We start from the raw sequence: 57,164 nt of genomic DNA, 5'->3' as shown, positions 1-57,164 counted from the left end.
TCGAACAAGGCCCGGCGCCGTGATACGATGGTGCGATAGTGCCGGAATATGATCCCCGCCCGGCCCTTCGGCAGACGGGCGACAGCCGCCAGCAAGGCGGTCTCCTCAACCCGTTCGTCGGTCATCAACCAGATCATCGGCAGTTTTTTACGGTGGCGGCGCTGCATGGCCATCGCCTATAGCAGCCGCCATGACGACCGACAGCATTGAAGCCGCGGAACGGCTCGCCGCGAACCGATTGGCCGGGATAGGTGACGCCATGGGCCGAGCCGCCCGCCTTACCGGGCGCACCGCCGAGGACATCACCCTGATCGCCGTGTCCAAGACGCAGGCGGCAGACGCCATCCGCCCGCTGATCACGGCGGGCCAGCGGGTCTTCGGGGAAAATCGCGTGCAGGAAGCGGAAGGCAAATGGCCGGCGCTTTACGAAGAGCATGAAGGCCTTCAACTGCACCTGGTGGGTCAGCTTCAGTCAAACAAGGCGGCCGATGCCGTCGCGCTGTTCGACGTCATCCATTCGCTTGACCGGCCATCGCTGCTGACGGCGCTGGCCAAGGCCATGGATGCAGCGGACAAGCGCGTGCCCTGTTTCATCCAGGTCAATATCGGTGCGGAACCGCAAAAGGGCGGTTGTCCGATCACCGACGTACCGGCGCTGATCCGGCTGGCGCGTGAGGCGAACATTCCGCTGTTGGGACTGATGTGCGTGCCCCCCGCCGAGGGGGAGCCCGCGCCCTTTTTCGCCCTGCTCGCCAAGATGGCGCGGGAGGAAGGGCTGGAGCAGCTCTCCATGGGCATGTCGGGCGATTATGAAACCGCGATCATGCTGGGCGCAACGCACATCCGCATCGGCACAGCCCTGTTCGGGGAGCGCCCTGCCGCTCGCCCGACACCGGGGAGCGGCAGGGGCATGATCAGAAACTCCCGCGAAGGGTGACGCCATAGGTGCGGGGTTCGGCCAGATAGGCGGAGATCAACTGGTTCGCCATCGGTGCGCCCAGGGCGAACTGGCCCGTAGTCGAGGTGGACGGGCTGCTCGACTGGAGCGGGCTGCTGAAGGCGACCTGGGTATAATCCTGGTTGAAGATGTTCTGACCCCAGAATTCCACCGCCCAGCGCTGCTGCGGCCCACGAATGCCGACGCGGGCGTTGAATACCGCATAGCCGTCCTGCCGCTTTTCCGGGAACAGGTCGGACCCGGTGTTGAAGTCGCTGCTCATGCGCCCGTCGACGTAGAAGAGCGCCGACAGGCCGTTTGAGCCAAGCGGCGGCGTCCAGGACGCGCTGACCGTCGTCACCGCTTCAGGCGCCTGGGAGTTGATCGATCCCGGCAACAGGAACAGCGCCGGATCCAGGGGTACCGTTCCGTCGCCGCTGCCGACCAGTCGGTTGGCGAATTTGGCGCGGGCATAGGTGAATCCCCCCGACAGGCGCACGTTCCGTACCGGCGTAGCCGACAGTTCCAGCTCCACGCCCTGGCTGATCAGACCCGGCCCGACATCGCCGCTGGCGCAGGTCCGCGCCGCCGTCAACGCGCCATCGCAGCCATTGATGTTCTGCACGACGAAGCTGGTGCCGTTGAAGGTGTTCAACTGGAAATTCTTGAACTCCTGCCGGAAGGCGGCGATGTTCGCGCTCCATTTGGGCTGGCTATATTTCAGGCCCACTTCAAACGCATCGACCTTTTCGGCCGCGAAGCGCAGGCTGGTCACATCGGCGTTGGTGCGCGGCGCGAATACGGCCGGGACCGGATTCAGACCGGTCGATCCAAGCTGGAAGCGATCGAGATTATATCCGCCCGCCTTGTAGCCCTTGGAATAGCTGCCATAGACCAGCAGTTCGTCGATCGGCTTCCATGACAGGACAGCGGTGCCGGAAAACTCCCCATCGGTGATTTTGTCGTTGAGGTCGAGCGCGTTCAGCCCGGTGGAGCCGTTGCCCAGGCAGCCCAATGTCAAAATACCGCCCGCCAGCGTACCGGCCGAGGTGTTGCGAAGCAGCGGATTCGTGGCGATGCTCGACAGCCCGGAGGCCTGCAACGCCGCGCAGGTCGCATTATTATTGTTGAAATCGGCTGAGAAACGCTTGCTTTCATGGGTGTAGCGCAGACCCAGAGTCAGATCGAGCTGCTTGGTGATATGCACGATATTATGGGTGAACAGCGCCCAATTCTCGCTCTTCTGATGATAGAGCGAAGCGACATCCCCGGTCCCCGACGGAATCGCCGCCAAGGCCCGCAATCCATTGCCGAGACCGGTGGAAATGATGCTCGCCTGCGTCGCGCCCACCGCCGGAGTCAAACCTGCATTCAACTGCGCCTGCGTACCGCTAATCAGCGCCTGTGTCGCCAGGCCGCTGCCGCAAGCGCCGAGTTGCGCGGCGGTCAGGTTGCTGTTGACGCTCGCCCCCGCCATCAGACGGCAGGCCGCGAAACGCCCATAGTCCGCACCGAAGCGGATATTATCTTCCAGCGCCAGCTTCTCATGGGCGTAATAGCCGCCCACCAACCAGTCGAGCACCTCGCCAAAGGCAGATCCCTGCGCCCGCACTTCCTGGGTGAAGGTACGGAACTGGCGATAGGTGTTGGGATCGCGGTAGAGCAGGTCAGCCCCGCTATAGTCGTAATCGCCGTAATCCTGGCTCTTATAGTTGCGATAGGCGGTGATGCTGGTCAGCTTGGCGCCGCCCAGATCATAGTTGATCTCGCCCGAAATGCCCCAATCCTTGAGCTTGCTCACATAATCGCGGCCAGCCGTGATGTGGAGGTTGCGGTCATAGGGATCGACGGGGAATGTGCTGCCCTGTCCCGCCAATATAGCCGCGATCCGGTTGAAGGGTGCCGTGCTGTAGCCCCCTCCGGCAACCGGGCGGCGTTCCCGCGTTTCGATATAGGCCGCACCGCAGCAGCTTTCATCGCGATGGGTATAATCTCCGATCAGGCGGATGGAGAGCGCGTCATTCGGCTCGAACAATGCCTGCCCGCGCAGGAAATAACGATCGCGATCGTTGGTCTCGCCCACCTTGGCGCCGCTGGCGTTCACCAGGTCGTAGAAACCGTCCCGCTTCGACCACACCCCGTCCAGGCTCAGCGCCAACTGGTCGCTGACCGGCCCGGTGATGCGGCCCGCCAGCCGCCAATAGTCATAATTGCCATAGGTGATTTCAGCCTTGCCGGCGAGCTTGAACTCCGGCGCCTTGCTGATGATGTTGATGAGGCCGGCGGAGGCGTTGCGGCCGAACAGCGTGCCCTGCGGTCCGCGCAGCACCTCGACCCGTTCGATCTCGCCCAGTTCGTTGAGGCCGGCGCCGGTGCGCGATCGGTAGACGCCGTCGATGAACACCGCGACGGAGCTCTCCAGACCGGGATTGTCGCCGACCGTGCCAATGCCGCGGATGCGTGCCGAGGCGTTGGCCTCCGTCCCGGTGGAAGACAGCAGCAGCGAAGGAGCCAGTTGGTTGAGCGCGCGAATATCCGTCGCGCCGCTATTCTGCATCGCCTGCGCGGTCACCGCCGACACGGCGATCGGCACGTCGGACAGAGGACTGGCGCGCCGCGTCGCCGTGACGATGATGTTGACGCTTTCCGGATCGATCGCTGTTCCGCTGTCCTGCGCCCATGCGACCGGAACGCTGCTGCCCAATGCCATGGCACCGGCAGAAATCAGCCAAAGGCTCTTCTTCATGATGATGCTCCCTCTCCTTTGCCGCGCGGTTTGGCGCCGCGTCGAATTATGGTCGAACTATGCTGCCACAGCGGGGTGAAGGCAAGATATGCCTGATTTTCAGGGGCTTTTGCGCCAGATAGTGACCGGATTCTCATAGGCTGTAACGTAGAGGTCACAGCTTAAATTCCGGTTTCCGTAACGGCGGCCTATATTATGGGAAAGCGCAGCAGCCGGTCGGCGACCGGCACCAAGGCAGCTGCCTCCGATCCCATCACCCGCCGAATCGCGCCATGACTGGCATCCAGACCGCCGGTCAGCGCGCCCAGGGCAGGCAGAATCAATTTGGTCCGCGACCCGACGAAGCAGCGCCGCGACACATGGCGGCCCCGCACCGATAGGCGGAATTTGGGATGATAATGCCCTGATATCTCCGGCAGCGGGTCCGCCGGGTCCGCCTCATGCCGCAGCCAGATGCCGTCCACCTGCATATCCGCGCAACGCCTGCCGCCAGGCGTCTGCGCCATGCCGACATCGTGATTGCCCGTGATCCAGACCCAGTCGACCCTGTCCGTCAGCAGCGCCAATCTTGCCCGTACCGCGGGGTCAAGCCGCGCCGCCCCATCGGCGTCATGGAAACTGTCGCCCAGCGACCAGACAGCCCGTGCGCCGGTCCGTTCGACCAGCATCTCGATCATGTCGAGCGTGGCATGGCTGTCGTGCGGGGGCAGGAATTGCCCGAACCGCGCGAACCAGCTCGCCTTTTCGAAATGCAGGTCCGCTACCAGCAGGGCGGAGCGCGCCGGCCAGAAAAGCGCAGCCTCCGGCAATGCCAGAAAATCGTGACCCGCGAACGAAAGGGGAACCATAGCTTGCCTATGCGCCCTTGCCCCGCTGCTTTCAAGAGGGCGAGGAAGCGGCTATGGGCGCTGGCATGGAATCCGCTTTCACCATCGCTGCGCTTTACCGTTTCGCGTCCTTCGACGATCCGCAGGCGATTGCCCGCGATCTGCGCCTGCTCTGCGCAGAAATCGGTACCTGCGGCACGCTGATCGTCGCGGGAGAGGGGATCAATGGCACGGTGGCCGGCAATGAAGCTGCCATTGGAAGGCTGGTGACGCATATCCGTGCCTTGTCCGGCTGCGCCGATCTCGACGTGAAATATGCCCATAGCGATACAGCGCCCTTCGCCCGCATGAAGGTGAAGGTGAAGGCAGAGATCGTCACGATGGGCGCTGCCGATCTTGATCCGGCGCATCAGGCGGGCAAGCATCTCGATCCGGCGGCATGGAATGCCCTTATCGCCGATCCGGACACCGTCGTGATCGATACGCGCAACGGCTATGAAATATCGGTCGGCAGTTTCGAGCGCGCGATCGATCCGGGTACCCGCTCATTTCGCGATTTTCCCGCATGGTTCGACGATTTCGCCGAAAAGCTCCGCGAGCAGGGCCGAAAACCGCGCATCGCCATGTTCTGCACGGGCGGCATCAGATGCGAGAAATCGACCGCTCTGGTCCGCACGCGCGGCTTTGAGGAGGTCTATCACCTGCGCGGCGGCATATTGCGCTATCTGGAGGAAATGCCGGAAGAGGAAAGCCTGTGGCGCGGCGACTGCTATGTCTTCGATGAGCGGGTGGCGGTGGGCCATGGGCTGAAGGCAGGGGATTATGTCACCTGCCGCGCCTGCGGGCTGCCTCATGGTCGCGAGACTGCACATGATTGCCCGGCGGATGGGTCCGGGGTCTGGCCGCACCGGAACCAAGTGTAGAGGATCGGCCCGATGGTATTTCCATGGCCCTCGGCCAAGGTGGCGGTGAGATAGCGCTACTTCCTTCCCAGCGACTGTCACACGACGAAACGATGCAGCGCCGATCCATGGGTCCGCAGCCAGTTACGTGCCGGTCGGGGGTCTTCCCCCAGGATCCGCTGGTGCGCCGCGTGGAAGGCGGGGCTGTGGTCCATATGCAGCAGATGGGCCAGTTCATGCGCGACGGTGGCCCGCCGCACTCCCGGCGGACAAAGGATCAGCCGCCAGCTATAGCGGATCATTCCGCTGGAGGCACAGCTCGCCCAGCGGCTGCGCGGATCGCCAATGCCGACCGACGCCACGATCAGCCCATGGTCCCGCGCCATTTCATGGCTCTCGGTCTCCAGCACAGCCTTCGCCCGCATCTTCAGCCAGCGCAGGACACGCGGGCCCACCGATTCGGTCGCGCCACCAAGGAGCAGTCGATCCTCTTCCAGCCGGATCACGCGCGAGGCGCCCTCGACCCAGCAAATGCGCACCTCCCGCCCCTCCAGAGGAAAGGCGGCGCCGTCGCGGAGCATCACTTGCGCGGGTCTTCGCGCCATTTGCGAACGGACCCAGCCTTCATGTTCCTGCGCCCAGCCGAGAGCGCGCTTCAGATTGGCCCGGCTGGGCAGTGACAGCCTGAGTTCACCGCGCGCATGATCCAGCGACAATCGATAGGCCTTTGCCCGCGCCGAGCGGTGCACCCGCACGGGAACGGCCACGCCATCGACGATCAGGACCGCGTCAGAGCTCTCTGTCGACAAGATGATTTTCCCAATCGCCGACATCCGCTTCGGCGATCGTCCAGCCGCGCACGGATTCCCGCGCATGGTGCACCGCTTCCCGATCGCCGCAGATCAGATAATGCCATTGCGGCAGCGGCTTTCCCTCTCCACGCAGCCGATAGGCGCAGGTGCGGGGCAGCCAGCTTATCGTCTTCACCTTCGCCGGGGTCAATCGCACGCAATCGGGCACGAATTGGCGGCGGTCCTTATAGTTGGAGCATTGCCCGCTGTGCCGGTCCAGCAGGCGGCAAGCGACATTGGTGGGGTAGATATGGCCGCTATCCTCGTCCTCGACCTTGTGCAGGCAGCATTTGCCGCAACCATCGCACAGCGCTTCCCACTCGCCGCGATCCAGTTTGTCGAGGGGCTTTTCCCAGAAGTCCAACCGTCACTTCACCCATTTTTCAAGGAAAGCCGTCACCTTTGCCGGCTCCCCCTCATCCACGTCCGGCGTTCCCGGATCGTCCACCGGAACCAGCGCGACCGGCGCGCCATCACCATCGAAAAGATAGGGCGTCCGGCTGTGGCTGACCAGATAGCCGCTGGCGCCCTTGGCCTCTTCCTTATTGTACAGGACCACGAAGTCCTTCGCCACCCTGGCAATTTCGTCAGGCGTACCGGTCAGGCCGATCAGGCGGGGATGGAAGGCAGCGACATAGGTTTTGAGGACGGCAGGCGTGTCCCGATCCGGATCGACGCTGATGAAGATCGGCTGGACCTTGGCCGCCAGGGCGGGCCGTTCCTTCTCGAACCGGGTGAAACCCTGCATGATCCGCTGCAGGTCAACGGGGCAGACATCTGGGCAATAGGTGTAGCCGAAATAGACCAGGCGGTATTTGCCCTTGAAATCGTCCCAGCGGACCTTCCCGCCATCCTGATCGGTCAGGGTGAAGGGCGCGCCGATGCGCGCGCCATGCAGATCGCCCTGGACGCTTTCGTCAGCGCTTGATGCATTGCCTCCGGCCCCCATATTGCAGGCTGCCAGCAGGACGGTCAGCGGCAGGGCGAGCGAAATCAGCGCTTTGTTCATGGCGCCGCCAGCCATGCCCTGCTATGGCCCGATTTGCAAATCCCAACGGGGCTATGGATAGAATGACAGGACGTTTTCCGGCTTGGATGGGGGTTGGCCGTGCCGCCGCCCTGACTCTGGCGCTGCTGTCGCCGGTTGCGGCGCAGGCGCAGTTTTCCGACAATTACAATTTTCTCAAGGCGGTCAAGGATGCCGACGGGCAGAAGGTGACCGACCTGATCCAGAAGCCGGGATCGACCGTCATCAACAGCCGCGACGTCACGTCAGGCGATACCGCACTGCACCTGGTCGTCGCACGGCGGGACAATACATGGCTGACCTTCCTGCTGGCCAAGGGGGCCAACCCGAACCTCACCGACAATAATGGCAACACGCCGCTGATGGACGCGGTGCAGGCCCGTTTCGAGGAAGGCGTGCGCAGCCTGCTCAGCTTCAACGCGCAGGTCGACAAGGCCAATGGAAGTGGCGAAACCCCCCTGATCCGCGCCGTGCAACTGCGCGACGTCGAACTGGTCCGGCTGCTGGTGGCGCAAGGCGCCAATCCGGACAAGCGCGACACGATCGCCGGCATGTCGGCGCGGGATTATGCCGCGCGGGATTCGCGGACGCCGGGCCTGACGGAGGCCCTGAGCGCTGCCAAGACGACGGCCGCGCCCAAGGGACCGGTGCAGGGGCCGGTGTTCTGATATCCAGGCAAAACTGGTTATTTCCCCGCGCGCCGACGGGAATGGCTTCGAACCCCCCGGTTGCGTCCAGAACAGACTACCATCCCGTTTCAGCCGTATGATCCGGATCGGCCAGCGCCGTCAGGCGCCGTGCTGCCCTTCTGGCGAAGCGCAGCGTTTCCGCCTTCCGTCGCGCCGCCGCCAGCGGTTCCATCGGGGCCGGTCGCACCAGTTCGGCATCATATTGGTCCGCGACGATCAGTCCCGTTCGCCCCGGCCATAGCGCCTCGCTATCAAAGAGCGACAGGTCGAAGCCGGAAGGCACCGCCCAGAAATAACGGTCGCAATAGTCGAAATAATCAGGCCATTTCATATCACCCAACAGGTCGGCGCGGCTGCACTTGATCTCCACAATGGTGATTCTGCCCGCCCCGTCCAGCGCCATGATGTCGGCGCGGCGGCCATTGGGCAGCGGCACTTCCAATATCCCGCTCATATCATGCCGGAAGAACAGGCGCAGCGTTCCCCGCGCCACGGCCAATGCCGTGCCATCTGCAAGGGGCGAACAACTGTCGGAAAGATCGGACTCCATGTCGGGTTCTTAGAACAGGAAGGGAACAAAAGGAAAGAGCCGATTCAGGATCACCCGAACCGGCCCTTCATCACCCCCTGCGCGCTCAGCGCGAAACAGTCAGCGATAGAAGATATGATTGTCGATCGCGGCGAGCTGATGCTTGCCCCAGCCCGGCGAAACGCGGCGGGCATGGAAGAAGAGAGCACCCTCAGCCTTGCTGTTCCATCCATCTTCCATCGCGATCTGGGCGATGGCGACGGCCTCACGCCAGCTTTCGCTGCCCAGGCGGATGGGCGGCATGCCATTGCCGCGCACGAAGCTGAACTGGCCCCGCTGATAGACGACACCGCACAGGCTGTCGGCAAAGCGGCCGGACTTGGCGCGGTTGATGATGACGCGGGCAACGGCCAACTGGCCTTCCAGGCTCTCACCCTTGGATTCGAAATAGACGGCGCCGGCCAGGCATTTCATGTCGCCGGAAACATCCTCGGGCGCGCCTTGGGCATTTACCAGCGCGGCGAGATCATCGGCCTTTACATCGGCGCTGTCGGAAAGGGGGGCCAGCGGCTGCACGACTTCGTGCGGCGCGGCGAAAGTGACGGCGGGCTTTGCACCGGCCGGAGCTGGATTCAGCTCATTGGTTCCCGGAAGGGAGACGGTCGATGGAGCAGCTTCGGAAGCGCTCGACATGTCGGCCGCGGTCACCGCCGCTGTGGCGGAAAGGGTAAATGCCGCGACGATCGCAGCCTTCAGACGAAAACTCATTACAACTCAAAATCGTGCGGTTCTTGGCCGGGAACGTCAAAAAAACCCCTGAAACACCGACGTTCGGCCGCCCCCCGTCTGCGTGTTTACCGCATCCGCCCCCCATGGACGAAGCCGGCAACCTGCGCGTTGAAAGCGTCGGAGGCCTCTGCCCGCGCGCGGAAAGGGAGTCAACGATTAACAGATCGTTTCAGCGGCGAACCGTTCCGCATCCACGATATCAAGCTCTATTATCCACAGGTCGGGGTCCGAACCGCGGCGGCGCGCAATATATTGAGCCATGGCCTCTGACCCTTTTTCCGGGTCCGGACCGCAGCGGACCAGCCGGTAGCCGCCCGCATAATCAGGAACGCGCTCGAACAGGCCCTGTTCCCGGCTCTTTTCAAGCAGCTGGAGCAGAATCACGCCGCTGATCGCATCGCCCTTCACCAACACCGTGGCAAAACCGCCCTCCGCCGCGCAGCGCCGCATCAGGACACCGACCAGCATCACGCTGGTCAGTCGCGCCTCGGGTGGATCAGCCGGCATAACCCGGCAGGGACGAGAGGGAAAATTGCGACCGCATGAAGGTGCCCGTACCGCGCCCAACCTCTTCGCCGTCCGCATCGATCAGGCTGGCTTCCGCCACATAGACGCGCCGCCGGCCGCTGATCCAGCGCCCCTCAGCCCGGATCCGGCCAGGTCCGATCGGGCGGGTGAACAACAGGTTGAAGCTCGTAGTCAGCAGGAAACGGTCGCTCACCAGGCTGTTGGCCGCGTAGAAGGCCGCATCGTCCAGCATCTTGAAATAGACCGTGCCGTGCACCGCGCCGGCGGCGTGGAACTGCGTCTCGTCCACGTCGAAATGAATGATCGAGCGGCCCTCTTCGGGAATCGTCAATTCGGACCGGAACAGCCGGTTGATCGGTGCGGAACGGTAGAGACTCTCAAGCGCCCGGAAATGCGCGGCCTCGCCACTGGGCGAGGTGCTGGCCGGCGATACCGGGTCAGGCCGCGTCACGCGCCTCGCCACCAGCCAGCAGGGCATGAAGGGCCGCCGTCGACTTGGCGCCGCGCAACCGGGCAACCTGCCCCTCGTCACGCAGGTAGCGGGAAACGCGGGCCAGCGTCTTCAGATGCTCCGCTCCCGAATCGACGGGAGAGAGCAGCGCGAAGACGATGTCCACCGGCGCCTCGTCCACCGCGTCGAAGGGAACCGGCGGGTCGAGCAGAACGACCACGCCGCTCATTTTCTGGAGGCCGGGAATCTTGGCATGGGGAATCGCCACTCCACCGCCGAAACCCGTCGAACCGAGCTTCTCACGCTCCAGCAGAGCTTCCGCCACCAGGTCGGCTGCCAGTCCGTAGGCCTGCGCGGCAAGCGCCGCAACTTTTTGGAACAACTGCTTCTTGCCGTTCACCGAAAGGGCGGTGCCCAATGCATCCGGTGCGACGATATCATTGAAATGAACCATGCCGAATCCCAGCCGAGCCGCGCCCAGCTTCGGAAAAATGGCGCAACGCCCGGATCTTTAAAGTCCGGCCCCATAGGCCGCCAGCAGAGCCAGGTCAACCGGCGGCCAGGGAGGCGTTCAGCTCAGCCGCGGTTCCACCCAGCCAATGGTACCGTCGTGCCGGCGATAAACCATGTTGTATGCCGCCGTCCCCGCATTGAGGAACAACAGCGCGTTGGTGTTGCGCAGGTCGAGCATCATCACTGCGTCGGACACGCTGGCTTCGGGAATGTCGACCCGGGTTTCCGCAACGATCAGTGGTGCTTCTGCCGGTTCCTCCTCATCGGCCGGGGAAGCGAATATCGTGTAGCCGGCGCCATCCAGCTCCTCAACGCCATATCCATTGGTCCGGCTTGCCTCGGCCGCGGCCGCCTGTGCGCTGCGGTCCTTCAGGCGACGCAGATAGCGGCGCAATTGCTTCTCGATCCGTTCGGCCGCCTGATCGAAGGCCGGATGCGCCTCCTGCGCCTCTCCCGCGCCCTTCAGGATCAGGCCGGTCATCACATGGCAGACGATGTCGCAATGGAAGGCGCCGTGCGGAGCTGGTCGAAAGGTGACCTGAGCGGAAAGCGCGCGGGAAAAATATTTCTCGGCCATGGCCTCCAGACGGGACCAGACATGCTCCTTGAGCGCGTCGCCCGTATCGACCTGATGTCCGGAAACACGAATATCCATATGCCTTCTCCTTATTCTTGCCGGACCGCCCGGGATGACGGCCCGGTTGGCGTGGAGGCCTGAAGGCTGTGCATCCCGGACGGGGATGCCCGATTCAGGCCTCCTCAAGCCAGAGCGGCTTTTCCAGCGTTGCGACGAACGCTGCATGCCGCTCCAGCTCCTCCGCGCTTGCTGAAAAAATGCGCGCGGGACGAACAGGGCGAACCGCGACTTCCGTCGCAAGTTCCACATTTATAACGAGTTTCTCTTCCTCCTGTGCAAGACCAAGGCCGATCTGACGGCCGCCGGTCAATTCGATATAAAGCTGGGCCAGCAATTCGGCGTCGAGCAGGGCGCCATGCTTGATGCGATGGCTGCGGTCTATGCCGTAGCGGGTGCAGAGCGCGTCAAGGCTGTGCTTCGCGCCAGGGTGGAGCTGCCGCGCTATGGCGACGGTGTCGATCATCCGATCCATCGACACTTCGGGCAACCCACACAATTTCAGTTCATGGTTGAGGAAACCGAAATCAAAACGCGCATTATGCGCGACCAGATGGCTGTCCTCCAGAAAGGCGAGCAGTTCCTCCGCGCCGTGTATGAAAAGCGGCTTGTCCTTGAGGAATATGTCCGAAAGGCCATGAACGGCCTCCGCTGCTGCGGGCATGGACCGTTGCGGATTGTAATAAGCGTGGAAGGTGCGCCCCGTGGGCACCCGGTTCAGGAGCTCAATACATCCGATCTCGACCAGACGATCGCCGGAGGCCGGATCGAATCCCGTCGTTTCGGTGTCGAAAATAATCTCGCGCATCGCCCTCTACAACGACTCTTGCCGGATCCCTCTTATCGGCCTGTCTTCGCACCAAGGCAAGCGACCAAGCGGCGCACCTGGAAGCGTGTTTCGGCGAAGGTCGTGCCGGTATGAATGATATAATCGGCCCGCCGCCGCTTTTCAGCATCGGGTATTTGCAGATGGACAATCCGGCGAAACTTCGCAGCGGTCATGCCGGGCCGTCCCAGGACTCGCTTGCGCTGCTTCCAGGCCGGGGCCGTGACCACGATGACGCCTGCCAGCTTGCGATAGCCATGAGTCTCGAACAGCAGCGGAATGTCCAGCACGACGAACTTGCGCGATCGGTTTCGTTGCAGGAACGCCTTGCGGCCCTGCTGCACGGCGGGATGGACAATGGCTTCCAGCGCCTTCAATTCCTGCGGATGACCGAAGACCGCGGCGCCCAGTTTCGCCCGGTCGACACCTTTGACACCCGTCGTGCCGGGAAAGCGCGCCTCTATCGCCGGCAGCAGCGCACCGCCTGGACCCTGCAGCCGATGCACCTCCGCATCGGCATCGAAAAGCGGAACCCCTTCCCGCCGCAGCATGGCCGCGACGGCGGATTTGCCCATGCCGATGGAACCGGTGAGGCCATAGATCTTCATCCCATCATCTTCATCGACATCAGGCGGCGAGCAACAGGGCGCGCAATTCCTCATCCCGATCGCGGGGCGCCTCTGCATCAAAGAAGATGTCGAAGGCCAGGGCCGCCTGCCCGATCAGCATCTCCAACCCGTCGAGGGTCTTCAATTCCCTCCTTCGCGCCGCGTTGAGCAGCTCCGTCTCCAGCGGCGCATAGACGATGTCATAGACCGTCGCTTCGGCACCCAGGGGCGCCAGATCCAGATCCAGCACTGGCTGGCCGATCATGCCGAGCGAGCTGGTGTTGACGAGCAGGTCGGCCTGGGGCAGCGGATCGGTCATGCCGATCACGCGGCCGTTGAATCCTGCCCGGTCCAGCAATGCCTGCCCCTTTGCCGGATCACGCGCCATGACGGTGACGTCCGGCACCCCAAGGCTCATCAACGCGAACAGGATCGCCCGCGCAGCGCCGCCAGCGCCGACCAGAACGGCGCTCTGCCCCTTCCATTTATCACGCAATAAAGGCTGCAGGAACCCGCCAGCATCAGTATTGGTGCCGATCAACGGCCCGCCCGTTTCGCTGGCGATGGTGTTCATGGCACCGATCCGGTCACGCACCCCACCCGGATCGTCGGTATAGTCCATCACCGCGATCTTGTGCGGGATCGTGACGTTGCAGCCAAGCCAGTCCGGATCGGCCCGCCGCGCCAGGAAATAGGCGGCCAGACCCTCGCTGGTGACGTGGGTCTTCCTGTATTCCGCCTCTATTCCCAGCACATCCAGCCAGAAATTATGGATCAGCGGCGATTTGCTGTGCGCGATCGGATCACCGATCACTTCGGCATAGGGGAGCGTATCGGTCATGCCGCCAGAACGCCCCGGATGCGCAGAAAGTCAAGCAAAGGCAGCAGCGGCAGGCCCTGAATCGCAAATTGGCTGCCTTCGACCCGGCTGAAAAGCTGCGCGCCCGGCCCTTCGATCCGGTAGCAGCCGACGCACCAGCGGCATTGCTCCCAATCCCCATCGAGATAGGACGCGATGAACGCGTCCGACAAGGGTCGCACCGTCATCCGCACCCGTTCGACATGGCGCCAGATCGGTTCGCCGTTCAGGGCGATCACCGCCGCGCTGTGGAGATGATGCACGCGGCCGGAAAGCAGCTTCAATATGCGCTCCGCATCGGCACGGTCGACCGCCTTGTCGATCATCGTGCCGTCGTCGAGGCTGAGGGTCTGGTCACAGCCCAACACCAGTCCGCCCGGCACCCGGCGCGACACGCGCAACGCCTTCAGTTCGGCCAGGGCATCGGCCAGTTTCCGCGCATCCAGCCCGTCAGCGCGCAGTGCATCCCTGGCGGCCTCCTCATCGACACCGGGAGACAAGGCCTCGAACGGAACCTGCGCCGCTTCCAGCAGCGCGCGGCGGCTCGCGCTTTGCGATGCCAGCACGATCATGACTTAACTCCCTTCCGCCAGAACGCGGTCGTTGAACAGGTTGATGATGGCGGCGGCTGCTTCCTCGATGGAACGGCGAGTCATGTCGATCACCGGCCAGCCATTGTCCGCAAACATGCGCCGGGCAAAGGCCAGCTCCTCCTGCACCCTGTCGATGTGGACATAGCTCGTCTCTGGTGCCTGGTTCAGCGAGAGCAGGCGATTGCGGCGAATCTGCACCAGCCGTTCCGGACTGACGGTCAGCCCGACTACCATCGGATGCTTGAGCGTATAGAGGCTGCGCGGCGGTGGCGACTGGATCACCAACGGAATATTTGCGGTCTTGTATCCGCGATTGGCAAGATAGATGGAGGTGGGTGTCTTGGACGCGCGCGACACCCCCGCCAGCACGATGTCCGCCTCTTCCCAATTTTCATGACCCACGCCGTCATCATGGGCTATGGTGAACTGGATTGCCTCGATCCGGGCGAAATAAGCCTCGTCCAATATATGCTTGCGCCCCGGCCGGTTGCGCGTTTCCTGACCCAATATGTTGGAGAGTGCGTCAGTCACGCTGTCCAGCGCGGCGACATGCGGCAGGCCGAGCGCCCGGCAGCGCGTCTCCAGGCGTCGGCGAAGCTGGTGATTGGACAGGGTGAACAGAACCAGGCCCGGATTGGCGGCGATCTCCTCCATGATGCGGTCGAGATGGACATCAGAGCGTACCATCGGCCAGAAATGGCGTACGGCTTCGACATTCTCGAAAGCGCCGATCGCAGCCTTGGCAATGTTTTCCAGCGTTTCGCCGGTAGAGTCCGAAAGCAGGTGGAGATGGATGCGCGACATGAAGCATATCTCTGTGGGGAGGCTGTGGATAAAGCAAGGGATAGGTTGCGGGGAAAATCAGCGCCTTATCGCCCTCCTCGATTCCGGTAATCTTGTCCACAGGCCGCAAACAGGCGGTGATTTTGATCCACAGGCTGTGGATAATGGGAATAAACGGACTGACTCGGACGGGAATCAGCCGCCTCAAGGAGTCAAGTTGTTGGCAAATCGGGGCACAGCGCATAAACCCCGCTGCCAACCGCTCTACTATCTCCATCATCCTTTTTTGAATCTAAATATAAGAGAGTCTATGACGGGACCTGATGCCGGCCGTTCGAACGGGCCATCCGCCAAGCCGTTGCTTTCAGTCCTGAAAGGCGAGCGCCCCGATGTGCCGCCCATTTGGCTGATGCGGCAGGCGGGCCGCTATCTGCCGGAATATCGGGCCTTGCGAGCCGAAAAAGGCGGATTCCTGGAACTCGTTTATGACAGCGCGGCGGCGGCGGAGGTGACTCTCCAGCCCCTGCGGCGATTTGGTTTCGATGGCGCGATCCTGTTTTCCGATATTCTGATCGTGCCCTATGCCATGGGACAGGATCTCTGGTTCGAAGCCGGGGAAGGCCCGCGGCTGGCCCCAGTCCTGGCGGAAACGGAACTGTCGGCCCTCAAACCCGACTTCAGCCGCTACGAGGCGGTCTATGAGACGGTGCGACGGGTCAGGGCGGCGCTGGACCCCCAGGTGACCTTTCTCGGCTTTGCAGGCAGCCCCTGGACCATCGCGACCTATATGGTTGCCGGGCAGGGCAGCAAGGACCAGGGTGCAGCCCGCCGTCTCGCCTATCAGCAACCACAGAAATTCGGCGCGATCATCGATGCGATCATCGACGCTACGGTCGTCTATCTTTCCGGCCAGATCGACGCGGGGGTAGAGGCCGTGCAGCTCTTCGACAGCTGGGCAGGCAGCCTTGCCCCGCTGGAGTTCGAACGCTGGGTGATCCAGCCCAACAGGCGGATCGTGGAGAAGCTGAAGGCGATCCACCCCACCATTCCCGTGATCGGCTTTCCCAAGGGCGCCGGCGCCAAGTTGGCGGATTACGCTGTGGGGACAGGTATCGATGCCGTCGGCGTCGATGAAACCGTCGATCCGCATTGGGCGAACCGCACGCTGCCGCAGGGATTGCCGGTGCAGGGAAATCTCGATCCCTTGGCACTGATCGCCGGCGGCAAGGCAGTGGAAGAAGCCGTCGACAACATCCGTGCCGCCTTTGCCGGGCGACCGCACATTTTCAACCTGGGCCACGGGATTCTCCCCGACACCCCCATTGATCATGTCGAAGCGCTGCTTAGCTATGTGCGCCGGACGCGGTCATAGCGGGAGATTGGACCATGCCTTATCTGGGAGCAGCCTATTTGTGGGTCAAAGCCGCGCATGTCATCTTCGTCATCTTCCTGATGGCGGGCCTGTTCATGATGCCGCGCTTCTTCGTCTATCACCAGCAATGTCCGGTGGGGTCCGACGAGGATAGAAAATGGATCGACCGTGAACGGCGGCTGCTCAGGATCATCCTCAACCCGTCCATCATCCTGGTCTGGATCTTCGGCCTGATGCTGATGGTGGAGATCGGCGCCTGGCACTTCGGCTGGTTCCATCTGAAGCTGCTCTTCGTGCTGGGCCTGTCGGCCTATCATGGCTGGATCGCAGGCTATGTCAAAAAGCTGGCCAAAGGGGAGCGTCCGCTCAGCGAGAAGCAGTTGCGGTTGCTGAATGAAGTTCCGGGAATTGCCGCCGCCGTGATCGTTATCGCGGTGATCGTGAAGCCGTTCTGATGTCGATCAGATCTGGCGTGCCTGGTCACGCCGGATCGACCGGAATATTGTCGATCAGCCGCGTCTTGCCGATCTTCGCAGCGCCCAGCAGCCTTGCCGGACGGTCCAGCACCGACATCGGTTCCAGAGTCACCGCGTCGCACAGCGTCACATAATCGATCGGGTCGAATCCATGGGCCGCCAGCAAGGTGATCGCCTTGGCGAGGGCAGCCTCGACGGTCGCGCCATTTTTCATCTGCCGGGCCGCTTCGCCCAGGGCGCGGGGCAGAGCCAGCGCCTCCTTCCGTTCTTCTTCCGTCAGATAGGCGTTGCGCGACGACAGCGCCAATCCATCCTCCGCTCGCTGGGTCGACACCCCGACGATCTCGATGGGCACGTCCAGGTCGCGCACCATCTGCCGGATCACGGCGAGTTGCTGATAGTCCTTTTCCCCAAACAGCGCGACATCGGGACGGACCTGGTTGAACAGCTTCGTCACCACCGTGGCCACGCCGTCGAAATGGCCCGGTCGCGCCGCGCCGTCCAGCCCTTCGGTGAGGCCGGAGACGGAGATGTTGGTGGCATAGCCGGCCGGGTACATGACCTCGACGCTCGGCGCCCAGAGGATGTCCACTCCGGCCGCCTGCAACATCTGCGCGTCCTTGGACTCGCGCCGGGGATAGGCGTCCAGATCCTCGTTCACGCCAAACTGGCGCGGATTGACGAAGATCGACACGGCGACATGCCCGGCATGGCGGCGCGCTTCCTCGACCAGCGCCATATGCCCGTCATGCAAAGCGCCCATGGTGGGCACCAGCGCCAGCGGTTTTCCGTCGCTTTTCAGCGTATCGACAGCAGTGCGCAGCGAAGGCAGGTCACGGAGGGTTTGCACGACAGGAACGGCTCCGATAAGGGCATTATCAGGGGTACATCCTGCTAAAGGCACGACCGGCTGAAACGGTCAAGAATCATTGCGACAATCAACGGGGTTACAAAGGTCCGATGGCGAACGCCCAAACGCACCATATCGTCTTCGCCAATGAGAAAGGCGGAACCGGCAAGTCCACCACGGCCGTGCATACGGCCATCGCGTTGACGGTATTGGGTCATCGCGTCGGCATGATCGACCTCGACCCGCGCCAGCGCACCATCACCCGTTATATGGAAAACCGCGCCGACACCGCGCGCCGCCGTGCCATCGACCTGCCTACCCCCGATTTCGCGGTGTTCACGGGCGACAGTGTCGAAGCGCTGAACGAACAGGCCGCTGCGATGGCGCAGGACAAGGATTTCCTGGTCATCGACACGCCCGGCCGCGACGATGACTATGCCCGTCACATGGCTGCCCGCGCCCATACGCTGGTGACGCCGATGAACGACAGCTTCGTCGATTTCGACCTGATCGGGCAGGTCGACGCCGAAACCTTCAAGGTGAAGCGGCTCTCCTTCTATTCCGAGCTGATCTTCGAGGCGCGCAAGACCCGCGCCAAGGCCGACGGCGTCACCATCGACTGGGTGGTGCTGCGCAATCGTGTCCAGCATCATGATGCGCGCAACAAGAAGCGGGTGGGCGACGCGCTGATGGAATTGTCGCGCCGGGTCGGTTTCCGCGTGATTCCAGGCTTGTCGGAGCGCGTGATCTTCCGCGAACTCTTCCCGTCGGGCTTGACGCTGCTGGACAAGGGGCATCTGGGTGAACTGGGCGTCAGCCATATCGCCGCACGGCAGGAACTGCGCGAGATGGTGTCGGGCCTTGCCCTTCCCTCGCGTGACGAGGTCGCGCCGATGGATCTCCTCGGCGCGGCCTGATGGGTCTGCTTGCCCTGGCTTTGATCGGGCTTGCCGCCTGGCTTGTCTGGACGGGACGATTGCAACGCATGACCGCAAAGGATGGGATGGCGCTGGGTGCCGCTCTGGTCGGCGCGGTCATGGCGGCCAAGGGCAAGCCGCTGGTCGGTGCACCGCTGCTGATTGGTGCCGCGCTGTTCTTTTCCGCCAGGAGCCGGCCGGGCAGGGCAAAGGCTCGATCGAGCGGTCCCGCCACGCAAACCATTGCTCCGCAGGCGATCGTCGAGGCCCGCAAACTGCTGGGCGTGGGGCCGGATGCCGATGCCCGCGCCATCCGCGCCGCGCATCGCCGGCTTATCGCCTCGGTCCATCCGGACAAGGGTGGCACCGAAGCGCTGGCCGCCCAGATCAATGCGGCGCGTGACCTGTTGATCCAGGAAGTAGCGCAGCGTCACAAAACCTTCTGAAACCAAGGGAGAGGATGTCATGGCCCATCGCTTTCATCCCACGCTCCTGCGCGAATATGACATTCGGGGCGTCATGGGCCGGACGCTGAGCGAGGCTGATGCCTATGCCATCGGCCGCAGTTTCGGGACGATCGTCATGCGGGCTGGCGGATCAAGGGTCGCGGTGGGCTATGATGGACGGTTGAGTTCCCCGGCGCTCGAACAGGCGGTCGTCCAGGGCCTTCAGGACGCCAGCACCGATGTGCTGCGCATAGGACTGGGCCCGACGCCCATGCTCTATTATGCCGAAGCGGTCCTGGATGTAGATGGCGGCATTCAGGTAACCGGCAGCCACAATCCCCCCGATCATAATGGCTTCAAGCTGGTGCTTCAGCATGATGCCTTTTTTGGCGAGGCCATTGCCGATCTGGGCGCCATGGCTGCGGCGGGGGACTGGAGCGAGACGGGGAGCGGACGTGGCGGCCGGGTTGAGACGGTCGATATCATGGACCGATACGCCGCGCGGCTGGTGGAGCGGTTCGACGGCGCTGCCTGGCGTATTGGCTGGGACGCCGGCAATGGCGCGGCCGGGCCGGTGGTGGACAAGCTCGTCAAGCTCCTGCCAGGTGAGCATCATGTGCTTTTCACCCAGATAGACGGACATTTTCCCCATCATCACCCCGATCCCACTGTCGAGGCCAATCTGGCCGAGCTGAAGGCCCTTGTCCGTTCGAAGAAACTCGATTTCGGAGTGGCTTTCGACGGTGATGGCGACCGGATCGGCGTGATCGACGGCAAGGGTCGGACGATCTGGGGCGACCAGTTGCTCGGAATCTTCGCCGAACTGGTGCTGAAGGATCACCCCGATGGCGTGATTGTCGCGGATGTGAAGGCCAGCCAGGCCCTGTTCGACCGGGTCTCTGCGTTGGGCGGGCGACCGCTGATGTGGAAGACCGGGCACAGCCTCATCAAGTCCAAAATGAAGGAGATTGCTGCTCCCCTGGGTGGGGAGATGACCGGTCACATCTTCTTCGCGGACGATTATTATGGTTTTGACGACGGCCTTTATGCCGCGGTCCGGCTTATTCGGGGGCTGACCCGGCTGGGCCGCAGCGTATCGGACCTGCATGACGAAATGCCCGTCATGGTCAACACTCCCGAAATCCGCTTTCCCGTGGAGGAGAGCCGCAAATTCGCGGTGGTGGAGGAAGTACGGGCGCGATTGCGAACCCTGGGCGCCAGCATGGATGAAACCGATGGCCTGCGGGTCAGCACGGCTGATGGCTGGTGGCTGTTGCGGGCGTCCAACACGCAGGATGCGCTTGTGGCGCGTGCCGAGGCGCAGGACGAGGAAGGTCTGGGTCGCCTGGTTGCGGAAATCGATGCGCAACTGGCCGATTCGGGCGTGAGTCGGATTTCCGAAGCCGATCACTGATGGATGAATGGAAAAAATGGCGCGGTTTGTCAGCCAGATTTACGTTACGGAATTCATGCAGACCAGTGACGATTGCATGAAACGCAACCAAGCATCAGCTTTTCGCATTTGCGAAATAAAGCGCTGCACCGCAAAAGGAAAAGGCCTTTCAGGCATCCTCTCCTAAAACTTTCAAGCCGTCCTTCGGGGCGGCTTTTTTTTGCCTGCAGAGGGTCCGCTTTTTCGCTCCCTGCCGTAGCGTCGCTTCGCATTTTGACCGCCGGACGCCGAGAAACGGCGCAAATTAGGGCTTTTCGAACGAAAATTTAACCATATTGCTAATAGGGCGAGGCTTTGAGCGGATCACTTTGCCGCGAACGCCATTTGCCAGTGACGAGTTTGAAGAGAGGATTCACCATGCCCTTCCGCCGCCCCATCCTTGCGAGCCTCCTGTTGTCGGGCATATGCGCGGCACCTGTTCCGGCTCTGGCAGGTGGTTTCTACCTTCAGGAGCAGGCGCCCAAGGAAACCGGGCGTGCCTTGGCAGGCGCGGGCGCGGTGGCGGACGATCCGTCGACCATCTACTTCAATCCTGCGGCCATGACGGAATTGTCGGGCGTCCAGACCTCTATCGGCGGCATCGCGCTGATGGCGTCCGCGCATCAGGCCAATCGCGGCACCTATCGCACCGTTCCCACCCTGCCTGGCGCACGGGTGCCGGTAAGCGGCAATGACGGCGGGCAGCCGTTCGAAAAGGTCATTCCCATTCCCAGCTTCTATATTACGGCGCAGGCGACCGACCGGCTGTGGCTGGGCCTTGGCGTCAATGCCCCGTTCGGGCTGAAGCTCGATTATGACGACGGGTTTTTCGGGCGCTATGACTCGCTCTACACCAACCTCAAGACCTATAATATCCAGCCCAGCGCGGCTTATAAGCTCAACGACAATTTCTCGATCGGCGGCGGCGTCGATGTACAATATGTGAAGGCGACGCTGACCAACGCCCTGCCGCAGCTTTCTCCCCTGGCGCCCGCCGACGGCTTCGCGCGACTGAAGGGTGATGATTGGAGCGTCGGCTGGAATGCGGGCCTGTTCTACACCAATGGCGACACCAATATCGGCATTTCCTACCGTTCCGCGATCAAGCACAAGCTGACCGGCACGCAAACCATTTCGGGCCTGCTTGGACCGATCGCTGCGGCCAATGGCGAGTTGGACGCGTCCGCGCCGCTCAACCTGCCCGACATCGTCACCGTCGGTTTCATGCATCGCCTGACGCCCCGGTTGCGGGCGATGATCAGCGCCCGCTGGTACAATTGGTCGACGTTCAAGGGCATCGCCATCACGACCGCCACCGGTACCAGCAACAAGGAACTGGACTACCGGGACAGCTACAGCGTCAGCCTGGGTGGGGAATATGACGTCAGCCCGGCTCTGACGCTGCGCGCGGGCACGATGTTCGACCGCACGCCGACCAATTCCCAGCATCTGACGACGCGCGTGCCCGATGGCGACCGTGCATGGCTGACGGCTGGCGCCACCTTCAACCTGTCGCCGGCCTTTGCGCTGAACCTCAGCTATGCCCATACATTTGTGGAAAAGGCCAACATCATCCGTCCCGACAGCTATTATCCCGCGCCAGCGACGGTGACGGCGACCACCCTGTCTCAGACCAGCGGCAATGCGGACCAGATCGGCGCATCGCTCACCGCACGCTTCTAACTTGATCCAATAATCCCTATAGGGGCTCCATCAGAACGGAGCCCCTTTTTCATGTCCGACCATAATCCCGGCCTGCGTCCCTGGCGCGATATTGCTCGTCGAGAGTGTCGCCAGATCATGGTCGGCAATGTTCCGGTGGGCGGCGGTGCTCCGGTCACGGTGCAGACCATGACCAACACGCCGACCCATGACGTCAGGGCGACGATCGACCAGATCCGCCGCTGCGAGCAAGTGGGCGTGGACATCATCCGCGTCTCCTGCCCCGACGAGGCGTCCACTGCTGCCCTGAAGCAGATCGTCCGCGCTGCCCGCGTGCCGATCGTCGCCGACATTCACTTCCACTATAAGCGCGCCTTGGAAGCCGCCGATGCGGGCGCGGCCTGCCTGCGCATCAATCCCGGCAATATCGGCAGCGAGGCGCGGGTCAAGGAGGTGGTCGACGCGGCCAAGGCCAATGGTTGTTCGATCCGCATCGGGGTGAACGCAGGCTCCCTCGAAAAAGACCTGCTCGAAAAATATGGTGAGCCTTGTCCGGAGGCGCTGGTCGAAAGTGCGCTCGACCATATCAAGCTGCTGCAGGATCAGGATTTCCACGAATATAAGGTGGCGGTGAAGGCCAGCGACGTCTTCCTGGCGGTCGCCGCCTATATGCAACTGGCCGAAGCGGTGGACTGCCCGCTGCACCTGGGCATCACCGAGGCGGGCGGGTTGATCGGCGGCACGGTGAAGAGCGCCATCGGCATCGGCAATCTGCTCTGGGCCGGGATCGGCGACACGATCCGCGTTTCCCTTTCCGCGGAGCCGGAAGAGGAAGTCCGCGTCGGCTATGAGATATTGAAGTCGCTCGGCATCCGCACACGGGGGGTCAAGGTCATCTCCTGCCCCAGTTGTGCGCGGCAGGGTTTCGATGTGATCCGCACGGTCCAGGCTCTGGAGGAACGGCTTCAGCATATCCATACGCCGCTTTCGCTGTCGGTCCTGGGCTGCGTGGTGAACGGTCCCGGCGAAGCGCGGGAAACCGACATCGGCCTGACTGGCGGCGGGGCGGGCAAGCATATGGTCTATCTGTCCGGCCTCACCGATCATACGATCCAGGACGAAGGCATGATCGACCATATCGTCAACCTTGTCGAAGCCAAGGCGGCGGAGATCGAAGCGGCGAAGCTGGAAGCCGAAACGACCGATGCAGGCAAGGCGGAAGCGGCGGAATGACGGACCGCTTGCCTGATGCTGACGAAGAGGCGGTGGAACGGGGCAAGGTCATGCCGGCTGGCCGTGTCGTGGAGAAGAGAGGCGCATCAGCGGTCGGCGCGACCGCTCTGGGCACCGGAGCAATCGGCAGCCTGGCGATTGGAGCGCTGGCATTGGGTGCAATGGCTCTGGGCGCTCTGGCCATCGGCGCAGTCGCCGTCGGCCGCATGCGCATCGGCCGGGCGCGCATTGCCCGTCTCCAGATCGACGAACTGACTGTCGGGCGCCTGATCTGGAAGAACCGCGACTGACGGAGCCGGCTCACCGCGCTCTGCATCCATTAGGCATATCATGGGCAGCGATACTCACCGCGCCGCATCGGCGACTGCATTTCCCCTCGCATTCGCGGTCTGTTGCGTCGGAGTAGCGCTGTTTTCGGTGATGGATGCGGCCATGAAGGGATTGAGCCTTTCCATCGGCCTGTTCAATGCGCTGTTCTGGCGCGCCATGGCGGGGAGCCTGCTGGGACTGGCGCTGATGCTGCTGACGCGGCAACGTTGGCCCCATCTGACCGTGCTGCGACTTCATATGCTGCGCGGGACGGTGGTGGCGGTCATGGCCAGCCTGTTCTTCTGGGCGATCATGCGGATGCCCCTGGCCGAGGCCATCGCGCTTTCCTTCATCGCGCCGCTGATCGCCCTGTATCTCGCCGCCCTGTTGCTCAAGGAACGGATCGGGCGACGAGCCATTGGCGCGTCTCTGCTGGGACTGATCGGCGTTGCCGTCATCCTGTCGGGGCGAATGCGGGGCAGCTATGATGCAAATGCACTTCTGGGCGCGGGCGCGGTGCTGCTGTCGGCGGTGCTATTCGCCTGGAACCTGATCCTTCAGCGCCAGCAGGCGCAGCTTGCGTCCCCGATCGAGGTGGCCTTCTTCCAGCATGTGGTGATGCTGGCGGTATTCTCCCTTTTCGCCGTTCTTGCCCAGGAAATGCCGATTGTGCCGGCCGCGCCGTCATGGGCGCTGGTGCTGCTGTCCGCGACGCTGGCCTTCACCTCGCTCACCGCGCTGGCCTGGGCCTATGCACGGGCGGAGGCGCAGCGATTGATCCCGGTGGAATATACGGCTTTCCTCTGGGCGGCGGTCATTGGCTGGCTTGCCTTTGGCGAACGGCTCACCCTGACTACCCTTGCTGGCGCGCTGCTGATCGTGGTGGGGTGCCTCATCGCATCCCGTGCAGGACCGACCGAACCGCCCCATGTCGAACCGTCCGTTGCCTGAAAGGAAGAGCATGTCCGTCACCATTCGCGAGGCTGTTTCCTCCGACATTGCTACGATTCACGCCTTCATTCTCGCCCTGGCGGACTATGAGAAATTGTCCCATGAGGTGAAGGCCGACCGCGCCTCCCTCGATAAATATCTGTTCGGCCCGCGTCCCATGGCCGAGGTGCTGATCGCGGAAAATGAAGGGCGCGCGATCGGCTTTGCCCTCTTCTTCCACAATTTCTCGACTTTCGAGGGGCGACCCGGCCTCTATCTGGAGGATCTGTTCGTGATCCCGGAGGCGCGGGGGCTGGGCGCAGGCAAGGCGCTGCTCTCGCGCCTCGCGCAACTGGCGCTGGAGCGGGATTGCGCGCGGCTGGAATGGTGGGTGCTGGACTGGAACGAACCGTCCATCGCCTTTTACCGCTCGCTGGGCGCGCGGTCCATGGACGAGTGGACGGTGCAGCGCGTCGATGGCGCAGCGCTCGCCGCCCTCGCATCAGCGCATCCTGCACGCTGATGTCCGGCAATGTGGCAATCATGGTAACGCCTCCTTTCGCCAGGCTTTTTTGTCGTTCTGATCCGTGCCCGAGGATTCTTACGGAGTCCGCAAGACGAGCCGAGGGCCGGACTCTTGACGGAGACTCCCTCCCCGGCGCATTGTGCCGAAACGGAACATTTGGGGGACAAGGACTGCCATGGCTGTCAGCCGCGGAGCCAAACGCACGCCGGAATGGCGTGAAATGCTGAAACGCAGCCTGATCCGCAGCGGCGCGCTGATCGGTGCGATTGCGCTGTTGCTGGCGACCCTGTTCCTGGCGCTGGCGCTGCTCAGCTATCAGCCGAGCGACCCGTCAATGAACACGGTGGCGGGCGATCATGTGCAGAATATCATGCAGGCGCCGGGTGCCTGGGTCGCGGATTTCCTGCTCTGGCTGCTGGGCGTGCCAGTGGCGCTGGTGCTGCCGCTGATGGCGATTACGGCACGACGGCTGTGGGGTGATCAGGACATGAGCGGGTGGAAGGCGCAGTTCGGCAAATGTTTTGCCGGCATCGTGCTGCTCGGTATCGCGCTGGCGCTGTTCCAGACCAATCCACTGGTCGGCCTGCCGTCGGGCTGGGGCGGCATCATCGCGCTGGTCACGGCACGCGGCGTCGCCAGCCTGACCGCGCAGGCTCCAGCCGCGCAGGGCTGGATCACCGGCATCCTGATCGTCCTGACGCTGATCGCGGGTCTTGTCCTCTGGTATCGCAGCCTCGCTCTTGAAAAGCCGATCATCGCGCTGCGCCGACCGTCGCTGCCACGCCTGGCGCTGCCACGGCCTGCTTTCGCTCTTCCTGCTCCTGTGCTGGTAGCCGATGCGGATGAAGATGACGAGCTGTTCGAGCGCGTCGCGACGCCGCGCCGGACCGTGACCAACGAACCCAAGCCGCCGATCAATATCCAGACGCCCAAACCCGCGCCCGTGCAACGCTCAATGGCGCCGGTCAGCCAGGACGACCTGTTCGGAAACAGCTCCCTGCCGTCACCGGACCTGCTTAATCCGACCCCCGCCAGCCAGGGGCAGAAGATCGACAAGGCTGCGCTGGAGCGCAATGCCCGTCTGCTCGAATCCGTGCTGGACGATTTTCATGTGAAGGGAAATATCGTCGAGGTTCGTCCCGGCCCGGTCGTCACCATGTACGAACTGGAACCGGCGCCGGGCATCAAGGCGAGCCGCGTAATCGCGCTGGCCGACGACATCGCGCGCAACATGTCCGCGCTTTCGGCGCGCGTCGCGACGATTCCCGGACGTACCGTGATTGGCATTGAGCTGCCCAATGCGAACCGGGAGGGCGTGTCCTTCCGCGAACTCATCACCAGCGAGCAGTTCGGACAGGAAGCGACCCTGCCGATCATCCTGGGCAAGAATATTTCGGGGGAGCCGATCATCGCGGATCTGGCGCCGATGCCGCATCTGCTGATCGCCGGTACGACGGGTTCGGGCAAGTCCGTGGGTCTGAACGCGATGATCCTGTCGCTGCTCTACCGCATGACGCCCGATCAGTTGCGGCTCATCATGATCGATCCCAAGATGCTGGAACTGTCGACCTATGACGACATTCCGCATCTGCTCTCCCCCGTGGTGACGGAGCCGGCCAAGGCGATCCGGGCGCTCAAATGGGCGGTGGAGCAGATGGAGGACCGCTATCGCATGATGGCGTCGATTTCCGTCCGCAACCTTGCCAACTATAATGAAAAGGTCCGCGCGGCCAAGGCGAAGGGCAAGCCGCTCGGCCGCAGGGTGCAGACCGGCTACGACCCCGAAACCGGCAAGCCCATTTACGAGGAGGAACAGCTCGATTTCCAGCCTCTGCCGCAGATCGTGGTCGTGGTGGACGAGCTTGCCGACCTGATGATGACGGCGGGCAAGGAAGTGGAATTCCTGATCCAGCGGCTCGCGCAGAAGGCGCGCGCGGCGGGCATCCACCTCATCCTCGCAACGCAGCGTCCGTCGGTCGACGTCATCACCGGCGTCATCAAGGCCAACCTGCCGACCCGCATCAGCTTCTTCGTCACGTCGAAGATCGACAGCCGAACCATATTGGGCGAACAGGGCGCCGAGCAGCTGTTGGGCAAGGGCGACATGCTCTACATGCATGGTGGCAAGGGGCTGATGCGCGTGCACGGTCCCTTCGTGTCGGACGATGAAGTGCGCGTGGTGGCCGATCACTGGCGCGCCCAGGGCCAGCCCGACTATATCGCCGCCGTCACCGAGGAGCCGGAGGAAGGCAGTTTTGCGCTGGATGGCGTGGATCTGGGCGACGACAGCCCGGATGCGCAGCTTTTCCGCAAGGCATGCCAGCTCGTCTTCGAAAATCAGAAGGCGTCGACAAGCTGGCTCCAGCGGCAATTGCGCATCGGTTATAATAGTGCCGCGCGCCTGATCGAGCAGATGGAGGAGCAGGGGCTGGTGGGCCCCCCCAACCATGTCGGCCGCCGCGAAGTGCTGCGTGACGAGAATGGCAATCCGCTCTGACGCCGTGAGTGCAGAAAAATTTCATTTGGCCTGATGCCAAAAAACCACTGCCCATTTCGCTCTGAAACCGATTTTTGCGTGTGATTCCGCGAAATGGCCTCGCGCCAAAAGCCGGCAGTGCCGAGAAAAATCGCGATTTTCCAAGGATGATTGCGTTTCATGCAATCGTCCCTCGGTTCTTCGCATTTGCGAAGGAACGGGATTTGGATGAAAAAGACCCTGCCTTTCAGGCATCCTCTCCTAAAAACTTTCGGGCTGGTCTTCGGATCGGCCTTTTTTTTGTCGTCGCATCGGACTAAGCAGGGGTCGCTCACCGCAGCGCCTAAAAAAATAAATTGGGAGAGGGGCCGCCGGAAAGACCGGCAATGGCGAAGCGGGAGCAGAGGGGGATTGAGCGACCATGTCGCTCTCCCCCTTCCCGTTTTTCTCTGGCTGTGATGCGGACTGGGCTGTTCTGGACCAGCCAGACCGTCCGGCTGCTTCCGACCCTTATCGTTCTGTTCGTTGCACGACAGGAACGAAGGGGTTCACAGCGGGTTCAAGCCCTGCCACCTAGAATCCTCATCCTGAACAACCGGAGACGATTGCATGAAGCGCATGTCTGCGCCCCGCACCCTGACGCTGGCCGCCCTGACCTTGACCGTCGCGTCATTTGCGGCGCCCCTGATCCCGGCACTCGCGCAGGCGGACCAGTCCGACCTGTCGAAGGTCAACGCCTATATCCGCGCCGTCACCACCATGACCGCCGATTTCGCCCAGACCGACCGCAACGGCCAGACGCTGACGGGCCAGCTTACCCTCAAGCAGCCGGGCAAGATCCGTTTTCAATATCAGAAGGGCGTGCCCTTGTTGATCGTCGGAGATGGCAAGGCGCTGACGATGATCGATTATGAAGTGCGTCAGGTGCAACGCTGGCCGATCGGCAATTCGCCTCTGGGCGCGCTGATCGATCCGTCCAAGGACCTGTCCAAATTCGGCAAGGTGATCCAGACCGGCGACCCGACGATATTGTCCGTCCAGGCCCGGGATCCCAAGCGGCCGGAATATGGCACCATCACCATGATCTTCAAACGCGATGCCGCCAGTCCGGCGGGTCTGCAGCTCTATGGCTGGGTGGCGCTGGATTCGCAGAACAACCGAACGGCGGTGAAGCTCAGCAACCAGCGTTACGGGGTGCCGGTGGCCGATTCCGCTTTCCGCTGGATCGATCCGCGGCCCAAGGGTCGCGCCGCTGGCGGTTAAACGGGGCACAGGCGCGACGGGCCGAAAACTTTTCAAAATCGTTCATCTGAGGCTCATATCCGGAACCCTAGAAGGAACTCCACGGCGCGAGACGAAACCGGGATTTCCCCCCTGTTACCCGGAACCCCGCTCCCGCCGCAAAGCGCTTCAAGGGCGCGATCGAGGCCCCCGTTCCATGCCCCCGGAGCGGGGGCCTTTTCGTTCCGTCCCGGGCCATATCCCAACCGGTCATCAGCGATCCGCCACTCTTGCGCGGGGCGGCGGAGGGTCCTAGTGGATCAGCCATGCCTCAGACACTCAGCATCGCTTCCTGGAATATCAACAGCGTTCGTGCCCGGCTCGAAATTGTCGAGCGCTTTCTGACCGAGGAATCGCCTGACGTCCTGTGTCTGCAGGAAACGAAGGTGGTGAACGACACCTTCCCGGCGGGCCTGTTTCGGCAGCATGGCTATAATCATCAGGTGCTGAACGGCCAGCCGATGCATCATGGCGTGGCGATCCTGTCGAAGGTCCCGATCCGGGAAGATGATCGCCTGGACTGGCAGGCCAATGGAGAGGCGCGCCACGTCGGCGTTCGGCTGGACAATGGCGTCAGGATCGAGAATGTCTATGTGCCCGCCGGCGGGGATGTGCCGGATCGGGAGGTCAATCCGAAATTCGGGCAGAAGCTCGATTTCCTGGAGCGCATGATCCAATGGTCCTCTACGCTGGAGGACAAGCCGACCATCCTGACGGGCGATTTCAACATCGCACCGATGGAATGCGACGTGTGGAGCCACAAGCAGCTCCTCAACGTCGTCAGCCACACGCCCATCGAATGCGAGATCCTGGCGCGCTTGCAGGAATCGAACAACTGGGTTGATATCGGCCGCAAATTCCACCCCGCGCCGCAGCGGCTCTACACCTGGTGGAGCTATCGCGCCCGCGACTGGGCGGAATCGGATCGCGGACGACGGCTCGATCATATGTGGATGACGCAGGACGTCGCGGAAAAGGCCGTCGGCCACCGCGTGGTCGAACCCATCCGCGGCTGGACGCGGCCGTCCGACCATGTGCCGATCATCACGGAATTTGCATTCTGATGAGCGCCCGCACCGCCGCCCGCGCCATTGACGCGCTGCGCCGGGGCTGGCCGGTACGGGTGCAGGCCGCCGATGGGGTCTTGCGCCTCATGGCGGTGGAGGGGGCCGATGCGGTGACGCTTGCCGGCTTCGATCCGGGCGCTGAAGCCGATATATTGATCTCGGCCGCGCGGGCGCAGACGCTGAAGCTCGCCAACCAATTGGCGGCGGCCGATCCCGACATGCCGGTGCTGGTGGCGCGCGCGCCCTGGATCGATGTCGACGTGGCGACGGCGATCTCCGATCCGGTTCTGGACCTCGGTTCGCCGCTCAAGGGGCCGTTCATGGCAAAGCCGCTGGCGGCGCCGTCTGCGGCCAAGGCGGCGCTGCGGCTGGCGCGGCTGGCGGGCATATTGCCGGCCTATTTCGTGACGTCCGACGGTGACGTCGAGGCAGAGGTGAGCGCTGCGGACATCGACGCCTATGACGATGCCGTGCATCTGGCCATCGCCACGCGCGCGCGCCTGCCCGTGTCGGCCAGCGAAATGGCGGAGATCATCGCCTTTCGCAGCCCCGATGAACCGCGCGAACATGTTGCGCTGGTCATTGGCCGGCGCGATTCCTCGCCGCCTGTCGTCCGGCTGCACAGCGAATGCCTGACGGGAGATGTGCTGGGATCGCTGAAATGCGACTGCGGGCCGCAATTGCACCAGGCATTGCACCAGATTGCGGATTCAAACTGGGGCATATTGCTCTATCTGCGGCAGGAGGGCCGGGGCATCGGCCTCGTCAACAAGCTGCGCGCATATGCCCTGCAGGATCAGGGCTTCGACACGGTAGACGCCAATGTGCGGTTGGGTTTCGCGATTGATGCACGCGATTTTTCAGTGGCGGCACGCATGCTCGACCTGCTGGGCGTGCGGGAGGTGCGATTGCTCACCAACAATCCCAACAAGGTGACCGGATTGGAGACCGCCGGGATCAAGGTGGCGGAGCGGCTGCCCATCATCCTGCCGTCCAACCCCCATAATGAACGCTATCTCGCCACCAAGCGGGACCGGACCGGCCATCAGCTATGAATGTCATCCGCGTCGACACGGGTGCGGGGCGTCTTTCCTTCGGTGACATGGAGATGTCCTGCACGATCGGGCGCGGCGGCGCTTGTGCGGCCGCCGACAAACGGGAAGGGGATGGCTGCACGCCGCTGGGGCGCTGGCCGATCCGGGGCGTGTTGCTGCGGCGGGGCAAGGTGGCGGCGGCGGATATCCGCCTGCCCTGGCGTTGGGTGCGGGAGGGTGATGGCTGGTCCGATGACGTAGCTGATCCGGCCTATAACCGGCCCGTCCATCTGCCGCGGGACTTTTCGGCGGAAAATCTGCTGCGGAACGATGAAGCCTATGACGTGATCATAGTGCTGGGGCATAATGACGCGCCCCCGGTGCCGGGGCGGGGGAGCGCGATCTTCTTCCACCTGTCCGAAGGAAGGCCCACCGCCGGATGCGTGGCGGTGGAGCGGGATGATATGCTCCGTCTGTTGCCTTTGCTCGTGCCGGGTGACCTGATGGAAATCCATTAGAGTTTTGCGCAGGAATCGAGCGTCAAGCCTGCTCCAGTTCCGCTACCTCGCCGCCGGCCGCTTCCAGCAACCGCCGCTCCAGCGTTTGCAGCCGTGCCTTGCTCTCGATCTTCCCGGCCAGAAGGTCGGTCACATAGAAAGTATCCACGGCGCGCTCGCCATAGGTGGCGACATGCGCGCTGTGCACCGTCACCTTCGACTGGAACAGTGCATTGGCCAGGCTGAACAGCAGCGCCGGTCGATCCCGCGCATTGACCTCTATCACGGTGAAGCGGTTCGATGCCTTGTTGTCGATCAGCACATTGGGTTCGATGCGGAAGGCTTCCGCGCGCGTGCGGGGCAGCGGGCGCGCCTCCAGCTTGGTGATCATGCGGTGCCGATTGGCCAGCGAATCTTCGATCGCCTTGCGGATGCGCGTCAATTGATCGGGGCTGTGGAAGGCACCGCCCAGCGGGTCCTGCACCAGGAAATTGTCGATGGCCACGCCGTCCCGGGTCGTGTGGATGCGCGCGTCGATGATGTTTCCGCCCGCCAGATGGATGGCGCCAGCAATCCTATAGAACAGGCCCGGATGGTCGGCGGCATAGACCGTCACCAGCGTCGCGCCGCGCTGCGGATAATATTGCGCGGCGATGGATAGCGGGGAATCCCCCGCTTCCAGTATATGCTGCGCATTGTGGATGAGGATGTCCTCCGGCTCCGCGATCCAGTAGCTTTCCGGCAGGCGCTTGCGCAGCTTCTCGAAATCGGTTTCGGACAGGCCCAGTGCCTCGCGCAACGCCCGCTGCTTGGCGGTGACGCGCTCGCTGCGGCCCTTCTGCTTGTGGCCAAGGCGCAGCACTTCTTCGGCGGCCTCATAGAGGTCGCCCAGCAATTGCCGTTTCCAGCTGTTCCAGACACCAGGTCCGACGGCGCGGATATCGACCACCGTCAGGCACAGGAGCAGACGAAGCCGCTCCGGGCTTTGCACCACCTCGACAAAATCGAGGATGGTCTTGTAATCGGCCAGGTCGCGCTTGAAGGCGGTGGCCGACATCAGCAGATGGTGCAGCACCAGCCAGGATACGGTCTCAGTCTCTGCCGGAGTCAGCCCCAGGCGTGGGCAGAGATTCTCCGCCACCTGCGCACCCAATATGCTGTGGTCGCCGCCGCGCCCCTTGGCGATGTCGTGCAGCAGCACCGCAACATAGAGCACCCGGCGCGACACCAGCTTGCCCATCAGGTCCGCCGCCAGCGGATGATCCTGGTTCAGTTCGCCCTTTTCGATCCGCGCCAGCAGGCCGACGGCGCGGATCGTGTGTTCGTCCACCGTATAATGGTGGTACATGTCGAACTGCATCTGCGCCACGACGCGGCGGAAATCGGGGATGAAGCGACCGAAGACGGTCGACTCGTTCATCCAGCGCAGCACCGTTTCCGGATCACGGGGGGAGGTCAGCACCTCCATGAATGCGGCGTTGGCGCGGGGATCGCGGCGCACCTTGGCGGTGATCAGGCTGGCGTCGCGGCTGGCCGCGCGCATGGCGCTGGGATGGATGGCCAGGCCATGCTTGTCGGCCAGCGCGAAGATTTCCAGCAGCCGCACCGGATCGTCCTGAAAGAACTGGTCGTTGGGCAGCGCGAGCCGTCCGCGATCCAGAACGAAGCCGTCCAGCTTCTTCGGGCGGCGGAAGAAGCTGGGGATGTAGCGGCGGCCGCGCTCCGCCATCTGGTCGTCCAGATGGGCGAGGAATACGGCGGTCAAATCACCCACCGTCTTCGCGTTCAGGAAATAATAGCGCATGAATCGCTCGACGCCCGAACGCCCGGCGCGTCCCGTGAAATGCATGCGGGTCGCGGTCTCGAGTTGCAGGTCGAAGGTCAGCCGGTCCTCCGCCCGTCCCGTGATCATGTGCAAATGGCAGCGCACCGCCCAGAGGAAGTCCTCCGCCTTCTGGAACTGGCGCAGTTCGGCTTCGGTGAGCAGGCCGACATCGACCAGTTCCGCGACCGACTTCACCCGGTTTACATATTTGCCGATCCAGAACAGCGTGTGCAGATCGCGCAGCCCGCCCTTGCCTTCCTTCACATTGGGTTCGACCACATAGCGGCTGTCGCCCATGCGCTTGTGCCGCTCATCCCGCTCCTCCAGCTTTTCGGTGACGAAGGCGCGGGCGGTGCCCTGCATGATTTCGGTATCGAAGCGCTTGGCGGTTTCCTCGTACAGCAGGCGATCGCCCCAGATGTAGCGTGCCTCCAACAGGGCCGTGCGGACGGTCAGGTCCGCCTTCGCCATGCGCATGGTTTCGTCGATGGAGCGGCTGGAATGGCCGACCTTCAGCCCCAGGTCCCACAGCGAGTAGAGCATGGATTCGATGACCTGTTCGGTCCATCCGGTGGGCTTCCACGGGGTGATGAAGCCGATGTCAACATCGCTGTGCGGTGCCATCTCGCCCCGGCCGTAGCCGCCGACTGCGATCAGCACGATCCGCTCGCCGGTGCTGCGATTGCCGGCCGGGTAGAGATGATGGGTCGTCGCGTCGTAGAGCAGGCGCAGGATCTGATCGATCAGGAAGGCGAAAGCGGTTACCACCTCGCGCCCGCGAGTCGGCTTGTGTTCGAGGCGGCGGGCGACATCTTCGCGCCCGGCGTCCAGCGCCTCCCTCAACTCTTTCACGATCAGGCCGCGCAGCTTGATCTGGTCGCCCCGATGCTCCTGCGCCAGGGCGTTGATGCGATCGGAAATGGAGCGCCGGTCGATGATCGCGCGCCTCGAACCCAATTTTGGAAACTGCATGACCATAAGGCTTATCTAGTCTTCCTGCCCGGCCGCCGCCAGTTGCTTGAGCCGATAGAGATGATCGAGCGCCTCGCGGGGGGAGAGCGCATCGGCATCGATCGCGTCCAGTGCGGCGCGCAGCGCGTCGACCTTCTCCTCCGGCTGCGCCGTGGCGGCAGCGAAGAGGGGCAGGTCGTCCAGCCCCGCCGCAATGCCGCCGGTCCTGGCCTTGCCCGCTTCGAGGCGGGAGAGAACATCCTTGGCCCGCTTGAGAACCGCGGGAGGCAATCCGGCGAGCCGCGCCACCGCCAGGCCGTAGCTGCGATCCGCCGGTCCTGCCGCGACCTCATGCAGTAGCACCAGATCGCCCTTCCATTCCCGCGCCCGGACATGGTGCAGCGACAGCGAGGACAGCGTCTCGGCCAACCGGGTCAGTTCATGATAATGCGTCGCGAACAGGCAGCGGCAGCGATTGACCTCATGCACCGCCTCGACAACCGCCCAGGCCAATGCCAGCCCGTCATAGGTCGACGTGCCGCGCCCGACTTCATCCAGGATGACGAAGCTGTGTTCGGTCGCCTGCGCCAGGATGGCGGCGGTTTCGACCATCTCGACCATGAAGGTGGAGCGTCCCTTCGCCAGATTGTCCGACGCGCCGACGCGGCTGAAGAGGCGATCGACCAGCGTCATGGTCGCGGATGCGGCGGGGACATAGGCGCCCGCCTGCGCCAGGATGACGATGATCGCATTCTGCCGCAGGAAGGTCGACTTGCCGCCCATATTGGGACCAGTGACCAGCCAGAGCCGATCGCCTGACGACAGCCGGCAATCATTGGCGACGAAGGGCTGGCCCTCGCGGCGCAGTGCATCCTCGACCACGGGATGACGGCCGCCGACGATTTCCAGGCAGGGGCCTTCGCCATCCTGGGCGACGAAATGGGGCCGCTGCCAGCCGCCCTCCGCCGCGCGTTCGGCCAGCGCCGCAGCCACATCAAGCCGGGCAAGGACATCGGCCGCCCGCGCGATATCCGCCTTGCGGGCAAGGGTTGTTTCGATCAGTTCTTCCAGATGCGCGGCTTCGGCCACCAGGGCGTGAGCGCCGGCCTGCGCCACCCGGCTCGCCTGTTCGTGCAGGTCGACCGAATTGAAGCGCACCACGCCGGCAAGCGTCTGGCGATGGGTAAAGCCGCTGTCGGGCTGCATCAACTGATCCGCGGCGCGGGCGGGCACCTCGACATGATAGCCGAGCACGCCATTATGCCGGATCTTGAGCGAGGCGATGCCGGTCTGCTCGCGATATCGGGCCTCCAGCGCGGCGATGGCGCGGCGACCATCACCGGCAAGCCGGCGCAGCTCGTCCAGCGCCGGGTCATAGCCGTCCGCGATATAGCCGCCATTGGCGGTCTCGGTCGGCGGGCTGGGGACCAGCGCGCGGGACAGGCTGTCGACCAATGCGCCGTGCCCGTCCAGCGCGGGCAGCAATTGGGTCAGCAGCAGCGGTTGGTCGGGCAGGCGTCCCAAGCGCTCGCGCAACAGCCGCGCTTCGCCCAGCCCGTCGCGCAACTGGCCAAGATCGCGGGGACTGCCCCGGCCCATGGCGAGCCGGCCGAGCGCGCGCCCGATGTCCGGCAATGCGCGCAGGGCAACGCGCAACTGATCGCGCAACATGCTGTCGTCATGGAACAGTTGCACCAGGCCCAGCCGCGCCTCGATGGCGGCCTGATCCATCAGCGGCGCGGAAAGATTCTGCGCCAGCAACCGCGCGCCGGCGCCCGTGACCGTCCGGTCCACAGCGGCCAGCAGGCTGCCTGCCCGCGTGCCGCTCATGGTGGCGATGATCTCCAGGCTCTCGCGGGTCGCCGCATCGATGGCGACGTGGGCGCCGCTGGTCTTGCGCATGGGCGGCGCCAGGAAGGGAAGGGTGCCCTTGCCTGCATGATCCAGATAACCGAGCAGCCCGCCCATCGCCGCCAGTTCAGCGCGGCCGAACTGGCCGAAGCCATCCAGCGTGACAACGCCGAACAGGCGCTTCAGCGCCGCTTCGGCCCGGCTGCTGGAAAAGGCAGCCCGGTCGAACGGGTGGGAATCGGGCAGTTCCAGCCCCAGCCCATCCGGCAACACGATCTCGCTCGGCCGCAGCCGCGCCAGTTCGGCGGCCAGATCGGCCGCCCGCAAGGTCAGCGTCTCGAACCGTCCGGTCGAAATATCGGCGGCGGCCAGCCCATATTCCCCCGCCTCCTCGCCGCCGACCTGCGCCAGCGCGACCAGCATATTGTCCCGACGGCTGTCGAGCAGCGTCTCCTCCGTCAGGGTTCCGGCGGTCACATAACGGACGATGGCGCGCGCGACGAGGGACTTGGACCCCCGCGCCTTGGCCTCGGCAGGGGTTTCCGTCTGCTCCGCAATGGCGACGCGGTGGCCCGCCTTGATCAGCCGCGCGAGATAGGATTCCGCGCTGTGCACCGGCACGCCGCACATCGGGATCGGCGCGCCGCCATGCTCGCCACGGCTGGTCAGCGCGATGTCCAGCGTTGCCGCCGCCGCCTTCGCATCCTCGAAGAACAGTTCGAAAAAGTCACCCATGCGGTAGAAGAGCAGGCAATCCTGCGCTTCCGCCTTCAGCGCCAGATATTGCGCCATCATGGGCGTCGCTTGTTGCGTGGATGTGTCGATCGTTCGCGCCATGGCAATGCGGATAGCCGGAACGACAGGTTCAGGCCAGAGTTTCGGGAAACGGCAGGAAAATTGCGCTTCTCGCACTTGCCCACAAGATATTCTTGCCGCTAGGGCCTCCTCATTGTTGCATAGATAGGGGGCGCGCCGCCATGACCGAGAAGTCGAACGTCGAATTTTCAGAGCGGGAGGCGCTGTTCTTCCACTCGACGGGACGCCCCGGCAAGATCGAGATCATCGCGTCGAAACCGATGGCGACCCAGCGCGACCTGTCGCTCGCCTATTCGCCCGGCGTCGCCGTGCCGGTGCGCGCCATCGCGCAGGACCCGGCGACGGCCTATGACTATACCGCCAAGGGCAATCTGGTCGCGGTCATCTCCAACGGCACGGCGATCCTGGGCCTCGGCAATCTGGGCGCGCTGGCGTCCAAGCCGGTGATGGAGGGCAAGTCCGTCCTCTTCAAGCGCTTTGCCGACGTCGATTCCATCGACATCGAGCTCAAGACGGAGGATGTCGACAGGTTCATCGATGCGGTCGAACTGATGGAGCCGACCTTTGGCGGCATCAACCTGGAGGACATCAAGGCGCCGGAATGCTTCATCATCGAACAAACGCTCAAGGAGCGGATGAACATTCCGGTCTTCCATGACGACCAGCACGGCACGGCGATCATCGCGGCGGCGGGCGTCATCAACGCGGCGATGCTGACCGGGCGCGAGATGAAGGACATGAAGGTGGTGGTGAACGGCGCGGGCGCCGCGTCCATCTCCTGCACCGAACTGATCAAGGCGCTGGGCGTCCAGCATGACAATGTGATCATGTGCGACAGCAAGGGCGTGATCTATCAAGGCCGCACCGAGGGCATGAACCAGTGGAAGTCGGCCCATGCGGTGAAGACCGACGCCCGCACTTTGGCCGAAGCGGTGAAGGGTGCGGACGTGTTCCTGGGGCTCTCGGTCGCCGGGGCCGTGACGCAGGATATGGTGAAGTCCATGGCGGACAAGCCTATCATCTTCGCCATGGCCAATCCCGATCCGGAAATCCTGCCGCCGGACGCCAAGGCCGTGCGACCCGACGCCATTGTCGCCACCGGACGATCGGACTATCCGAACCAGGTCAACAATGTGCTGGGCTTCCCCTTCATCTTCCGGGGCGCGCTGGACGTGCGGGCAACCGGCATCAACGAGGCGATGAAGCTGGCCGCTGCCAAGGCGATCGCCGAACTGGCGCGCGAGCAGGTGCCGGAGGAAGTTGCCAAGGCCTATGGCCGTTCGCACAGCTTCGGACCGGATTACATCATTCCCGCACCCTTCGACCCCCGCCTGATGGAACTGGTGCCGGCCGCGGTCGCCCAGGCGGCGATGGAAACCGGCGTGGCGCAGCGTCCGATCGCGGACATGGCCGCCTATCGCCAGTCGCTCAAGGGACGGCTCAACCCGACGACCTCGGTGCTCACCACCGCTTATGAAGTTGCGAAGGCCAATCCCAAACGCGTCGTCTTTGCCGAGGCGGAAGAGGAAGTGGTGCTGCGCGCCGCGATCCAGTTCCGCGAACTGGGCTATGGCATTCCCGTGCTGGTCGGCCGCGCCAATGTCCATGACAAGCTCAGGGAACTGGGCGTGCAGGATCCGGAGAGCTTCGAACTGCACAACAGCGTCAATTCGCCGCTGGTGCCGGAAATGGTCGACACGCTCTACAAGCGGTTGCAGCGCCGCGGCTATCTGCGCCGCGATTGCGAGCGAATGGTGAACCGGGACCGCAACATCTTCGGATCGCTGCTGGTGAAGATGGGCCATGCCGACGCGATGATCACCGGCATGACCCGGCCCTTTGCCCAGACATTGCGCGAGGTGAAACGTGTGATGGATCCGGCGGCGGGCCGTACCCCCTTCGGCATCCATGTGCTGGTGACGAAGGACAAGACGGTGTTCCTGGCCGACACCACGGTCAATGAGCGTCCCTCGGCGCAGGAACTGGCCGATATTGCGGAGGGTACGGTCGCCGTCGCCCGCCGCATGGGCCATGATCCGCGTGTCGCCTTCCTGTCCTATTCCAACTTCGGCAACCCGCCGGGCAGTTTCCTCGACAATGTCCGGGACGCGATCAAGGCGCTGGAAGAGCGGAACGTCGACTTCGAATTCGAAGGTGAAATGACGGTCGACGCGGCGCTCAACCCGACGGTGATGAAGAACTATCCCTTCAGCCGCCTGTCGAGCCCGGCCAATATCCTGGTCATGCCGGGTCTTCAGTCCGCCAATATCTCTGCCAAGCTGTTGCGCGAACTGGGCGGCGCGACGATGATCGGGCCGATGCTGGTCGGCATGGACAAGTCGGTGCAGATCGCAACCATGGCGTCCAACGCCTCGGAATTGCTGACGCTGGCGGTGCTGGCTTCCGCCGGTGTGGCGGTCTGAGCCCCTTGCGGAACGGAATGGCGGGTAAAAAGGGAATAGGGGCCTGGTCCCTTTGAGGAAAAGGACAGGCGGCCTTGCCAGATGCGGCGAGGCTGCCTCCTTGCAGCCAGGGGAATGCAACCCGTTGCCTGCAGCCGCCGCATTGAATGGGCCAATGCCTCGATCAGGAAGATCTGGCGGTTGCAATCTCATTATGGGCCTGCAGATCGATCAAAGTTCTGCCCTTCGTCATAGTTTCATGCCGCGACGGCGCCAGACGAGCGTCGATGGATTGCAGCAATATCGCATAGCGGATGAATCAGGATCGCGCCGTGCTGATGCGCGCCATGGCGGCTTAAGATGGCGCTTCGAGGTTCCGGAAAAGGAAAACTCGTGAGCGTATCAGCGGGATTTGCTTGTCATGCCCCGCCAGGTTTAGAAGAGATGCGATGATGAAGATCAGTGTCGATATTTTCCTCCTCTGGGGTCAGTGCGGATGAGTGAAGCCATAGCGTTCGATAGTGGCACGTTCCGGCGCGTGCTGGGCCATTATCCGACCGGAGTCTGCGTTGTGACTGCGGTGTCAGGTGATGATGCGCCCACCGGCATGGTCGTCGGCTCCTTCACCTCCGTTTCGCTCGATCCCCCGCTGGTCGCCTTTTTCCCGGCCAAGAATTCGCAAAGTTGGCCCCGGATCGAAAAGGCGGGGAAATTCTGCGTCAATATCCTTGCCAGCGACCAGAAGCCGCTCTGCCAGCAATTCTCGGCCAAGGGCGCGAACGACAAGTTCGCTGGCGTGACGCATCGCGTTTCGGCCAATGGTTCGCCGATACTGGACGGGGTGGTGGCGTGGATCGATTGCGGGCTGGAAGCCGTGCATGAGGCCGGCGACCATTATATCGTGCTGGGCCGGGTCATTGCGCTGGAGGTGGAAACGCCCGGCAAGCCGCTGCTTTTCTTCCAGGGCGGCTATGGGGAATTCGCCCATCTGAGCTGATGGGCTGCTTGCTCTGTTACTCTTGGTCGTCGCCCTTTAGAAGATGGGCGACGATCTGCGTGCGGTTGGACGCGCCGTTCGCCGTCATGATGGCCCGTACATGCACTTTCACCGTGCTTTCGCTGATGTTCAACCGGTGGGCGATATCCTTGTTGGAGGCGCCTTGCGCCAGCAGGCGCAGCACGTCGCGTTGCCTTTTGGTCAGCAGTTTGAACCTGTCGACTGCCAGCGCAATCCGCTCGGTCAGACCGTCGGTCTTGTCTGGCGGGCGCAGGTGCAAGGCGGCGGCGATCGCGGCCGGATAGACGGAAAGCCCCTCCTTCAACAGGGAAAGCACCCGGTGCATGGTGACGATGCCGGTGCTGGATCGCAACAGCGCCTGCGCCCCGGCCGCAATCGCCGTCTGCATCAATGCTTCATTGCCATGGTCCGCGATGACCAGGATCGCGGCTGTCGGCCATAGCTGCCTCGCCTGCGCGATCTGCAGCGGCAGGGCCGCATTTTCCAGTTCGGATTCGCCGGTCTGGAGCAGGACGATGTCGGGTGGATCGTGGGTTTCCCAATCATCCAGGCTGGATTGCTGCAATATCCGGACGCCTGCCGCCTCCAGCGCGACGGCCATGCACGCGCGACGCAGCGGGCTCCCGTCCAGGATCAGCAAGGTGAGACGGGGCGGATCCTCTTTGATCATAACGCTTTCGAAACCAAAAGGAGACGATGGCGCCTCCTCCAGGGGCGGCAGGCGACTCATGCAGCCTTGCGGGTGAAGAGGTTACGGACGCGCTCTGCCAGGCTGGGCCGAATGGGGAAGCTGTCGGAATAATAAGCGGCAGATCCCATGTAGAACTGGACCGCGTCGCCATAACCGCGGCGGGCATGTTCCTCATAATCGACCTGGTTGAACACGGCGCCGACCACCTGATTGTTCACCATCTGGAGCGAGGCGCGCAACTGTTCGACCGTCGTATGTCCCCAGCGCACGACCATCAGCGTCGAATCCGCAAGGGAAGAGAGGGTGCGCGCGTCGCGTACGGCCAGGATGGCCGGCGCGTTGATGACGACCAGGTCGAAGCGTTCGCGCAGATCGTCCAGCAGTTGGCCGATCTGCCAGCCCTGAACGACGGCGGCCGGATTGCGGATCTGTTCCCGGGTGCTGAGAACGACGGGCATCAGCGCGACCGGCGCTGCACCCTTGGCCGCATCATGGTCGACATGGGGTTCGGCCTGGGGAATCAGGCGGCGGCTTTCACCGCTATGGGTCAGCACCTCGATCAGGTCGGGCGTGTCGGAACTGTCCTGGATCGAACGCAGGATGCTGGGTCCGGGGCGGCGCAGGTCGAGATCGACAACGATGGCGCGGCGCCCCATGGATGCGGCGGCTGCCGCCAGCGTCAGCGCGACGCTCGACTTGCCGTCGCCGGGCAGCGGCGATGTCACCAGCACCCGCTGGCTCGTCCCCTGATGCGGCAACTCCTCGATCTCGCTGGCAAGGTTGCGGGCGACTTCGGTGAACAGCGATTGCGGTTGCGTGATCACCGGATTGTCCTCGATCGTCGTGCCGATCGAATCCTCCAGCTTCGGCAGCATCGCCAGCGTCCGCAGAGCGAAGAGGCGGCGGAGTTGTTCGCCGCTGCGCAGCCGGTTGTCGAACATCTCGATCCCCAGCACGATCAGGAAAGCCAGGACGGAGGAGCCGACAAACGCAGCCAAGGCCATCTTCTTGGGTGCGGGCGCGACTGGCTGGAGCGGCACGGCGGCTGCAGAAACCATGGTGGAGTTGACGCCGGTGGTTTGCAATTCCGACTGCACCGTCTGGGCGCGCTGGGCCGTGGTCAGATAAGCCTGGCGCGCTACCTCAGCCCGACGGTCGAGGATGGAAAGGTCCACCAGATTGGCATTGTTGCGGAAAGCTGCGCCGGTCATGGCGTTGAGCTTCGCCTGCAACTGGCCTGCCCGGGCGGAGGCGGCACTTGCCTCCGCCAGCGCCATGGCCCGCTCGCGCCCGGCATCGGTGTCGTTTTTCGTCTGCTGGGTTGCGACGACGGCGCCGCGCTCCTGGATGAGAGCCCTTCCCACCTGGGCGATCTGCGCGGAGAGCGCCTGCATCTGCGGATGGTTTGCGCCCATCTGGACCGACATTTCGGAGCGTTGACGGATAAGGTCGTCATATTGCTTCGCCAGATTGTCGAGCGCAGGCGAGCTCGCGCCGGCCACCGTCCGCATGCTCGCGGCCCGGCTGACGCCGGCTGCCTGCGCCTGCATGGCGCTGCTCATCGCGGCGGTGGATGCTGCCTCCACGGCGATCCGGTTCATCTGCTGATAATCCTCCGCGCTCCCCGCGCCCATCGGCATCAGATGCTGCCGGCGGAAATCAGCGACGGCGCGTTCCGCCAGCTCAACCTCATGGGCGAGGCGCTTGGTCTCCTTGTCGAGCGCGGTGCTGAGGCCATCGCGCCATGTCTGGCGGCGTTGCGAGCGCATCTTCTGCAGGCTGTCGATGAAGCGATTGGCGATGCGCGCCGCCAGTTCGGCTTTTCGCGACTGAACGATGATGTCGATGAAGTCGGAATCGGTGGAGCTGACCACACGAGTGTTCTTCGTCAGCTGCACGGCGGCCTGCTGCACCGTCATCTGCACGCCATGGGTAAAGGCCGGGTTGCGGTTCAGGTTGAGGTCGCGCACCACTTGTTCCGCCAGCGCCTGCGATCGATACATGCGCGCCTCATTGGCGACGCGCTGCTGGTTGCGGGTGGCATCGGCCTGGTTGGAGCCGGTGGAATCGTTCAGCTCGACCTGCACGGTCGCCGTCGCCTCATAACGATTGGGCAGTTGCAACTGCACGATCAGCACGACCACGACGCACGCGCTGACGATGCTGGCCACCAGCTTCATATGGCGGCGGAGAAGAAACCAGATCTGGCGCGCCGACATCTGCTGCAACTCGAACGACAGGTCGCGCGGCTTTTCCGCTCCGCCGCCTGATGCGACGCCATCGACCAGAGTGAGCTGTGCAGACGCCATGATAGTCTCCCAATCGCATCGGGCGCGCAGACGCGCCCCGTCGTCAGGGCTGTCCCCAATGGAATCGATAGTGCGGGTTGCTGCGCAAGAGAGCAAAAGCGCATCGGGGACCGATGATGCGCATAGGTGCTAACCCTTCGGAACAGGATAGGGCCTCATGCTCCGGCTAGACATTTCTGATGTATGTCTGGCTATTCCGGATCGTCGATTTCGCGTCCTTGAACGAAAGTTGATCAAGGATAAGAACGCTCCGCACGAGGGGACCGGGACATGATTGCGGAGCATGCATATCAGGAACTGGAACCGGGCTCATTGGCCCGGCTGTTCAGTGCGGGCCATGTTGCGGTGCTTGTGCGCTGTCCCGACGTCCTCGCCGAATTGTGGCAGGGACTGCTGGAAAATCCGGATGAGCAGATGCCCTGGGAAGCGCCGCTGGTCGACATCGCCCGCAATTATCACGGCAGCGGCGACATCACGGCCAGCCTCGGCGATCTCTTCTATTTCCAGCCTGGGCATCACGGCTATATCGCTCGGAAAATGGCGTTATCGCGCGGGCAGGAAGAGGATCCTGTCACCATGCATCCCCCATCCTTCGTGCAGGGCAGGCGCCATTATGCGCCCGGTCCCGCGCTTCTGGACCAATGCTGGTCGATCGGCCGGCGGCTGATGATGGCGCTCGCGCCGGATGGCATGCCGCCCAGCGATATGCAGATCGTGGTACAGAGGCTGAAATATCAGGAAAGTGCAGGCGATTTCGACCGTCTGGGCGCGCTCGCCCGCAATTCGCTGGGGCGGTGGGGCCGGGCGGGCTGTGGCCTGGACGAAAGACGGTGGCAGGCGGCGGGCGTGCTCAGTCTGCGCGGGCTGTCTGACCTCTACGGGATGCTGGCCGATGCGCCGGGCGTGGGGCGGCTGCTCCGGCGGTTGAACCGGCTTTTTCTGCATGGCGACCGCCGCCGGGATATCGCGCCGGATCAAACGCTGATCGAGGGTGCGCATTTCGACCACCGCTATTTTTCGGCGCTTTGCGGCGAACGGTCGCAGATGCTGACACAGGTCTTTGCTGATGGACGATGGATCGATCTGCCGATCGACCGGGCGACGCTGGCGGTCTTTCCCGGCAGCATGGCTACGCAGGCCTATGGCGTGCGGCATGTGCTGCATCGCGTGCTGCATGTGGAGAAGCCGGGACAGGTCGGCGGCCGCAATCCTCGGACCGACAATGTGACGTTGCTGATCGGGGCAGCCTGATGGAGCACGGCCCGCTTAATGGCAGCAACTTGCCGGCCTATAGCTCCGGCAGGGGCTGAGGGCCCACCGGCCGCGCATAAATCAACGCCGCTGAGTCCGGCGCGGTCCTGCGGGGTACGTAGATGGTCGCCAGCGCGACCATCACCGGCATGATCCACATGCGCGAATACATATGTGGGTAGGACAGGGTGTAGATCAGGAACACCAGCACCACCGCCACCGCCATGGCGCCCTTGTCGCGGTTGACGCGCAGCCCGTTCACCGCCAGCAACCCGATCAGCCCCAGCAGCATGATCAGCCCGCAAAAGGCGATCGCTCCGCCCTCGTTCCAGATCAGCAGGAACAGGTTGTGCACCGGATTGTCATAGGCGCTGAGTTCGCGATAGCGGTCCACGCCCATGCCGATGACGGTATAGTCTTCGGCGAATCCCCAGGCTTCTTCCATGAGCTGCGAGCGGTTGAGGAATGTCCCCGCCTGATTGATGTCGCCGCTCTCCACCGCATTGCCGACGCGTTCCTGAAATGCCTTGGGCAACGGGGCGCCGCTGGCGAAGAAGAGCGCGGCGGCGACCCCGGCGGTCAGCCCCAGCCGGAAGATGTAGCGCACGCCCATCAGCAGCAATGTGGTGAAGATCGCCAGCAGCGAGGCCGAAAATCCGGTGAAGGACGCGCTCAGCATCAGGCCCCATAGCAGCAGGATCAGGCAGGCGACCCCGCCAAGGCCCCCGATCAGCCGGAAGCGCATCGAATAGAGCAGCATCGGGAGGGAGAAGGCGACGACCGCGCCATTGGGATTGGGCTGGCCCGCCATGGAACCCAGCCGCCCGTTGCCGGTGATGAAGCCGTCGCCGAGCCAGTGCAGGGTCTCGTGGAAGGTGAAAAAGAAGCTGGCCGTGATGCCCACCATTTCGGAACAGGTGATGCCCAGCATGAAGATCAGCGGCGCCTTGCGGATGGTGCCTTCCTCCTGCTGCATCAGCAGGATCGGAATGCACAGGAAGGCGACGGTATATTGCAGGGCGATGTTCACCCAACGCAGCGGATCGCCGTTGATGATGGACCCGATGAACAATCCGCCCAGCATCATCACCAGCCCAGCCAGCCAGAAGGGGGTGAGCGAGCGGAAAGGCGTGACGCTCAGCCGGCCGCGCAGGGCGGAAATGATGAAGCTGAGGAGGAAGAAGATATCGGAAAAGGTGAGGTTGATCTGGCCGACCCGCAACAGGCCCCAGCCGCTCAGGAAGATCGCGATCAGCAGGGAGGAACGCGCGATCCTGTCCCATGTCTGCTCATGCGCGGCCAGGATATTCGGCCTGGCGATCGCGGCGGACGCAGAAGGGGAAGGGCTGGCGAGAGTCGTCACGGTCCCGGAAGCTGCGCCTCGCGCCGCCGCCGCGCAAACGCCCTTCGGGGCAGGATGCAGGGCGATTCCAGCCAGCTCGCCTATCCGAATTTGCCGGAGGATCAGCCTTGTGATCCGTTGAAATGACCTCGCGACTGACGGGATAACGGCACCGAGCGCCGCCGGATCGGCAGGGCGTCTCGCGCGACAAGGATGACCTTGGTGACCGATGCGACACTGCCCCTGCGCAACAGCGAACCGCCCCCAAAGGCCGGGCAAGCCGCGATGTCCGCGTCGCCCGCTGCGCAGCAATCCGCCATCAAGCTGATCTATGTGGCCGGCTATGGACGCAGCGGGACGACCCTTCTGGACATCGCGCTGGGCGAGCATCCCATGATCATGGGCGCGGGCGAGGTGACCACACTGGCGCGGCATGTCTGGGAAAAGGGCGAATATTGCGCCTGCGGTGCGCAGGTGCGGGAATGCCCGCAATGGCAGGCGATCGTCGCGCGATGGACCCAGGGCGAACCCCAGGGCTTCCTGGACCGTTACCGTCGCGCGCAGGAACGGACGGAGACCCTGCTGGCGCCAGCGCGGCTGCTGCGGCTGCCGGGGTGGCGGGACCATGGGCGCCAGACGGTGAAATTGCTGCGCGGCATGGCATTGGCTTCGGGGCGGGCCGTGCTGGTCGATTCGTCCAAATTGCCGGGACGGGCCTTCGCGCTGGCGGCGATGCCTGGCATCGACCTGCACGTCGTGCATGTGGTGCGTGACGGGCGTGGCGTGGCCTGGTCGCTGATGAAAGGACACAGACGCAGCGTCGAGAAGGGGGTGCAACGCGACTTGCGGCCAAAACCCCTGCTCTACACCGCTCTGCGCTGGGCAATGGTGAACATCGCGGCCGAACTTCTCTGTCGCCGGGTCGGGGCGGAGCGCAGCATCCGCGTGCGTTACGAGGATTTTGTCGATGACCCGCGCCGCACGATCGGGCGGATCGTCGCGCTGGTGGGCGAAGCGCCGCATCTACCGGCAACCGATCTTGCCCCCTTCACGCCGCAGCATCAGGTCGCGGGTAGCCGCCATCGCATGCAGAAGGCACTCACGATCAGGGGCGACGACAAGTGGAAGAGGGAGATGCCGGGCTGGAAGCAGCGGCTGTTCACCCTGTTCTGTGCGCCCTTGCTGCGGCGCTATGGCTACGCCTTGCGCAGTGGGGATGTCTTATGAGGCGGCGACTGACCGGGATGCTGCTGACCATCCTGATTGCGGGCTGTTCGGGTGCGGGCAGCGAGTCGCAGGCGCAGCCGGTAAAGGGCGAGCCGGCTTTTCCGGGCGCGGTGGGCTATGGCGCTGCGGCCAAAGGAGGGCGCGGCGGGCGGATCATCGCCGTCGACACCCTGGCCGACAGCGGGCCAGGCTCCCTGCGCGCCTGCATCGATGCCACCGGACCCCGCGTCTGCATATTCCGGGTAAGCGGAACCATCCGCTTCACCAGCCGGCCGCCGGTCATCGCCAACCCCTATCTCACCATAGCCGGCCAGACCGCCTCGGGCGGGGGTATCGTCATTGCACATGCTGGCGGCGAGGAAGGCCGCACCCCGATCCTCATCAAGAACACGCACGACATCGTCATCCGTCATGTCCGCGTGCGCAACGACCGCACCGGCACCCACCGCGGGTCGGAAGACAGTTTCACCATCGAAAACAGCCGTCAGGTCATCGTCGATCATGTGAGCGCAAGCTGGGCACGAGACGAACTGATCAACGGCTATGGCGACAATGACTGGATCACCATCAGCCATTCGATCTTTGCCGAGGGCATTCCGCGACACGACAAATGCGCCCTGCTGGCGAGCGATCCCAAGGGGCCGCAGCATCTGAGCTTCATTGGCAATATCTGCGCCCATAATGGCGACCGCAATCCCGACCTCAACTTTCCGCCAGGTTCCTGCGCGGAGGTGATCAACAATATCCTTTATAACGGCCAGTCGGAATTTGCCGAAATCTGGGAAAGTTTCGGCGGCGTGCCCGTCTCCCTGATCGGCAACAATTTCATTGCGGGGAAGAACACCCGGCCGGACACCGTCGGCGTTGCGCGCAATCTCATGGGGTCGAAGGGAAGGGCGAGGGTCTATCTGGCCGACAATCGCTTCGACGGCGACTTCGTTCATCTGTCGCCGCAGTTGAAGGAGGCGGAGGTGGACAGGCCGCCTTGCCCGCCGACCATCGCCGCCGAACCGGCGGATGCGGCCTATAAGGCGGTGCTGACCGAGGCTGGCGCCTTTCCCCGCGACCCGTTCGACAGGCGGATCGTCAAGCAGGTGCGAGAGCGCAAGGGGCATATCGTGAAGCAGCCCGGCATGATCGACGAACCGGGGCCGGGGACGCCCTATGCCGATGCCGACGGGGACGGCATGGACGACAGGTGGGAGGCGGAGCACGGCGCCGATCCCCGCAAGGCCGATCCCTGGGCCGATGCCGATGGCGACGGGCTGGCCAATCTCGACCAGTTTCTCGACCAGCGCGCGCGCGAACTGATGGACGCGGCGGCGCCATGAACGCGCCTTCGCCCACCCTGCAACCGGCAGTCGCGGCACAGGATGATCGGCTGCGCATCTGCTTCCCCTTCTCCGGCGACAGCATCGGCGGCAGCCATATTTCGGTGCGCGGGCTGATGGAGCATCTGGATCGGGCGCTATATCGTCCGGTGGTGGTGACCGAGGTGCCGGGCGGCATGATCGCCAATTTCTTCGCCGGGCATGAGCAGATGGACGATCCGGGTGCCCAGCGGCTGTTCGTGCCGGGCGAGGCCTTCACCGCCCGCAAATTCGCCCGGACGTTGACCGGCGTTCTACCTCGCGCCCGCTTCCTGCGGCGAAACCGGATCGACATCGTTCACGTCAATGACGGGCGGAGCAGCGCGAACTGGGCCCTGGCGGCGCGACTGGCCGGAGCTAAGCTGATCTGGCACCATCGCGGCGATCCCGGAGCGCTGGGATTGCGTCTGCTCGCGCCGGCGCTGGCGCATCGGGTGCTGGCGGTATCGTCCTTCGCCTTGCCGCCCGCCGGTCTCTGGTCGGCACGGAAGCGCGCCTCGGTGGTCCACAGTCCCTTCGACACGACGCTGGAGGTGGACCGGAGCAAGGCGCGCGAGGCGCTGATCCGCGAACTGGGGGTACCGCACGACACGCTGCTGCTGGGCTATTTCGGCGCTTTCGTACCGAGGAAGCGGCCCCTGCTTTTCGTCGACATGATCGCCCGGATGGGGGAGATCAGCCCGCGCCCCGTCATGGGCCTGATGTTCGGGCAGGCGCGGGTGCCCGCCATGGACATCGCCCTGCGCAAGCGGATTGCGGCGACTGGCGTGGAGGACCGGGTGAAGCTGATGGGCTATCGCACGCCCGGACCCTTCTGGATCGCGGCCTGCGATCGGCTTGTCGTGCCTGCCGTGGGCGAGCCGTTCGGGCGCACGCTGGTGGAGGCGATGCTGGTCGGCACGCCCATCGTCGCCGCCCGATCCGGTGGTAATGTGGAGGCGCTGGAAGGCGGCATCGGCCTGCTTGTCGAACCGGACGATGCCGATGCGCTGGCGCGGGCCTGCATCGAGGGGAGCGACGCCGATGCCATGGCCCTGCGCGCGCAGGTCAATGCCCGCGCCCGCTTCAGCGAAGCGGCCCATTGCGCGCAGGTCAGCGCCATCTACAAAGCGTTGCGGCCATGATCGCGGTGGTGAGGCGGCATTTCCTGTGGGCGGCGCTGTTCAGCGCGCTCGCCAATCTGCTGTTCCTGGCGCCGACGCTCTACATGCTGCAAATCTATGACCGGGTGGTGCCGACGCGGGGCGGGACGACGCTGGCCTTCCTGACGCTGGCGCTGCTGCTGGCCTATGCCACCCTGTCGCTGCTGGAATATATCCGTTCGCGCATATTGGTGCGGGCGAGCATCGGGCTGGACCGCCGGCTGGCGCGGACGCTGATTGCAGCGACCCTGCGGCAACAGCCTGCCGACCGGGCCGGCCGTCGAAGTCGCCAGCCGATCCGCGAATGCGACCAGCTTCGCCAGACGCTGACCGGCCCGGCCATGTTCGCGCTGTTCGATGCTCCCTGGACGCCAATCTATATTCTGGTCTGCGCGCTCATCCACCCGCTGATCGGCTTGATGGCGCTGCTGGGCAGCCTGGTGCTGGTCGCCGTCGCCTGGACGAGCGACCGGGCAACGCACCAGCCCCTGTTCCGCGCCAATGCCGCGGCGAACCTGTCCTACAGCAGTCAGGAACAGACGATGCAGGGGGCCGAAGCAGTGCGCGCGCTGGGAATGCAGGGCGCGATGGTGCGACGGCATCTGGCCGAGCGGGAGGATATGCTCGCCTGGCAGGCAGAAGCCAGCTTCGCCGCCAGCAGCCGCATGGCGGCCAGCCGTTTTCTGCGCAACATGTTGCAATCCGGGGCGCTGGGACTGGGCGCGCTGCTGGCCATAGACGGGCAGATTTCGGGCGGCGCGATCTTTGCCTCCTCCTTCCTGCTGGGCCGGGCGGTGGCGCCGGTCGACCAGCTTGTGGGAAGCTGGCGCAGCATAATCGCGGCGCGGGCATCCCATGGGGAGATCATGGCCTGGATCGACGGCGCGCTGGACGATGTGCCGCAAACCGGCCTGCCCCGTCCAAAGGGCAGGGTCGACGTGGAGCGCGTGACCATAGAGGATCCGCATTCGCAGCGGCTGATCCTCAACAACCTGTCCTTTGCGATCGGCCCCGGCGAGATGGTCGCGGTGATTGGCGCCAGCGGCGCGGGAAAATCGACCCTGGTGCGGCTGGTGGCGGGCGCCATCGCCTGCGACCAGGGCGAAATCCGGATCGACGGGGCTGAGCGGTCGCAATGGGATGGCGACGCGCTGGCCGTGCATGTCGGCTACATGCCGCAGCAGCTTTCCCTCTTTGCGGGGTCGATCCGCGACAATATCGCGCGCTTTGCAGATCCCGACATGGACGACCGCATCGATGCGGACGTCATCGCGGCGGCGCAGGCATGTGGCGCGCATGAGATGGTCCTGCGCCTGCCTCAGGGCTATGACACGATGCTGGGCTGGGGCGGGATGGGCCTGTCCATGGGCCAGACGCAACGCATCGCGCTGGCCCGCGCCCTGTTCCGCGATCCGGCCGTACTGATCCTGGACGAACCCAATGCGCATCTCGACTCTGACGGCGAAGCGCAACTGGTCGCCGCGCTGGCCAAGGCGAAGGCGCGAGGGGCGGCGATCATGGTGACTGCGCATCGCACCGGCCTGCTGGGTCCGGCGGACCGGATCCTGGTGCTGGACAATGGTCGCATGCGAATGAGCGGGCCGCGCGATCAGGTGCTGGGCGCATTGACCCGGCCCCGCCCCGCGCCGGTCGCGGGAGTGGGCTGATGCTGATGCGAACGACGCAGCCCCTGTTATTGCCTTCGCCGGATGGGCGGTCCGCGGTGGCGGCCGATCCCAGATCAGAGATACGGGGCGGGCTGGCGGTGGCCGCCGCCTTCTTCCTGCTGTTTCTGGGATGGGCGGCCTTCGCCCGACTGGACGCCGCGGCGCTGGCGCCTGGGCGCACGACCGTGGCAGGCCAGAGGCAGAGCGTACAACATCGTGACGGCGGCATCGTTGCGGCCATATTGGTCAAGGAAGGCCAGGCAGTCCGGCAGGGCGAGGTGCTGATCCGGCTCGCCGCGCCCGCCGTCGCCGCGCAGGAACGGGTGCTGGCTTCCCAGGCGATCTGGCTGATCGCGCAACGCGCCCGCCTGCGCGCCGAACAGGCCGGAACCGGCATGGAGGTGCCGGTAGAGTTCCGCAATCTGACGGGGGACGACCGCGCCGATGCGCAGGCCGCCCTGCGGGCGCAGCGGGCGCAGATGGCTGCACGGTCGGCGCTGCTCAGCACGCAGCAGGGCGTGGCGATGCATGAGGGGAGTCAGGCGGGGTCCCAAGCGGTGGGCTATCGTGAACAGGTCGCGTCGGTGATCGAGCAGGAGCGGCTCATCACCGACGAGTTGGACAGCCTGCGCACCGTGGCGGAGAAGGGCTTTGTCAGCAAGACGCGCATCCGGGCGCTCGAGCGGGCGAAGGCGGATCTGGTCGGCCAGCAAGGCCGTCTGCGCGCGGCGCGCGACAGTGCCGCCAACATGGTGGGCGAGGCGCGGCTGAAGGCGTTGGAGGCGAAGCAGAATCTGCAGGAAAAGGTCACTTCCGACCTGCGCGATACCGAAGCGCTGTTGGGTGATGTGCTGCCGAAATGGAGTGCTGCGCGGGACGAACTGGCCCGGACGCAGGTCCGCGCGCCAGTGAGCGGGACGGTCGTTGGCCTCAGCGTGCACACTATCGGCGGGGTTATCGCGGCCGGGCAGACGTTGATGGACATCGTGCCGCGCGCTTCCGCCGTGGTGATCGAGGCCCGCTTTTCTCCGACCGACGTCGACGATCTGGCGGTGGGGCAAAAGGCGGAGATCCGCTTCGCCGGCTTTCCTGGACGCAGTCTGCCGATCATCGAGGGCAAGCTGACGCGCCTGTCCGCCGACAGCTTCGTAGAGGAGAAAACGGGCATCGCCTATTTTCTGGGGGAGGTGACGATCGCGCCTGATCAGATTGCGCTGATCCGCGATTATCGCGAAGGGGATTTTGCGATGAAGCCGGGCATGCCGGTGGAGGTGGTCGTACCGCTGCGGCGGCGAACGGCGCTGCAATATATGATCGACCCGCTCACCGATACGATGTGGCGGTCCTTCCGGGAGCAATAGGAGCCATTCCTACACCCATTGGCGCACTCCCGAAGACGTAGGCGCTATCCCTAAGACCCCACCGCCCCGGCACGGTTTCCCGCTAAGGAATCCAGACCTTTCACAAGGACGCTGGACAGGGGGCGAACATGGCAAATTTCTTCAACGTGGTGGGAAGTCAGACCATCACGGCAGGCAATGAGAAAGACCAATTCTTCGCCTTCACCCGGCTCGCCAATCTGGACTATGTGCGCCCCGATGCAGTGATGGCGCAACTGGTCTGGAATTCGGCGATCCTCACGGGCAGCGGCACGGCCTATCAACTCACGGCCACCAACATCCAGATTTCCATGGATCTGCTGATGGGAGGCACGGGCACGGACGTCATCTACGGATCCAATTTGTCCGACGCCATCTTCTACAATAATGGCGTGATTTCGGGGGGGGTCGGCAGCTTCGACAATATCGAGCAGTTCTGGCTGGGGGACGGAGACGACATCATCGACCTGACCGCGCATGGCGCGGGCGGGATCGACTATGCCAAAGACGTGCTGGTCCAGGCAGGTCTTGGCAACGACATCATCATCGGCGGCGCGGGCAAGGACAATCTGCAGGGCGACGGCGGCAACGACATCATCTTCGGCTGGCGCGGCAGCGACACGATATCCGGCGGGGCAGGGGACGACCTGCTCTACGGCGATGACCTGGGCTTCAACGGCATATCCGGGGACGATACCATCGACGGCGGCACGGGCAACGACATCCTCTATGGCGGCCGCGGCAGCGACAAGATGACCGGCGGCGACGATGACGACATTCTCTACGGTCAGGCGGGCGGCGACAATATGTCGGGCGGCAGCGGGAACGACCTGCTCTATGGCGACGATGCCGACACCAACAGCAATGATACGCTGAATGGCGACGCGGGCAATGACCAGCTTTATGGCGGCGCGGGCAGCGATGAACTCTATGGCGGCACTGGCGACGACCTGCTGGATGGCGGCACCGGCAACGATTACATGCATGGCGGAGCGGGCGACGATACGATCCTTGCAGGCGCAGGCAATGACGTGATCGACGGCAGCGCCGATATCGATACGGTCGTCTTTTCCGGCAACCGGATGGACTATATCTTCACGCTCCAGACAGATGGCAGCTATGTTGCGGTCGACCAGCGCGCAGGCTCTCCAGAGGGCAGCAAGACGATCCGCAATGTCGAATATTTCCAGTTCGCGGACATGACGACGCCCTCGACCGCGCTGAACGCGCCGCCCGTCATCACCTCGAACGGCGGCGGTTCCAGCGCGTTGCTGACGGTCGATGAGAACGGCACCGCCGTCATCACGGTCATCGCGACAGATCCCGACATGGGGCAGACGATCGCCTTTTCCATCGTCGGCGGAGCGGATGCGGCGCTGTTCACGATCGACGCGGTGACGGGCGAATTGCGTTTCCTTGTGGCACCCAATTTCGAAAGCCCGGCCGATGCCGACCACGACAATGTCTATGATGTGATCGTTGCCGCCAATGACGGCAATGGCGGCATGGATACGCAGGCGCTTTCCGTGACCGTGAACGACGTGCCCGATGGCTTTGCGCCGGTCATCACCTCCAATGGCGGGGGCGCGAGCGCGGCGATCACGGTCGATGAGAATGCGACCGCCGTGACCACGGTAGCCGCCACGGATGTGGACGGCCCGTCGATCAGCTATGCGATTGTTGGCGGGGCCGATGCCGCGCTCTTCGCCATCGATGCCGCGACCGGCGCCCTGACATTCAAGGCCGCCCCCGATTATGAGATCGCCGCCGACGCCGATCACGACAATGTCTATGACGTGATCGTGCAGGCGAGCGATGGCTCCAACGCGGACCAGCAGATACTGGCCGTGACCGTCGCCAATCTCAACGACAATGCGCCGGTGCTGATGTCCTATGCCGGGGCGGCTTCGGTTGCCGTTTCCGTGGCGGAAAACAGCTTGCTCGCCGCGACGGTTCAGGCCAGCGACGCTGACGGCACGGCGCTCAGCTACAGCATCAGCGGCGGCGTCGATGCGGCGCTGTTCACCATCGATGCCGCGACCGGTGCGCTGAGTTTCAAGACGGCGCCCGATTTTGAAGCGCCCAATGACAGCAATGGCGATCGCATCTACAATGTCGTCGTCAGCGCCAGCGACGGCAGCAACAGCGTCTCGCAGACCCTGGCAATCAGCGTCACAAATGTGAACGACAATGCGCCAATCATCACCTCCAACGGCGGCGGCGCGTCGGCATCGATCAACATGGCGGAAAATGCCAGCGCCGTGACCGTGGTGGCCGCCAGCGACGCGGACGGGACCACGCCCGGCTTTGCGATTTCGGGGGGAGCCGATGCGGCGCTGTTCACCATCGATCCGGTGACCGGCGCCCTGTCCTTCATCAACGCCCCGGATTTCGAGAACCGGGTCGATGCAGATGGCGACGGCGTCTATCAGGTGACGGTACGCGCAACCGACGGCAGCAACTTCGATGATCAGTTGCTGTCGATCACCATCACCGACGTGGCTGAAAACGGGCGGACGATCACGGGATCCTCGGGCAACAACACGATCAGCCCGACGACCACCGTGCTCGCCTACCAGACCACGGCGCTCAACGACACCATCTACGCCCTTGCCGGCAACGACGTCATCGATGGCGGGGTGGGCGCCGACTATATGGACGGGGGTGCGGGTAACGACATCTTCTATGTCGACACCTGGTCGGATGACGGCTTTGACGGCAATGACGATCAGGTGATCGAACTGGCCGGTGGCGGCAGCGATCTCGTCTATGCTTCGGTCAGCTATCGCCTGGCCGCCAATGTCGAGAAATTGACGCTGACCGGCACGGCGTCGATAAACGGCATGGGCAATGAGCTCGCCAACACGATCACCGGCAATGATGCGGCGAACATGCTGTCAGGCGGCGCGGGAGCCGACATTCTGTATGGCATGGGCGGCAACGACACGCTCGATGGCGGCGACGACAATGACAATCTGTTCGGCGGCGACGGCAATGACGTGCTGCTGGGCGGCGCGGGCAATGACTATCTGGACGGTGGCGCCGGCGCGGACAGCCTGATCGGTGGAGACGGTGACGACAGCTATATCGTCGACAGCTGGTCCGATGACGGCAACAGCGCCAATGACGACCTGATCTTCGAACTGGCGGGTGGCGGTAACGATCAGGTCAATGCCTCGGTCACCTACAAGCTGGCGGCGGAGATCGAGAAACTGGTTCTTACCGGCACCGACAATATCGACGGCACCGGCAATGATCTGGCCAACAACATCACCGGCAACAGCGGCAATAACAGCCTCTGGGGCGGCCTGGGCAACGATATCATATTGGGCAATGGCGGCGGCGACCGGCTCTATGGCGAGGACGGGCAGGACAGCCTGGACGGCGGCGCGGGCAATGACCTGCTGGACGGCGGTGCGGCGGGCGATACGCTGAAGGGCGGAGCGGGCAGCGACACGCTGATCGGCGGCGCGGGCAAAGACGTGCTGACCGGCGAGACGGAAGCGGATGTATTCGTGTTCAATCGCGGGGACACAACGCTCAACACGTCCAGCTATGACCGCATAACCGATTTCAAGGCGAGCGAGGGCGATCGCATCGACCTCGACTTCCTGAACGGCAGTCCGGCTGCCGCCGATTATGCGGAAAAGGCGATAGCGACCAATGTTTTCGCCGATGCGCTGGCGGCCGCCAACACGACCGCCGGGGTCAATCATGTGACTTTCGTCGCCGGGACGACCGACGGCTGGATTTTCTACGATGCCAATGGCGATGGCGCATTCGACCAGAGCGTTCAGCTGGTCGGGGTCAACACCCTGGCCGGGGTCGATGCGAGCAGCTTCTTCTAGATTGGTTTCGATCTGATCAGATCGACCGCTCAAATGACATAAGCAGCCGAGCCGATCAAATCGGCTCGGCTGCCATATTTTTTGAGCTGTCCTTTTCTGGAACGAAAGATGGCGTTGCCTGCCGAGTTCGACGGCCAGGTTGCGTGCCACCGTCGCGGGCACTTATTTCTGACCTTGCAGCGGCGGACGGGGAATGCGCCGGGCGAGTCACCGCCCGGTTGGCTCATCCGATGCTCGCCGCGACCGGCCGAACCCTCGCCCTTCGCAACCAGGCGACGTCCAGCAACACTGCCGTCACCACGCCCAGGATGACATGGGCCATATTACCGCCAATGGGTCCATAACGGGGAACGGTATAGGCCGCGACCGCCACGAACAGCGCCGTGCCGAAGCCCGAGATCGCAAGAACGGTCCAGCTTCGGTTCATGGCCAGCATGGCCGATCGGGAAGGCGCCGCATGCAGCATCAGCATCAC

The 57,164-nt window shown here is 63.8% G+C and carries 51 protein-coding genes (2 of these 51 only partly in view); 27 read left to right on the top strand and 24 right to left on the bottom strand.

The window, feature by feature from the left end; genetic code table 11:
- Positions 1-173, bottom strand: partial view of a thiamine phosphate synthase gene (locus ACN9MX_RS11670; RefSeq protein WP_363827227.1) — the 5' end (the start) only. The gene continues 388 nt to the left of window position 1, outside the view; 173 of the gene's 561 nt are visible here — the first part of the coding sequence; its start codon is at positions 171-173; its stop codon lies off the left edge, out of view.
- 17 nt (positions 174-190) lie between these two features.
- Between ACN9MX_RS11670 and ACN9MX_RS11665 the strand changes: the two genes are divergently transcribed.
- A complete protein-coding gene (locus ACN9MX_RS11665) occupies positions 191-937 on the top strand; it encodes a YggS family pyridoxal phosphate-dependent enzyme (RefSeq protein ID WP_363827219.1) in 747 nt (248 codons plus the stop codon).
- On the opposite strand, the gene ACN9MX_RS11660 is transcribed toward ACN9MX_RS11665, so the two are convergent.
- Positions 915-3,683, bottom strand: a complete 2,769-nt coding sequence (locus ACN9MX_RS11660; protein WP_363827217.1) for a TonB-dependent receptor — start codon at positions 3,681-3,683, stop codon at positions 915-917. The genes ACN9MX_RS11665 and ACN9MX_RS11660 overlap by 23 nt on opposite strands.
- Before the next feature lie 188 nt (positions 3,684-3,871).
- Positions 3,872-4,531 carry a ligase-associated DNA damage response endonuclease PdeM gene (pdeM, locus tag ACN9MX_RS11655; protein WP_363827215.1) on the bottom strand — a complete coding sequence of 220 codons (660 nt, stop codon included), beginning with the start codon at positions 4,529-4,531 and terminating at the stop codon, positions 3,872-3,874.
- Positions 4,532-4,584: 53 nt separating this feature from the next.
- On the opposite strand from pdeM, the gene ACN9MX_RS11650 reads away from it, so the two are divergent.
- Positions 4,585-5,433 (top strand): rhodanese-related sulfurtransferase, encoded by an 849-nt coding sequence (locus tag ACN9MX_RS11650; protein ID WP_363827212.1) that lies wholly within the window; start codon positions 4,585-4,587, stop codon positions 5,431-5,433.
- A gap of 77 nt (positions 5,434-5,510) precedes the next feature.
- Here ACN9MX_RS11650 and ACN9MX_RS11645 read toward each other — a convergent pair whose 3' ends face one another.
- The 3 genes from ACN9MX_RS11645 to ACN9MX_RS11635 are packed head-to-tail and all read right to left on the bottom strand — an operon-like array spanning position 5,511 to position 7,287.
- Positions 5,511-6,221, bottom strand: a complete 711-nt coding sequence (locus ACN9MX_RS11645; RefSeq protein ID WP_363827209.1) for a M48 family metallopeptidase — start codon at positions 6,219-6,221, stop codon at positions 5,511-5,513.
- Positions 6,202-6,627, bottom strand: a complete 426-nt coding sequence (locus ACN9MX_RS11640; protein ID WP_133654478.1) for a YcgN family cysteine cluster protein — start codon at positions 6,625-6,627, stop codon at positions 6,202-6,204. Before ACN9MX_RS11640 ends, ACN9MX_RS11645 begins: the two co-directional genes overlap by 20 nt.
- A gap of 3 nt (positions 6,628-6,630) precedes the next feature.
- Positions 6,631-7,287: an SCO family protein gene (locus ACN9MX_RS11635; protein ID WP_363739719.1), complete on the bottom strand. Its 657-nt coding sequence runs from the start codon at positions 7,285-7,287 to the stop codon at positions 6,631-6,633.
- 47 nt (positions 7,288-7,334) lie between these two features.
- Here ACN9MX_RS11635 and ACN9MX_RS11630 point away from each other — a divergent pair, with 47 nt between their 5' ends.
- Positions 7,335-7,958, top strand: coding sequence for an ankyrin repeat domain-containing protein (locus ACN9MX_RS11630; RefSeq protein ID WP_363827206.1), 624 nt, complete (start codon positions 7,335-7,337; stop codon positions 7,956-7,958).
- A gap of 76 nt (positions 7,959-8,034) precedes the next feature.
- On the opposite strand, the gene ACN9MX_RS11625 is transcribed toward ACN9MX_RS11630, so the two are convergent.
- The 11 genes from ACN9MX_RS11625 to ACN9MX_RS11575 all read right to left on the bottom strand — a co-directional run bounded on the left by ACN9MX_RS11625 (position 8,035) and on the right by ACN9MX_RS11575 (position 15,113).
- Entirely contained in the window at positions 8,035-8,529 is a 495-nt protein-coding gene (locus ACN9MX_RS11625; RefSeq protein WP_363827203.1) for an MmcB family DNA repair protein, read from the bottom strand.
- A gap of 99 nt (positions 8,530-8,628) precedes the next feature.
- Positions 8,629-9,276, bottom strand: a complete 648-nt coding sequence (locus ACN9MX_RS11620) for a cell wall hydrolase (protein ID WP_363739715.1) — start codon at positions 9,274-9,276, stop codon at positions 8,629-8,631.
- Positions 9,277-9,453: 177 nt separating this feature from the next.
- Positions 9,454-9,804 carry a DUF1491 family protein gene (locus ACN9MX_RS11615; RefSeq protein ID WP_363739713.1) on the bottom strand — a complete coding sequence of 117 codons (351 nt, stop codon included), beginning with the start codon at positions 9,802-9,804 and terminating at the stop codon, positions 9,454-9,456.
- Positions 9,794-10,303: a PaaI family thioesterase gene (locus ACN9MX_RS11610; protein WP_363739711.1), complete on the bottom strand. Its 510-nt coding sequence runs from the start codon at positions 10,301-10,303 to the stop codon at positions 9,794-9,796. The genes ACN9MX_RS11615 and ACN9MX_RS11610 overlap by 11 nt, the downstream gene beginning before the upstream one ends.
- Positions 10,263-10,730 carry a PTS sugar transporter subunit IIA gene (locus ACN9MX_RS11605; RefSeq protein ID WP_133654473.1) on the bottom strand — a complete coding sequence of 156 codons (468 nt, stop codon included), beginning with the start codon at positions 10,728-10,730 and terminating at the stop codon, positions 10,263-10,265. Before ACN9MX_RS11605 ends, ACN9MX_RS11610 begins: the two co-directional genes overlap by 41 nt.
- Positions 10,731-10,847: 117 nt before the next feature.
- The gene (gene hpf / locus ACN9MX_RS11600; RefSeq protein ID WP_363739709.1) at positions 10,848-11,444 is read right to left on the bottom strand and encodes a ribosome hibernation-promoting factor, HPF/YfiA family; all 597 of its coding nucleotides are present in this window, start codon (positions 11,442-11,444) and stop codon (positions 10,848-10,850) included.
- 94 nt (positions 11,445-11,538) lie between these two features.
- Positions 11,539-12,231: a DNA polymerase III subunit epsilon gene (gene dnaQ / locus ACN9MX_RS11595; protein WP_363739707.1), complete on the bottom strand. Its 693-nt coding sequence runs from the start codon at positions 12,229-12,231 to the stop codon at positions 11,539-11,541.
- Between the two features lie 32 nt (positions 12,232-12,263).
- The gene (coaE, locus tag ACN9MX_RS11590) at positions 12,264-12,857 is read right to left on the bottom strand and encodes a dephospho-CoA kinase (protein ID WP_363827200.1); all 594 of its coding nucleotides are present in this window, start codon (positions 12,855-12,857) and stop codon (positions 12,264-12,266) included.
- Positions 12,858-12,876: 19 nt separating this feature from the next.
- Positions 12,877-13,698: a shikimate dehydrogenase gene (aroE, locus tag ACN9MX_RS11585; protein WP_363827198.1), complete on the bottom strand. Its 822-nt coding sequence runs from the start codon at positions 13,696-13,698 to the stop codon at positions 12,877-12,879.
- Positions 13,695-14,288 carry a Maf family protein gene (locus ACN9MX_RS11580; RefSeq protein ID WP_363739701.1) on the bottom strand — a complete coding sequence of 198 codons (594 nt, stop codon included), beginning with the start codon at positions 14,286-14,288 and terminating at the stop codon, positions 13,695-13,697. Before ACN9MX_RS11580 ends, aroE begins: the two co-directional genes overlap by 4 nt.
- A 3-nt stretch (positions 14,289-14,291) precedes the next feature.
- A complete protein-coding gene (locus tag ACN9MX_RS11575; protein ID WP_133654467.1) occupies positions 14,292-15,113 on the bottom strand; it encodes a pyruvate, water dikinase regulatory protein in 822 nt (273 codons plus the stop codon).
- Between the two features lie 289 nt (positions 15,114-15,402).
- Here ACN9MX_RS11575 and hemE point away from each other — a divergent pair, with 289 nt between their 5' ends.
- The gene (gene hemE, locus ACN9MX_RS11570) at positions 15,403-16,464 is read left to right on the top strand and encodes a uroporphyrinogen decarboxylase (protein WP_363827196.1); all 1,062 of its coding nucleotides are present in this window, start codon (positions 15,403-15,405) and stop codon (positions 16,462-16,464) included.
- Between the two features lie 14 nt (positions 16,465-16,478).
- Entirely contained in the window at positions 16,479-16,919 is a 441-nt protein-coding gene (locus ACN9MX_RS11565; RefSeq protein ID WP_133654465.1) for a CopD family protein, read from the top strand.
- Between the two features lie 25 nt (positions 16,920-16,944).
- Here ACN9MX_RS11565 and panC read toward each other — a convergent pair whose 3' ends face one another.
- Positions 16,945-17,790: a pantoate--beta-alanine ligase gene (gene panC, locus ACN9MX_RS11560; RefSeq protein WP_363827193.1), complete on the bottom strand. Its 846-nt coding sequence runs from the start codon at positions 17,788-17,790 to the stop codon at positions 16,945-16,947.
- A gap of 110 nt (positions 17,791-17,900) precedes the next feature.
- Between panC and ACN9MX_RS11555 the strand changes: the two genes are divergently transcribed.
- From ACN9MX_RS11555 to ACN9MX_RS11495, 13 genes are all read left to right on the top strand, one after another.
- On the top strand, positions 17,901-18,707 hold the full coding sequence (locus ACN9MX_RS11555; RefSeq protein WP_363739694.1) for a division plane positioning ATPase MipZ: 807 nt from the start codon (positions 17,901-17,903) through the stop codon (positions 18,705-18,707).
- Positions 18,707-19,153: a DnaJ domain-containing protein gene (locus ACN9MX_RS11550; protein WP_363827191.1), complete on the top strand. Its 447-nt coding sequence runs from the start codon at positions 18,707-18,709 to the stop codon at positions 19,151-19,153. The genes ACN9MX_RS11555 and ACN9MX_RS11550 overlap by 1 nt, the downstream gene beginning before the upstream one ends.
- Before the next feature lie 19 nt (positions 19,154-19,172).
- A complete protein-coding gene (pgmG, locus tag ACN9MX_RS11545) occupies positions 19,173-20,567 on the top strand; it encodes a phosphoglucomutase/phosphomannomutase PgmG (protein WP_363827189.1) in 1,395 nt (464 codons plus the stop codon).
- A 396-nt stretch (positions 20,568-20,963) separates the two neighbouring features.
- The gene (locus tag ACN9MX_RS11540; RefSeq protein ID WP_363827188.1) at positions 20,964-22,268 is read left to right on the top strand and encodes an OmpP1/FadL family transporter; all 1,305 of its coding nucleotides are present in this window, start codon (positions 20,964-20,966) and stop codon (positions 22,266-22,268) included.
- 51 nt (positions 22,269-22,319) lie between these two features.
- The gene (gene ispG / locus ACN9MX_RS11535; protein WP_363827186.1) at positions 22,320-23,480 is read left to right on the top strand and encodes a flavodoxin-dependent (E)-4-hydroxy-3-methylbut-2-enyl-diphosphate synthase; all 1,161 of its coding nucleotides are present in this window, start codon (positions 22,320-22,322) and stop codon (positions 23,478-23,480) included.
- Entirely contained in the window at positions 23,477-23,770 is a 294-nt protein-coding gene (locus ACN9MX_RS11530) for a hypothetical protein (protein WP_363827184.1), read from the top strand. The genes ispG and ACN9MX_RS11530 overlap by 4 nt, the downstream gene beginning before the upstream one ends.
- A 40-nt stretch (positions 23,771-23,810) precedes the next feature.
- On the top strand, positions 23,811-24,740 hold the full coding sequence (locus tag ACN9MX_RS11525) for a DMT family transporter (RefSeq protein ID WP_363739683.1): 930 nt from the start codon (positions 23,811-23,813) through the stop codon (positions 24,738-24,740).
- Positions 24,741-24,750: 10 nt separating this feature from the next.
- Positions 24,751-25,242, top strand: a complete 492-nt coding sequence (locus ACN9MX_RS11520) for a GNAT family N-acetyltransferase (RefSeq protein WP_363827182.1) — start codon at positions 24,751-24,753, stop codon at positions 25,240-25,242.
- A 178-nt stretch (positions 25,243-25,420) separates the two neighbouring features.
- Entirely contained in the window at positions 25,421-27,742 is a 2,322-nt protein-coding gene (locus tag ACN9MX_RS11515) for an FtsK/SpoIIIE family DNA translocase (protein ID WP_363827178.1), read from the top strand.
- 588 nt (positions 27,743-28,330) lie between these two features.
- A complete protein-coding gene (locus ACN9MX_RS11510) occupies positions 28,331-28,984 on the top strand; it encodes a LolA family protein (protein WP_133654455.1) in 654 nt (217 codons plus the stop codon).
- A gap of 284 nt (positions 28,985-29,268) precedes the next feature.
- Positions 29,269-30,066: an exodeoxyribonuclease III gene (gene xth / locus ACN9MX_RS11505; RefSeq protein WP_363756499.1), complete on the top strand. Its 798-nt coding sequence runs from the start codon at positions 29,269-29,271 to the stop codon at positions 30,064-30,066.
- On the top strand, positions 30,066-31,124 hold the full coding sequence (gene ribA / locus ACN9MX_RS11500) for a GTP cyclohydrolase II (RefSeq protein ID WP_363739676.1): 1,059 nt from the start codon (positions 30,066-30,068) through the stop codon (positions 31,122-31,124). Before xth ends, ribA begins: the two co-directional genes overlap by 1 nt.
- On the top strand, positions 31,121-31,621 hold the full coding sequence (locus ACN9MX_RS11495) for a L,D-transpeptidase family protein (RefSeq protein ID WP_363827175.1): 501 nt from the start codon (positions 31,121-31,123) through the stop codon (positions 31,619-31,621). The genes ribA and ACN9MX_RS11495 overlap by 4 nt, the downstream gene beginning before the upstream one ends.
- A 22-nt stretch (positions 31,622-31,643) precedes the next feature.
- Here ACN9MX_RS11495 and ACN9MX_RS11490 read toward each other — a convergent pair whose 3' ends face one another.
- Both ACN9MX_RS11490 and mutS read right to left on the bottom strand, forming a co-directional pair.
- Entirely contained in the window at positions 31,644-34,403 is a 2,760-nt protein-coding gene (locus ACN9MX_RS11490; RefSeq protein ID WP_363827172.1) for a [protein-PII] uridylyltransferase, read from the bottom strand.
- 9 nt (positions 34,404-34,412) lie between these two features.
- On the bottom strand, positions 34,413-37,064 hold the full coding sequence (gene mutS, locus ACN9MX_RS11485; RefSeq protein WP_363827169.1) for a DNA mismatch repair protein MutS: 2,652 nt from the start codon (positions 37,062-37,064) through the stop codon (positions 34,413-34,415).
- Between the two features lie 140 nt (positions 37,065-37,204).
- On the opposite strand from mutS, the gene ACN9MX_RS11480 reads away from it, so the two are divergent.
- Positions 37,205-39,466 carry an NADP-dependent malic enzyme gene (locus ACN9MX_RS11480; RefSeq protein ID WP_363739668.1) on the top strand — a complete coding sequence of 754 codons (2,262 nt, stop codon included), beginning with the start codon at positions 37,205-37,207 and terminating at the stop codon, positions 39,464-39,466.
- A 475-nt stretch (positions 39,467-39,941) separates the two neighbouring features.
- Positions 39,942-40,442 carry a flavin reductase family protein gene (locus tag ACN9MX_RS11475; protein WP_363739666.1) on the top strand — a complete coding sequence of 167 codons (501 nt, stop codon included), beginning with the start codon at positions 39,942-39,944 and terminating at the stop codon, positions 40,440-40,442.
- A gap of 16 nt (positions 40,443-40,458) precedes the next feature.
- Here the strand turns inward: ACN9MX_RS11475 and ACN9MX_RS11470 are convergent, their stop codons facing one another.
- Both ACN9MX_RS11470 and ACN9MX_RS11465 read right to left on the bottom strand, forming a co-directional pair.
- Positions 40,459-41,133 carry a response regulator transcription factor gene (locus tag ACN9MX_RS11470; protein ID WP_363739665.1) on the bottom strand — a complete coding sequence of 225 codons (675 nt, stop codon included), beginning with the start codon at positions 41,131-41,133 and terminating at the stop codon, positions 40,459-40,461.
- A 56-nt stretch (positions 41,134-41,189) separates the two neighbouring features.
- Complete coding sequence (locus ACN9MX_RS11465) at positions 41,190-43,463, bottom strand: GumC family protein (RefSeq protein ID WP_363739663.1); 2,274 nt, start codon at positions 43,461-43,463, stop codon at positions 41,190-41,192.
- A 270-nt stretch (positions 43,464-43,733) separates the two neighbouring features.
- Here ACN9MX_RS11465 and ACN9MX_RS11460 point away from each other — a divergent pair, with 270 nt between their 5' ends.
- The gene (locus ACN9MX_RS11460) at positions 43,734-44,714 is read left to right on the top strand and encodes a 2OG-Fe(II) oxygenase family protein (RefSeq protein ID WP_363739662.1); all 981 of its coding nucleotides are present in this window, start codon (positions 43,734-43,736) and stop codon (positions 44,712-44,714) included.
- A 37-nt stretch (positions 44,715-44,751) separates the two neighbouring features.
- On the opposite strand, the gene ACN9MX_RS11455 is transcribed toward ACN9MX_RS11460, so the two are convergent.
- Positions 44,752-46,077, bottom strand: coding sequence for an O-antigen ligase family protein (locus tag ACN9MX_RS11455; RefSeq protein WP_363827167.1), 1,326 nt, complete (start codon positions 46,075-46,077; stop codon positions 44,752-44,754).
- Positions 46,078-46,278: 201 nt separating this feature from the next.
- On the opposite strand from ACN9MX_RS11455, the gene ACN9MX_RS11450 reads away from it, so the two are divergent.
- The 6 genes from ACN9MX_RS11450 to ACN9MX_RS11425 all read left to right on the top strand — a co-directional run bounded on the left by ACN9MX_RS11450 (position 46,279) and on the right by ACN9MX_RS11425 (position 56,689).
- Positions 46,279-47,283, top strand: coding sequence for a sulfotransferase family protein (locus ACN9MX_RS11450; protein WP_363827164.1), 1,005 nt, complete (start codon positions 46,279-46,281; stop codon positions 47,281-47,283).
- Positions 47,280-48,614: a pectate lyase family protein gene (locus tag ACN9MX_RS11445; protein WP_363827161.1), complete on the top strand. Its 1,335-nt coding sequence runs from the start codon at positions 47,280-47,282 to the stop codon at positions 48,612-48,614. Before ACN9MX_RS11450 ends, ACN9MX_RS11445 begins: the two co-directional genes overlap by 4 nt.
- Positions 48,611-49,777 carry a glycosyltransferase family 4 protein gene (locus ACN9MX_RS11440; protein ID WP_363827159.1) on the top strand — a complete coding sequence of 389 codons (1,167 nt, stop codon included), beginning with the start codon at positions 48,611-48,613 and terminating at the stop codon, positions 49,775-49,777. The genes ACN9MX_RS11445 and ACN9MX_RS11440 overlap by 4 nt, the downstream gene beginning before the upstream one ends.
- Positions 49,774-51,462: a type I secretion system permease/ATPase gene (locus ACN9MX_RS11435; protein WP_363827156.1), complete on the top strand. Its 1,689-nt coding sequence runs from the start codon at positions 49,774-49,776 to the stop codon at positions 51,460-51,462. The genes ACN9MX_RS11440 and ACN9MX_RS11435 overlap by 4 nt, the downstream gene beginning before the upstream one ends.
- Positions 51,462-52,823, top strand: a complete 1,362-nt coding sequence (locus ACN9MX_RS11430; protein WP_363827154.1) for an HlyD family type I secretion periplasmic adaptor subunit — start codon at positions 51,462-51,464, stop codon at positions 52,821-52,823. Before ACN9MX_RS11435 ends, ACN9MX_RS11430 begins: the two co-directional genes overlap by 1 nt.
- Before the next feature lie 128 nt (positions 52,824-52,951).
- Positions 52,952-56,689, top strand: a complete 3,738-nt coding sequence (locus ACN9MX_RS11425) for a beta strand repeat-containing protein (RefSeq protein WP_363827151.1) — start codon at positions 52,952-52,954, stop codon at positions 56,687-56,689.
- A 223-nt stretch (positions 56,690-56,912) separates the two neighbouring features.
- Here the strand turns inward: ACN9MX_RS11425 and ACN9MX_RS11420 are convergent, their stop codons facing one another.
- Positions 56,913-57,164: the 3' portion of a lipopolysaccharide biosynthesis protein gene (locus ACN9MX_RS11420; protein WP_363827149.1), read on the bottom strand. The gene runs 1,131 nt beyond the window's last position; 252 of the gene's 1,383 nt are visible here — the last part of the coding sequence; its start codon lies off the right edge, out of view; its stop codon occupies positions 56,913-56,915.

The organism is Sphingobium sp. R-21, assembly GCF_049913335.1.
Taxonomy (GTDB): Bacteria; Pseudomonadota; Alphaproteobacteria; order Sphingomonadales; family Sphingomonadaceae; genus Sphingobium.
The sequence above is the reverse complement of the archived record's forward strand: the minus strand, read 5'-3'. Positions and strand labels throughout refer to the sequence as shown.

Excerpts from the sequence above, each read along its gene's own strand:
- ACN9MX_RS11635 (WP_363739719.1), bottom strand. The coding sequence starts at position 7,287 with ATGGCTGGCGGCGCCATGAACAAAGCGCTGATTTCGCTCGCCCTGCCG.
- ACN9MX_RS11510 (WP_133654455.1), top strand. The coding sequence starts at position 28,331 with ATGAAGCGCATGTCTGCGCCCCGCACCCTGACGCTGGCCGCCCTGACC.
- dnaQ (WP_363739707.1), bottom strand. The coding sequence starts at position 12,231 with ATGCGCGAGATTATTTTCGACACCGAAACGACGGGATTCGATCCGGCC.
- coaE (WP_363827200.1), bottom strand. The coding sequence starts at position 12,857 with ATGAAGATCTATGGCCTCACCGGTTCCATCGGCATGGGCAAATCCGCC.
- ACN9MX_RS11565 (WP_133654465.1), top strand. The coding sequence starts at position 16,479 with ATGCCTTATCTGGGAGCAGCCTATTTGTGGGTCAAAGCCGCGCATGTC.
- pdeM (WP_363827215.1), bottom strand. The coding sequence starts at position 4,531 with ATGGTTCCCCTTTCGTTCGCGGGTCACGATTTTCTGGCATTGCCGGAG.
- ACN9MX_RS11490 (WP_363827172.1), bottom strand. The coding sequence starts at position 34,403 with ATGGTCATGCAGTTTCCAAAATTGGGTTCGAGGCGCGCGATCATCGAC.
- ACN9MX_RS11665 (WP_363827219.1), top strand. The coding sequence starts at position 191 with ATGACGACCGACAGCATTGAAGCCGCGGAACGGCTCGCCGCGAACCGA.
- ACN9MX_RS11470 (WP_363739665.1), bottom strand. The coding sequence starts at position 41,133 with ATGATCAAAGAGGATCCGCCCCGTCTCACCTTGCTGATCCTGGACGGG.
- ACN9MX_RS11610 (WP_363739711.1), bottom strand. The coding sequence starts at position 10,303 with ATGCCCTGCTGGCTGGTGGCGAGGCGCGTGACGCGGCCTGACCCGGTA.
- ACN9MX_RS11630 (WP_363827206.1), top strand. The coding sequence starts at position 7,335 with ATGACAGGACGTTTTCCGGCTTGGATGGGGGTTGGCCGTGCCGCCGCC.
- ACN9MX_RS11515 (WP_363827178.1), top strand. The coding sequence starts at position 25,421 with ATGGCTGTCAGCCGCGGAGCCAAACGCACGCCGGAATGGCGTGAAATG.
- ACN9MX_RS11465 (WP_363739663.1), bottom strand. The coding sequence starts at position 43,463 with ATGGCGTCTGCACAGCTCACTCTGGTCGATGGCGTCGCATCAGGCGGC.
- ACN9MX_RS11625 (WP_363827203.1), bottom strand. The coding sequence starts at position 8,529 with ATGGAGTCCGATCTTTCCGACAGTTGTTCGCCCCTTGCAGATGGCACG.
- ACN9MX_RS11425 (WP_363827151.1), top strand. The coding sequence starts at position 52,952 with ATGGCAAATTTCTTCAACGTGGTGGGAAGTCAGACCATCACGGCAGGC.
- xth (WP_363756499.1), top strand. The coding sequence starts at position 29,269 with ATGCCTCAGACACTCAGCATCGCTTCCTGGAATATCAACAGCGTTCGT.
- ACN9MX_RS11550 (WP_363827191.1), top strand. The coding sequence starts at position 18,707 with ATGGGTCTGCTTGCCCTGGCTTTGATCGGGCTTGCCGCCTGGCTTGTC.
- ACN9MX_RS11575 (WP_133654467.1), bottom strand. The coding sequence starts at position 15,113 with ATGTCGCGCATCCATCTCCACCTGCTTTCGGACTCTACCGGCGAAACG.
- ACN9MX_RS11525 (WP_363739683.1), top strand. The coding sequence starts at position 23,811 with ATGGGCAGCGATACTCACCGCGCCGCATCGGCGACTGCATTTCCCCTC.
- mutS (WP_363827169.1), bottom strand. The coding sequence starts at position 37,064 with ATGGCGCGAACGATCGACACATCCACGCAACAAGCGACGCCCATGATG.
- ispG (WP_363827186.1), top strand. The coding sequence starts at position 22,320 with ATGTCCGACCATAATCCCGGCCTGCGTCCCTGGCGCGATATTGCTCGT.
- ACN9MX_RS11435 (WP_363827156.1), top strand. The coding sequence starts at position 49,774 with ATGATCGCGGTGGTGAGGCGGCATTTCCTGTGGGCGGCGCTGTTCAGC.
- ACN9MX_RS11555 (WP_363739694.1), top strand. The coding sequence starts at position 17,901 with ATGGCGAACGCCCAAACGCACCATATCGTCTTCGCCAATGAGAAAGGC.
- ACN9MX_RS11460 (WP_363739662.1), top strand. The coding sequence starts at position 43,734 with ATGATTGCGGAGCATGCATATCAGGAACTGGAACCGGGCTCATTGGCC.
- hpf (WP_363739709.1), bottom strand. The coding sequence starts at position 11,444 with ATGGATATTCGTGTTTCCGGACATCAGGTCGATACGGGCGACGCGCTC.
- ACN9MX_RS11580 (WP_363739701.1), bottom strand. The coding sequence starts at position 14,288 with ATGATCGTGCTGGCATCGCAAAGCGCGAGCCGCCGCGCGCTGCTGGAA.
- ribA (WP_363739676.1), top strand. The coding sequence starts at position 30,066 with ATGAGCGCCCGCACCGCCGCCCGCGCCATTGACGCGCTGCGCCGGGGC.
- ACN9MX_RS11495 (WP_363827175.1), top strand. The coding sequence starts at position 31,121 with ATGAATGTCATCCGCGTCGACACGGGTGCGGGGCGTCTTTCCTTCGGT.
- hemE (WP_363827196.1), top strand. The coding sequence starts at position 15,403 with ATGACGGGACCTGATGCCGGCCGTTCGAACGGGCCATCCGCCAAGCCG.
- ACN9MX_RS11440 (WP_363827159.1), top strand. The coding sequence starts at position 48,611 with ATGAACGCGCCTTCGCCCACCCTGCAACCGGCAGTCGCGGCACAGGAT.
- ACN9MX_RS11650 (WP_363827212.1), top strand. The coding sequence starts at position 4,585 with ATGGGCGCTGGCATGGAATCCGCTTTCACCATCGCTGCGCTTTACCGT.
- ACN9MX_RS11605 (WP_133654473.1), bottom strand. The coding sequence starts at position 10,730 with ATGGTTCATTTCAATGATATCGTCGCACCGGATGCATTGGGCACCGCC.
- ACN9MX_RS11430 (WP_363827154.1), top strand. The coding sequence starts at position 51,462 with ATGCTGATGCGAACGACGCAGCCCCTGTTATTGCCTTCGCCGGATGGG.
- ACN9MX_RS11480 (WP_363739668.1), top strand. The coding sequence starts at position 37,205 with ATGACCGAGAAGTCGAACGTCGAATTTTCAGAGCGGGAGGCGCTGTTC.
- ACN9MX_RS11660 (WP_363827217.1), bottom strand. The coding sequence starts at position 3,683 with ATGAAGAAGAGCCTTTGGCTGATTTCTGCCGGTGCCATGGCATTGGGC.
- ACN9MX_RS11615 (WP_363739713.1), bottom strand. The coding sequence starts at position 9,804 with ATGCCGGCTGATCCACCCGAGGCGCGACTGACCAGCGTGATGCTGGTC.
- ACN9MX_RS11540 (WP_363827188.1), top strand. The coding sequence starts at position 20,964 with ATGCCCTTCCGCCGCCCCATCCTTGCGAGCCTCCTGTTGTCGGGCATA.
- ACN9MX_RS11475 (WP_363739666.1), top strand. The coding sequence starts at position 39,942 with ATGAGTGAAGCCATAGCGTTCGATAGTGGCACGTTCCGGCGCGTGCTG.
- aroE (WP_363827198.1), bottom strand. The coding sequence starts at position 13,698 with ATGACCGATACGCTCCCCTATGCCGAAGTGATCGGTGATCCGATCGCG.
- ACN9MX_RS11620 (WP_363739715.1), bottom strand. The coding sequence starts at position 9,276 with ATGAGTTTTCGTCTGAAGGCTGCGATCGTCGCGGCATTTACCCTTTCC.
- ACN9MX_RS11445 (WP_363827161.1), top strand. The coding sequence starts at position 47,280 with ATGAGGCGGCGACTGACCGGGATGCTGCTGACCATCCTGATTGCGGGC.
- pgmG (WP_363827189.1), top strand. The coding sequence starts at position 19,173 with ATGGCCCATCGCTTTCATCCCACGCTCCTGCGCGAATATGACATTCGG.
- ACN9MX_RS11520 (WP_363827182.1), top strand. The coding sequence starts at position 24,751 with ATGTCCGTCACCATTCGCGAGGCTGTTTCCTCCGACATTGCTACGATT.
- ACN9MX_RS11530 (WP_363827184.1), top strand. The coding sequence starts at position 23,477 with ATGACGGACCGCTTGCCTGATGCTGACGAAGAGGCGGTGGAACGGGGC.